Raw genomic sequence first — 57,265 nt, 5'->3', positions numbered from 1 at the left:
CCTTCGCCGAGGCCAGCGTCTTGCCCATCTCGAGTGTCATCACCGCCGCGGTCTGGTCGGCCTCGGCCTCGAGCAGGTCGGCGGTGGCGTTGGCCCACTGGGCGCGCTGCGCGTAGCTGGTGTGGCGGTAGTCGGCGAACCGCTCATAGGCGCGCGCGATTGCGGCGTCGACTTCTTCGCGGGTCGCCGGTGTGAAGGTCTTGACGGTTTCTCCGGTGGCGGGGTTGATCGAGGCGATGGGCACGGTGACATCCTCTGCTGGTGGTCTAGCGGAAGGTTCCCCGCCCAGCCTGCCACTATTGTGGCCAGTGTGACTACCGCCGCCCAGCTCATGGTGAAGTGCCTGGAAAGCGAGGGGGTTTCCGTCGTCTTCGGGATACCGGGCGAGGAGAACATCCGCTTCGTACAGGCGTTGGCCGCATCGGACATCCGCTATGTGCTCACCCGCCACGAGCAGGCGGCGGCGTTCATGGCCGAGATGTACGGCCGGGTCACGGGCCGCGCGGCGGTGGTGTCGGCGACGTTGGGGCCGGGAGCGATCAACATGCAGCTCGGTGTCGCCGACGCGACCACCAACAGCACCCCGATGGTCGCGATCTCCGCGCAGGTGGGTCAGGACCGGGAGTTCAAGGAGTCGCACCAGTACGTCGACCTGGTGTCGATGTTCGCCCCCATCACCCGCTGGGCGGCCGGCGTCCCCACCGCGCGTGCCATACCTGAGATGTTCCGCAAGGCCTTCAAGGTCGCCGAGACCGAACGCCCGGCGGCGGTGTACCTGGCGGTGCCCGAGCATCTGGATGCCGACGCAGCCGACCATTCCGACCTGGCTCCGCTGCCCCGGAATGTGGTGCGCGCCGAGGCGCCGGCGGCCGGTCAGGTGGCACGCGCCGTCGAGATTCTGCGCGCGGCACGCCGGCCCGTCGTGCTGGCCGGACATGGCGCTGCCCGGGGCGATGCGACGGCGGCGCTGGTCCGCTTGTCCGAAGGGGTCGGCGTGCCGGTGGCCAACACCTTCCACGGCAAGGGCGTGATGCCCGACGACCACCCCAACAGCATTGGCACCATGGGGTTCATGCGGCACGACTACGTCAACTTCGGGTTCGACGAAGCCGACGTCGTGATCGCCGTCGGTTACGAGCTGCAGGAGTTCGATCCCGTCCAGATCAATCCGGGCGGCGACAAGAAGATCATTCATATCCACCGTTTCCCGGCCGAGGTCGACGCGCACTATCCGGTTGACGTCGGGATCATCGGCGACATCAGCGCCTCCCTGGATGCGCTGACGGACGCGCTGTCCGGCCACCGCTTCGACTGCGGAACCGACGTACCCGGCTCCGGCTTGCTCAAAGAGGAATTCGCTCGGGGACAACATGATTCGCGTTATCCGCTGGCGCCGCAGCGGGTGGTCGCCGACATCCGCGCGGCGTTGGGCCGCAGCGACGTGGTGCTGGTGGACACCGGGGCCACCAAGATGTGGATGGCCCGGCTGTACCCGACGTACGAGCATAACACCTGTTTGATCTCGAATGGCTTGTCCACCATGGGTTTCGCCCTGCCAGGGGCCCTCGGGGTCAAGCTGGCCCGGCCCGGGTCGAAGGTGCTGGCCGTCGTCGGCGACGGCGCATTCCTGATGAACTCGCAGGAAATCGAGACCGCCGTGCGGGAGCGGATACCGCTGGTGGTGCTGATCTGGGAGGATGGCGGCTACGGCCTGATCGAATGGAAGATGGATCTTGAACTCGGCGAACACTATTACGTCAAGTTCGGCAATCCCGATGTGATGAGCTACGCGAAAAGCTTTGGCGCCAACGGTTATCGCATCACCAGCGCCGAGGAATTGCTGCCGACGCTGAAAGCCGCACTCGACGACGATGGCGTCTCGCTGATCTCCTGTCCCGTCGACTACTCCGAGAACCTGCGCCTGACGGATCGGCTCGGACAGTTGGACAGCACGCTGTAGCGTAGCCCGGCCCGGCGAGAATCCCGTTTTCGCTGACCGCGATCGGCGCTAGGGTGTCAGTGTCAGCGGAGCTCAACAGGCTCCCTGGGGAGGATAGTGACCGGCGATGATCGACGTCGATTCGCACCCGACACAGCGGGGTCTGGTCCCCGACATCCCCGCGGAACTGCGCGAGGCGGGATTCGACGACGTCACCGAGGTCGGACGGGGCGGTTTCGGGGTCGTCTACCGGTGCGCCCAGCCGCTGCTGGACCGCACAGTCGCGGTCAAGGTGCTGACCACCGACCTGGATCCGGAAAACCTCGACCGCTTCCTGCGTGAGCAGCATGCCATGGGCAAGCTGTCCGGCCACCCGAACATCGTGACCATCCTGCAGGTCGGCACCACGGTGAGCGGCCGGCCGTTCATCGTCATGCCCTACCACGCCAAGAATTCGCTGGAATCGCTGATCCGTAGGCACGGGCCGCTGGATTGGAGTGAGACGCTGCGCATCGGCGTGAAGCTGGCGGGTGCACTCGAGGCCGCCCATCGTGCCGGCATCCTGCACCGCGACGTCAAGCCCGCAAACATCCTGCTGACCGAGTACGGCGAACCGGAGCTGACCGACTTCGGCATCGCCAGGATGGCCGGCGGCTTCCAGACCGCCACCGGGATCATCACCGGCTCGCCGGCGTTCACCGCACCCGAAGTGCTCGAAGGCAAGGCGCCCACACCGGCATCGGATCTGTATTCCCTTGGCGCTACCCTGTTTTGCGCGCTGACCGGGCACGCCGCATTCGAGCGCCGCAGCGGTGAGAAGGTCATCGCCCAGTTCCTGCGCATCACGTCGCAGCCGGTACCGGATCTGCGGGAACACGGCCTGCCGGCCGACGTGGCCGCACTCATCGAACGGGCGATGGCCCGCGATCCCGCAGCGCGCCCGAAAAGTGCGGCGGAGTTCGGCGACGAGCTGCGCGACGTTCAGCGCGCCAGCGGCGTGGCCGTCGACGAGATGGCCCTGCCCGTCGACCTGGGTGTGGAGCGCCGGACGTCGCCGGTGGCTCCGTCGGCGGTGCGGCGGGACACCGGAGCCACGCCGACACCGCCGACACCGACGACGAAGTACCGACCGCCGGTTCCGACCCGATCGCTGGTTGTCCGTAACCGGCTGCTCGACGTGTTGCGGGCGGGAGGCCGGCGACGGCTGGCCCTCATCCACGCGCCCTCCGGCTTCGGTAAGAGCACGCTGGCGGCCCAGTGGCGCGAGGAGCTGGGCAATCGGGTACCCGTCGGCTGGCTGACCATCGACGACGACGACAACAACGTGGTGTGGTTTCTGGCGCACCTGCTCGAGTTGATCCGGCAGGTTCGCCCGGCGCTTGCCGCGTCGCTGGGGCAGCTGCTCGACGAGCATGGCGACGACGCCGCCCGATATGTGCTGACCGCGCTCATCGACGAGATACACCACAAGGACGATCGGCTGGTGGTGGTCATCGACGACTGGCACCGGGTGTCGGATCCTCAGACCGTCGGCGCACTCGGTTTTCTGCTCGAGCGCGGCTGCCACCATTTGCAAGTGATCGTGACCAGCTGGTCACGTGCCGGGCTACCGGTGAGCAAATTGCGCATACGCGACGAACTAGTCGAAATCGATGGTGAGGCATTGCGTTTCGACGTCGACGAGGCGCGAGCGCTGCTCAACGATGTCGATGGCCTGCGGCTGTCTGATGGCGACGTGCGGGCACTGGCCACCTCGACCGACGGATGGGTCGCCGCGCTGCAATTGGCGGCGTTGTCGCTGCGCGGCGGGGCCGATGCCGGCAGCCTGGTGAGCCGGATGTCCGGTGCGAGCGAGATGATCGGCGATTTCCTTGCCGAGAACGTGCTGGACAGCCTGGAACCGGAGTTGCTCGACTTCTTGCTGGCGACATCGGTCACCGGGCGCACCTGTGGTGGGCTGGCGTCCGCGTTGGCCGAGGTGCCGCGCGGGCAGGCAATGCTGGAAGACATCGAGCAGCGCGGCCTGTTCCTGCAGCGAATCGACAAGGACCCGACCTGGTTTCGCTACCACCACTTGTTCGCCGAATTCCTGCGCCACCGGCTCGAACGTGATCACCCCGAGCGGGTAGCCCAACTCCATCGCGTGGCTTCGGACTGGTTCGCCGAACACGGCTACCTCAACGAAGCCGTCGACCACGCGCTGGCCTCGGGCGACGCCGCCCGGGCGGTCGACCTGGTCGAGCAGGACGAGACCAACCTGCTCGAGCAATCGAAGATGACGACGCTGCTGGAAATCGTCAAGAAACTGCCGCCGCGATTGGTGGTTTCGAGAGCGCGGCTGCAGCTGACCCTGGCGTGGGCGAACGTTCTGCTGCAACGGCTGGCGCCCGCCGCCGCGGCGCTGAAGTCATTCGAGACGGCCCTGAATAGCGCAGGCCTCAGCGACGTGATGCGCGCAGATTTGCGGGTGGAGGCCGACGTGCTGCGCGCAGTCGGCGAGGTCTTCGCCGACCGGGTGGACGCCGTCGATCATCTGGTTGCCGAGGCGCTGGCGCGCCCTGACAGCTTCCATCCGCGGGTGGGCGGCGTGGCAGGAGGCCTGGCAGCGTTCGCGGCAGTCCACCGTTTCGAGTTCGACGCCGCGAATCGGCTGCTCGCGTGGGCGGAGCCCTACCAGGAGATGCTGGGCCCCTTCGTCGGCGTGTACGCACATTGCTTCGGCGGCATCGCGGCCAGGTATGTGCTCGACATTCCCGGCGCCCTGAGGAATTTCCGGGAAGCCTACGAGATGGGCGTGACGGCGGGACAGCACTCCTACGCCGCGCGGCTCGCCAGCGCGCTTCTCGGTGAATTGCTCTACCAGACAGGCGAATTAGCGGAGGCCACGCGTCTGCTGGATGAGGGCTACCAGCTGGAATCCGTGGGTGCCGGAGTCGACACCATGATCGCCAGATACGTGACGGGCGCACGAGTCAAGGCAGTGCAAGGAGATCGCGGCGCCGCGATCGATCGCCTCACCGATGGCATGGCGGCTGCGGAGCGGCTGCGGCTGCCGCGGTTGGCGGCGGCCGTCAACAACGAGCGAATCCGGCTGGGCATCGAGATCCCGCAGGAGGTCGCCGCGCGGTTGCGCGCGACCCGCACCATCCCACAACACGACGGCATCGCCACGATCATCGCCGAACTCGACGAGGACTCCGCCATTCGCCTGTTGTCGGCGAGCGACTCGGCCGACGATCACGACCAGGCATGCCGGCGCGCCGCCGAGCTGCTGGCCGGAATCGACGGCGCGCGAAGGCCCTGGGCGGCCTTGGGCGCGCAGCTGCTGCTGGTCGAAACACTCAGGGCCACAGGGAAAACCGACGACGCCAACGCCATGATCCCAGCGGTGGTCGGGTGTTGCCGCGACCACGGACTGTCGGGGCTGCTTACGGACGCGGGACTGGGCTGAAGAACTCAAGCCCGAGATCGCACCGCCGCGTGCGCCTGCGGCGTGATCGGGTCGAGGATGTCGTCGTAGTCGTCGTGTTTGTCGACGTAGGCCGCGACGAACGGGCAGATCGCCACGATGCGCTTTCCCGCCGCGCGGGTGTCCGCCAGCGCCGCGGCGATGAGCGTGCTGGCCAGGCCGCGGCCGGCGAATTTCTCGTCGACCTCGGTGTGGTAGAAGATGCGCTGGCTGCCGGTGTCGGCAGTGTCGACATAGGCGGTCAGCCCGGCCCGCACGCCGTCGGCGCTGATCTCATAACGATTGTTCTCGGTGGCGTTGGTGACGGTCGGTTCGGTCATGTCCCCACTCTCTGGTCGCGTTATTCATCGTGGCCGGGACCAACCGGTGAGACGTCGTCCCGGCGGCTTTGGGGCCACTCGCTGTCCCACCGCCACACCGGCTACGCTACCGGCCGCAGTCCGCGGAGGCTGCCCACTAATCGGCGACGGGCGGGTGTCACCCGTGGTTCGACCGCGCGGCCGGCTGGCCAGTCGGACCGCCAGGGCCCACCGATGATGGCGATCCCCGCACCGCCTTGTCCGCCGGGGACTAATGCACGTCGATAGTTCGTCGGTCCGGGACGTCGCCGAGGACCGGCTCGCTGGGTAATTTCGATTCCCGAGCGCGGCACAGGATTCGAAGCGAAATGCAGAATTCAATCGCCGACCGTGCCTGAGTAATCAAAAACCTACTGTTCCGCTTTGCGGAAGAAAGCGAGCCAACCATGTTCATGTCCGTGCTGACCATCGTCGCGATGCTGGTGCTGGTTTTGTTTCCGGTGCTAATTCCTGGAGCCGTCGCCGTCGTGCCGGCGGTGTGGCGCGTCGTCCGCCCTGTCGGCGGCATGGTCGCACGCATTGCCGGCGTACCGCGTGCTGCCCTCAGGCCGGCTGTTTGACAGCTCATCCGCCACGATGACCTCTGCAACAGGTGGTGCACCATCTGCCCAGCTATGCGCGACCCCCGGTCCGGGGACGGACGCCCCGAACCCAAAGTGCTTGTAGCTCGGCCGAACACGTCAACCGAGCACGGCCGTGCCGTACCAGCCGCACAGCAGAAGTGCTACTTCGACATCGAGCCGGTCGCCGGCAATCGTCCGGCCTCGGCGTTCGAGCGCGCGCCGCACCCGATACTTCACCGAATTGACGTGAAGATGCAGCTGCTCTGCGGCGGCTTTATAGCTCGAACCGGTGCGCAGGAACACCCGAAGGGTTTCCCGAAGCCGCCTGTCGCTGTCCGTGGTGGAAGCGAGGGGGCCGAGCACCTCGCCAACCCAGATACGTGCCGCGGTCAAGTTGCCAACTAACAGCGCAGCCATCGCCAGTTCGGGATCGCTGGCCGCGGTGACCCGGCGCACCGTCGCACCCGGTGCAATAGCGACTGCCCGGGCGTCCTGGGCCTGGTCGTGCGAACGGCGGAAGCCCGCCACTCCAGGCAGCGGGTCGCCGACTGCGAGGTACAGGCCGTCGGCTGCGGCCTGCGCGAACCGACGAATCCGCGCTACCGCGGTCGATATGCTGTCGGGCGGCACCGGAATCCACGCCCAGCCCGTCACTTGATCCACGGCGATGAACAGCGAGTCATTTTGAGCACCAATCGATCCGGCGAGGTCCTCGACGAACCGCTCCATCTGCCCCAGCGCCATGAGATTGCCGGAATCTGGACACCAGACGATGGCCGAAAGGTGAATACGTCTGAGCGGGTAGCGGATTGCGGTCGTCATCGCGTCGACGTCGACGTCGGCTCCGGAAAGGATCTCCCGAACACGCAGAGCGCGCAGGCTGTTCCGGTTCTCGACCCAGCGCTCCCGCTCGTCTTGATAGGTTTCCACCACCAGCTGCGAGATCCGGTCGATGTACTCGAACGAGACCGCTTCCATCTGCTCGTAGACGTCCAGGCCAAGCTTCGGGTCCAGGCCGGCGGCCCGGATCTCGGCAAGCACTACGTCAAGCGCTGCTCGGTGGCCGAGCCGGTAAGCGCGTACCAACGCGTTTGCGGACACCTCCCGCTGCGCCAAGCGCCGCGCATACTCCAGTGCAGCGGTCGGCGGCTCAACGTGACTGACCGGGATGTTGTAGCGAATGGCCGCGAAGAACGTGTCGACATTCGTAGCTACGGTGTCTTCCAGTAGTTGCAGCAACTGTGCGTCTCCGCGCAACTCCGAGATCTCGCCGACCAACAACGTCTGGATGGCGCGTGTGGTCTGGTTGAGCTTGCTGTCCAGCCGACTCGCGATCATGGCCGCGGCCTTGGCCACAATCGCCACGTCGGCGTGGCTGTTTTCGGCCATGAACTCAACGGTAGTTCGTATTCGCGCCCACGGGGAAGTCGATTTCGCGGCTCGCGCCGATGATTTGGCTTCTCAGGCCAAGGTTTCATTGGTAATTGGTCCGTAGCGGACGTCGCGGTGCTGATCCGAGCGTCGTAGCCTCCACAACGAACGCATCGCCGAATCCTACGGCTCCTGGCCCAGTTACGGCATCGCCGAGAAATGAGGAGAATATGTGGGCTACGCGTCACCGGGTGTGCTTAGCGCCCGCGCGGCGCAAGTGTTACTCGGAACGGCACACCGCTCGCCAACTATGCCGCGGGCTACGTTGTCACACAAAGATTTCAGGCGACGAAACGCTACGCACCCACCTGACCCGATGTGGCCGCGATGCCTCTCCCAGGGCAAGTCAATCATCGTCGTCAGGCTATTTACCGTCAAGGCATTGCGGCGCACACTGAAGATCAGCGGAGACCCCTCGACCGCTTGCTTGCCGCCGGAAGCCGAAACGCCAAGTAATTCAACGCAAGTACAAGGAGTCTCCATGACCACTATCGAACGCCGTGACCTCGACACCGTCGACCTGGCCGACCCAGCCGTCTGGGACGACGGCCCGCCCTACGAACTCTTTGCGCAACTGCAGCGCGAGTCACCCGTGCACTTCAGCCCGCAGCGCAACCTGCCCGGAGAGGGCGGATTCTGGTCCATCACCCGCTACGACGACGTCCGGGCCCTGAGCCGGGATCACCGCACCTTCTCCTCCGAGCGGCGCGGCATCTTTCACATGGACGACATCGGCGTACCGCTGGATCTGCAACGGCTGCAGTTGATTTCGATGGACCCGCCGCGCCACGACCGGCTCAAGGCGCTGGTCATCAAGGAATTCACTCCCGAGGCGGTCGCCGCGCACGAGAACCGGGTCAGGCAGATCATCAACGGCGTCCTCGACGGTGTCGCCGGGCGGGAGAGATTCGACCTGGTCGCCGACGTCGCGCGGCCCATACCTGCCCGCGTGATCGGCTCGCTGCTGGGCACGCCACCCGAGGACGACGCGAAGCTGGTGCACTGGACGAACGTGTTCACCGCGTTCGAGGACCCGGCCATCCGCGAGCAATGGCAAGACACCATGGCGGTCGTCGGCGAGATCACCGAGTACACCCAGAACCGGATCGCGCAGCGCGACGATTCGATAGGCGGCAACCTGCTGACCGCCATGGTCGACGCCGAGGTCGAGGGCGACAAGCTCAATGAGCTCGAAATCGCAACCTTCTTTGTCTTGCTGATGTCGGCGGGCAACGACTCGACGCGGGCCACCTACAGCGCGACCATGCTGGAGATCCTGCGCGACCCGCAGTTGCGCCAGCTGCTGCGCCGGCACCCTGAGCTGATCCCGGCGGCGGTGGAGGAGGGGCTGCGCTGCTACCCGGCGTTCTCGTTCATGGCCCGGGCCGCCACCAAGGACACCGAGCTGCACGGCCAGCCGATCAAAGAGAACGACCGGCTACTGCTGTGGTACATCGCGTCCAACCGGGACGAGAGCGTGTTCCCCAATCCGCACACCTTCGACATCACCCGGTCCGGCCTCGCCGATCAGCACCAGGCCTTTGGCGGTCGGGGACGGCATTTCTGCCTGGGCGCCAACCTCGCCCGTCTCGAGCTGAAGCTGTGGATCCAGCAGACCCTGGAGCGCTTCCCCGACCTGGAGCTGGACGGCGAGCCCACCCGGGTTCGGGCGTTGTTCCTGAACCAGTACAACTCGGTGCCGGTGCGGAGGACATCGTGACCGGCGCCGACGACGATGCGGTGGCGGCACCTCCCGCTTGCGATGAAGGGGAGTGGCGCTGATGACCACGCTCGAACAGCCGACCCGCGCCCGGCCCGCCTACCGCGAAGTCGAGATCGAAGTCCAGGTGCGCCGCCGCGAGACCGTCTCCGACGGTGTCGTCGCATTGACGCTGGCCGCACCGGACGGCGTCGACCTGCCGGAGTGGGCGCCGGGTGCGCACATCGATCTGCTGATGACGCCGTCGCTGGTGCGCCAATACTCACTTTGCGGCGACACCGCGAACCGCGCCGAGTGGCGCGTCGGAGTACTGCTCGACCCCGACAGTCGCGGCGGGTCGCAGTTCGTGCACGACAAGCTGCACGAAGGGGCAACCGTGCGAGTGCGCGGGCCACGCAACCACTTTCCGCTCGTGGGTTCGCCGCGGTACCTGTTCATCGCGGGCGGCATCGGCGTGACGCCGATCCTGCCGATGATCGCTGCGGCGCAGGCGGCCGGCGCCGACTGGCGCCTGCTCTACGGCGGCCGGACACGCTCGTCGATGGCCTTCGTCGACGAACTTCGGCGGCACGGAGATCGGGTAACCGTGTGCGCCCGCGATGCGGGTGACGGTGCGAGCTTCCGGGCCAACCTCACCGCTGCGCTGGCGCAACCGGGTCCGAACACGCTGGTGTACTGCTGCGGACCCGAGGGCCTGCTGACCGCCGTCGAACAGGCGTGCCGCACCTGGCCGGAGGACAGCCTGCACGTCGAGCGGTTCGCCGCCAAGGAGCTCGACCCGCTGGCACCGGACTCGCTGGTGACCTTCGAAGTGGAATGCCAGCGCTCCGGTCTGACTTTGACTGTGCCGCAGGATAAGTCGGTTTACCAGGTATGCGAGGAGGCGGGTGTCGACGTGCTCGGGTCCTGCATGGAGGGCGTGTGCGGCACCTGCGAGTGCGACGTGCTCGAGGGCGAGCCCGACCATCGGGACTCGGTGCTCAACGACGCGGAGAAGGCCCGGGGCGACGTCATGATGATCTGCGTTTCCCGCTCCCGTTCGGAAAGGCTGGTGCTCGACCTATGAGGTCCAACTATCCATTCAACTGCTGGTATGTCGCCGCCACCAGCGTCGAGGTGGGGCAGGGTTTGCTCGCTCGCCGCCTGCTCGACAGGCCGGTCGTGTTGTACCGCCGCAGTTCCGGTGACGTGGTGGCGATGGAGGACCGCTGCGTCCACCGGGCCTATCCGCTGTCGGCCGGCCGCCGCGACGGAGATCGTCTGGTGTGTGGCTACCACGGCTTCGCCTACGAACCCGACGGCTGCCTGGTCGACGTGCCGTCGCAGGAGAACGTGCCACCCGGGGCGCGGGTGCGCAGCTACCCGGTGCACGAACAGCCGCCGTTCGTCTGGATCTGGCTCGGCGATCCCGGCGTCGCGGCGTTGCGCCCGCCGCCACGGGTGCCGTGGTACGCCGACGGGACGGGCTGGGGTAGCACCATCGAGGTGCTACGTGTCGAGGCGAACTACCTGCTGCTGCATGAGCACTACCTCGACCTCACCGACGTGTTCGTGATGCATCCCGAGGCGGTGCCCCCGGATATCGAGGTGTTGCCACCGCTGGACGAGGTCGAGGTCTCCGAGCGGTCGGTCTCCTACGGGCGGGTGACACCTCCCAGCCGGCTGGCCGGCTGGGAGGCCCAAGTCACCGGCCTGCCCGCCGAGACCGTGGGCATCCGCCGTGAGGAGGGCACGTTCGTCTCACCCGGCCTGCATGTCCAGCACTACGTCATCGACTCCGAGGACCGAAGAGCATACGAGTTATTGCGGATTCAAGGCTTCACACCCGAATCCCCAGCGGCCACCCACGTCTTCTTGCAGATGGCCCGCAACTATGCCACCGAAGACGACCACGTCGCCGAGTTCCTGCGGGCCATGTTCGGCGACTGGGCGTTGCGGGATTCGGCTGTACTGGCATCGATTCAGCGTCGCCTCGGGGAGGAGGCCGTGCCGCGTCGCGACATCAACGTCAAGGCCGACCGGGCCGCGGTCCGGGCGCGCCGCATCGCGATGGAGATGGTCGACGAGGAAACCGGCCGCTTCGCATTGAACCGCATCCTGGCGACGTCATGACTACCCTCGACAGAGCTTCCGCCGACACCGCGGACTCCGTTCTGCTGCAGGAGCTGGCCGATCTGGTGACGGCCGCCGCCGCGGGTTACCGCCTCGAAGTCGGCAACGCGATGACGGGCCGTCCCCTCGGCGACGTTCCGCGGTGCACGGTCGACGATGTGGCCGCCGCGGCCGAACGGGCCCGCGCGGTGCAACCCGCGTGGGCCGCGCGGCCGATCCGGGAACGCGCCGCGGTGCTGCTGCGCTTCCACGACCTGGTGCTGCAGCACCAGGACGAAGTCCTCGACCTGATCCAGCTGGAGAACGGCAAGGCGCGCCGGCACGCGTTCGAAGAGGTCCTCGACGTCTGCCTGACCGCACGCTACTACGCTCACACCGCCGCCGATTACCTCAATCCCAAGCGCCGTCAGGGCGCTCAACTGGCCCTGACCCAAGTGACCGAACTGCATCACCCCAAGGGCCTGGTGGGCATCATTTCGCCGTGGAACTACCCGTTGACCCTGGGCATCAGCGACGCCCTGCCGGCGATCGTCGCCGGCAACGCAGTGTTGACCAAACCAGATCAGCAGACACCGTTCTCGGCGCTGTGGGCGGTGCGATTGCTCGAGAAAGCCGGGCTGCCAACGGGTTTAATCCAGGTTCTCACCGGCTCGGGGTCCGAGCTGGGTACGTCAATCATCGACCAATCCGACTACCTGATGTTCACCGGCTCGACCGCGGTGGGTCGCACCGTCGCGGCGCAGGCGGGTGAGCGGCTCATCGATTGCTCGATGGAACTCGGCGGCAAGAACGCATTGCTGGTCCTCGACGACGCCGACGTCGACCGGGCCGTGTCCGGCGCCATACGGGCGTCGTTCTCCAACGCGGGACAGCTGTGCATTTCCGTCGAACGCATCTATATTTCGGCAGCGCTGTCCGGCCAATTCACCGAGAAGTTCACCGACGCCGCCAAGGCGATGAAACTCTCTGCAGCCCTCGACTATTCAGCGGACATGGGCTCGCTGATCTCGGACCGGCAACTCAAGACGGTGACACACCACGTCGACGACGCGCTGAGCAAGGGCGCCGCGGTACTGGCCGGCGGTCGGGCGCGCCCCGACATCGGGCCGCACTTCTACGAGGCCACCATCCTCTCTGGGGTGCGGGAGGGCATGGCCGCATTCGCCGACGAGACGTTCGGACCCGTGGTCTCGTTGTACCCCGTCGACAGCGAGGACGAGGCGATCGACAAGGCCAATGACAGTGCCTACGGGCTGAATTTCAGCGTCTGGACCTCCGACGCCGCGCACGGTCGGCAAGTTGCGGCCCGGCTGCAGGCGGGCACCGTCAACGTCAACGAGGCCTATGCGGCGGCATGGGCATCGGTCGATGCACCGATGGGCGGCATGAAGGCCTCCGGCATCGGGCGCCGCCACGGCGAGCATGGCATCCTCAAATACACCGAATCGCAGACGATTGCGGTCGAGTGCCTGCTGCCGGTCGGCGCACCGGTCTGGCTTGATGCGGGCCGCTACGCGCGGATCATGACCGCCGGCCTTCGGGTCCTGCGCCGAATGCCGGGCGTCAAGTAGGAGGACTGCGATGCCAAATCAATTCCACTACGACGTCGCAGTCATCGGATCCCGGCTTCGGAGGATCGGCGGCCGCGTTGCGGCTCACTGAAAACGGCTACGTGGCAAGCATTTTAGCGCCGAGTAGGCGAGACCATCGCGTAAGACCGGATGCAGGCCGATGCACGTCCAGCGTGGCGGGGAGGCAAGCGCGGGCCTTTTCTTTTGGTTCAGCCGTTGTGCGGGGATGTCACTCTCCCAAGGGTCATCGGCCGCACGTAGCTACCCACCAATGTGCGATGCCACCAGGCATGATCCCGTCGCAGCTCCTGAAAAGTGGTGAAGCGATACCGATAAAGCTGAGCACGCACGTATCGCGGTGGTGCATCCGGAAACGGGTTGCACCGCAACAGCTTCAGCGTCGGTGGATCGTTGCGCAACAGCCGCGTCAGCAACGGTGTCATCCAGGGCAGCGCGTAGCCCGCAGAGATGGCGGCAAACCACATCAGCCAGTCCAGGCGAAGGTGGTAGGGCGCCCATTGCCGCGGCATTCGGCGCACCGAGCCGGGCTTGCCCTTGAATTCGTACTCTTTCCACACCGTGTCGCCGGTGAGCTCGTCCTCGGCGGTTCCTTCGATCACCACCTCGTGGCGGGTGCGGCCGATGCTGCCGAATGCGCCGTAGGTGTTGACCAAATGAAAGGGGTTGAACGACATGTTCATCCGCTGCCGGGTGGACAGCATGTTGCGTGCCGGCCAGTAGCTCAGAATCAACACCGCCGCGGCGAACACAAAGACCAGGGCGGTGAACCACAGCGGCGCGGCCAACGCGGGTTGAGCAGGGACCGGCAGCACCGCCGCCAGCGATGCCTGGTCGACCGCGCTGCACGCCAGCAGGATCGTCAGCCAGTTGAGCCAGGAGAAGTTTCCCGACAACACCAACCACAGCTGGGTGACGATGATGACGGCCGCGGCAACGCTGGCGACCGGTTGCGGGGCGAACAATCCGAACGGCACGACCAGCTGCGCAAAATGGTTGCCCGCCACCTCGATCCGGTGCAGCGGCTTGGGCAGGTGATGGAAGAACCAGCTCAGCGGCCCCGGCATGGGTTGCGTCTCATGGTGGTAGTACAGGCACGTGAGGTTGCGCCAGCACGGGTCACCGCGCATCTTGATCAGACCCGCGCCGAACTCGACCCGAAACAACAGCCAGCGCACCAGCCACAGCGTCAGAATCGGCGGTGCCACCCGGGCGTTGCCCAGGAAGATCATCAGGAATCCGGTTTCGAGTAGCAATGACTCCCAACCGAATCCGTACCACACCTGGCCCACGTTGACGATCGACAGATACAGCACCCACAGTGCGAGCCACATCAGCATGGCGGCCCACAACGGAACCAAGTCGGCCAAACCGGCGACGACCGCCGCCGACAGCAGGGCGCCGAACCAGCACCCGCCGGCGAACAATCGGTCGGAATAGCGAAGGTGAAAGAGGCTCGGTGTTCGCCAGAAGGACCTGCCGGCCACATATCGCGGCACCGGCAGCATTCCCTGCTCTCCGATGAGCGCCCGGAACTGCAACGCGGCGGCGACGAACGCGGTCAAGTAGATGACCGCCGCGCCCCGCTCGAGCACCATTCTGCCCAGCCAGTATTCGGGTGCCGAAAACCATCCCATGGCAGTACTCCTCGGACGGTGACCGCGTATCCAGTTAACCAGTCGGCAAACCGGTAGCCAACAGCTGCCGCACCCCCTACCACTCTCCCCGCGAGGCAAGCACCTCACGGAGCAGGTCCGCGCGATCGGTGATGATGCCGTCCACACCGATGTCGAGAAGCGCATGCATGGCCGCGGGGTCGTCGATCGTCCAGGCGTGCACCTGACGTCCGCAAGCATGCATGGCCCGCAGCAACGCCGGCGTGATCACCGGCACGCCGCCCAGCCGCGGCGGCAACTGCACGCAGTCGCTGTCGCGCAGCATCCGCTGCGCATACGCCCGCCGGCCCGCCGACCGGGCCGCCATGAACGCCATGAACGCGCCCGTACCCGCCGCGCTGGCGACCCGCTGGGTGAGCAGACGCACGGCCCGCTGGCGACGCCGGTCGGAAAACGACGCGATCAGCACCCGGTCGTGCACCTTCAACCGCTCGATGACCGCGACGGTCGGTTCGATGGCCGACTCTGCCTTGATGTCGATATTGACCCGCGCGTCCGGGAAGGTGACAAGGAGTTCTTCGAGCGTCGGAATCGGTTCTCCGGAGCCCAGATCCGCGGCACTGGCCTGCCGCCAGGACAACTGGTCGATCGCACCCGGAACTCCGGACGCGAGCGGGAGCCGGCGGTCGTGCAGGATCACCGCGACGCCGTCACGGGTGGCGCGAACGTCGGTCTCGAGGTAGCGAAACCCGAGCTTCACCGCCTCGTGAAACGCCGCCATGCTGTTCTTGGGCAGCCTGAACGAGGTGAACCCCCGGTGCGCCATGGCAATTGGCCCGGTGCTGCGAAAGAACGCCACGTCAAATCTCCTGTTCGGGGTCCTGGCCGGGACTCTCATCCTTGGTCCGCATCGACACCGATGCGGCCAACACCGCGATCGAAATCAGGGCCAGCAGTTGGACACTGGCCGAATGGCCGGCGTAGCCGTCCACCGAGCGCCACGGATGGCGAGACAATACTGCCCCGGCCAGAATCAGACCACCCGCGCTCACCCCGACGGTGATCCGGCCGAGCAACCGTTCCCGGTCGCGCAACACATACCGCAGCCCGAGGGCGGCGCCTACCACGGCAACTCCCGCCACCCCGGCGATCGCCGCGCCGGCCGCCAGCACCGCGACCGTCGCCGACGGCCCGGGTACCCAGGGGCGTACGGCCGCATGGCCGAAGTCCTGCCCTCGCCGCCGCCAGAACGCGAGCAGGGCCAGCACCGGCAGCAACGTAAGCCCGAAAGCCAGGCCGCATCGATACACCGAGTTGGGCGCGAAGGTGAGGGTGATGGTGCCGGGATCACCGGCGGGCACCACCCAGCCCTGCTGCCAGCCGTTGACCGCGACCGCGGTCAGCCGGGCTCCGCTACTGGTACGCGCCACCCAGCCGGGGTTGATGCTTTCCGGAATGACCAGCACTCGCGGGGTTGCCGAGGCGGGCGCCCGCACTTCCCGACGGCCCGGTCCCCACACCCCGGTTGACGCGGGAACCATTGTGGTGGTGGGCAATTCGGCTGCTTCCGGCGCCGACAGCTGGGCGCCGTCGACAACGAATTCCGCTCCCGGGCTGATCAACAGCTCCTGTTGGCCGGCCGGCAGGGCGATCGGGTCGCGTTCGCAGGGCAGCGCCGCAACCGGTTCGCCGTCGAGCAGCGTGCCCACCGTGGTCCGAATCGAGGTGTGCACGAAACGGCCGGCCACCGCGATGACCGGGCCGTGCTCACAGTCGACGGTGATCTCCCGGGATCGGTTCCGCACGGCGTCCGCGGGCGCGATCGGACCACCGCCGGCGCCGAGCGCGGTCACCTCGGCCAGGCCGGGAGGCTTGAGTTGGTCGAAGCCCAGCGCGTTGCGGTCGATGATGTCTTCCCAGTCGAGCAGGCTGATGGTGACCGTGTCGGTGACGCGGGGGTGCAACGACAGCGTCTGCGGCTCGCCGTGGCGAGCGACCGCACGCACCTGGGGCCCGTCGCCCAGGTCGACGGCCACCATCGTCGGGTGGGCGGGTAACGCCGACCGGGTGGGCAGCAGGCGGAGTCCGGCCACCTCGGTGGGCCGGGGCAGGGTGAGGGTCAGGGTCGGCGGTGACTTGTACTGCACCACCCGCTGCGGCGCGGTCCACGCGGTGGCGGGGTCGCCGTCGGTGGCGGCGTAAGCCGAGCCCAGGACGTCGAGCACATCGGAATCGCCGCGCGCGCGGGTGGTGTCCGGCTCGGCGATCAGATCGGCAAGTTTGGGCCCCTGCCTGGGCCGGACCCACACCGTCGGGGTCACCGTCGTCGGGCGCGGCACGGTGAGCGTGCGGCTGAAGTTGACCGGCTCCTCGGGCGCCAGGGCCATCGACGCGGCGCAGCGCACCGTTTCGGGCGCCGGCGCGCAACCCGGCCGGCCCAGCAGTTCGGACCCCAGATCCCAGCGCGCGATCGTCGAATCCGCCGGCGGCCCGGGTACCGCCACGGTGTGGTGCAACTGCACCGGATGGGCGAACCCGGACGCGTCGTACTGGGTGATCGCCAGGTCGGTGACACCGAACTGCACCCCGGCGGACCCGTCGTCGCTGGCGGCCGCGGTAACCCGCACCCAGGGCGTTTCGCCGTAGGGAAGCGCCGCGGTGAGCGGCTTGCCCGCCTCGTCGAACCGCAGGGTGGTGCTGCCGGTGGCGGTCTCGACCAGGATGCGCCGGATCTGCGCGCCGACGGCGGTAGCACTCGGCGTCAGGGTGATGACGGCGTTGGCCACCGGATGATCGAAGTCCACCTGCAGCCATTGCCCGACGGCGGCCTGCAGTGCGTTGGACACCCAGGCGGTCGCCGAGTCGCCGTCGATCGCGGCCGCCGCCGAGGTGGCCGGGGCCACGTCGGGCATGGCGGTGGAATCCGCCGACGAGCTCGACACCGTGACGCGGCCACCGGTCCACCCGCCGTACACCAGGTCGGCGCCGGGGACCGGATAGTCGGGCACCCGGTTGTAGGTATGCCGGGCGTCCCCGGGCGCCCGGATCGCCGAGGAGTGCTGATCCACCCGGCCGTAGTCGGTTTCGCGGGCCACCGGAGTGTCGGTGACGGTCACCAGCGGTGCCGGCAGCCCGCCGGCGACGGCGTCGGCCGTCAGCAGCACCGGACCCAGCCCCGGTTGGCCCGACAGCCGCCGCCGCTCGTCGAGACGCAGCAGCACTTCGGGTCCGCCGTCGACGTGAGGCAGCCGGTCGGTGTCGACGAAGTAGGGCGCCCCGGCCGAAAGCGACTCACCGACCCGGTATATCACTCGGTATATCTCTAAAGCGGGATAGCGGGGCCGCAGTCCGCTGTCGTTGACGAACCCGGCCAGCAAGCCGGGGCCCACCGGCGCGCCGAACTCCGCCACCTTCGCCAGCCCGGGTGAGCCGGCGACCGCGCGGTGCACCAGGATCGGGCGTGCCGAGCGCGACGTCTCGGGGTCCAGATCGTTACGCAGCACCAGATATGAAATGCCTTGGCGGGCAAGGGTATCGGCCAGGCCGGCCGATGGGCGTCCGGCCGCGAACAAGCGTTGCACCGAGTCCAGCGCCCGGATTGTCTGCGGCGGGGTCAGCGGGATGGAGTCGCGTACCCCCCACGGGCTGCTGCCCAGCACCTGGAGCGGCTCGTCGTGGCTGGTGCCCCATACCTGGGTGGCGAACGGCGCCCCGGGCACCACCAGCACCCGCCCGGGCGCCGGTGTCCCGGTGTTGTGCGCGTTGAGCCAGTCGGCGGCCTCATGCCAGTACCGCGGTATCGCACTGAAGGTGCCGGGCGGGGTAAGCCGCCCGGTCCAGGCCAGCGAGGTGCTGACCGCCAGCGCGGTCAGCACGACGACTCCCGCCGCGATCCGTTTGTCGCGTTCCGGATGGGCAAAAGCACTCAGCCACAACGCCTTCGGTGCACTACCCGGGAGCGGAATCCGGGCCAGCAACCCCGCGATGCCCAGCACCAGCGGCAGCCGGACCACCGGCCCCAACTTGTGCACGTTGCGCAACGGCGTACCGGCGGCGTCCAGGAACAGCTGCACCTGGTGGGCCAGCGGCGAACCCAGCCCACCGCTGTAGCCGACGGCCAGCAACACCACCCCGACCAACAGCATCGTCACCAGCCGCCCGCGGGCCGGCATCGCCGGGCTGGCCAGTCCGGCCAGCCCGGCCGCCGCCACCAGACACGTACCCAGGATCGCGACCGACCCGGTCACCAGCGGCGCCCCGGCGGTCGCGTCCGGCGCCACGAACGGGGTCCAGCTGTCGGTGCCGCGCAACACCTCCGCCAGCGACGACCACTGCGTCGTCACGCCGGAGGATTCGATGAAGTCCAGAAACGGCGGACTGACCCCGCGCAGCTGACTCAGCGCCACTACCCACCACAGCGTCGCCAACACCAGCGCCACCAGCAACCACGCGGTATAGCGCCACCACAGTCGGTTGGGCCGATGACAGGCCAGCCAGATCACCGCGGGCAGACAACCGGCCACCGTCGCGATGGCGTTCACCGCGCCCATCAGCGCCACCGCCACACCGGCCTGGGCCGCCAGCGCCCGTACCGATCGGCCCGGCGTGCCCCGCAGGGCCAGAATCGTCGGCAGCAGCACCCACGGCGCCAACATCATCGGCAGCGTTTCCGACGAGATGGACCCCAGCGTGGTCAGCGCCCTCGGCGACAGCGCAAACGCCCCCGCCGCGATCACCCGCGATGCCGGGCTGCCGATGCCCAGCGCCTCGGCGACCCGCAGCAAACCCCAGAAGCCGACCGTGAGCAGCACCGCCCACCACAACCGTTGGGTGATCCAGCCCGAGATGCCCAGCAGATGACCGATCAGGAAGAACGTCCCGTGCGGAAACAGGTAGCCATATGCCTGGTTCTGGGACTGGCCGAACGGCAGCTCGCTGTTCCACAGGTTCGTCGCGCGCGCCAGGAACCGCAGCGGGTTGGCGGTGAGATCGAGTTTGGTATCGGGGGAGACCCGACCGGGTGACTGGGCGAACGTCAGCGTCAGCGACACCGCCCCGACCAACAGCAACCACCGGCGGGACAGGGGCGTCACCGGCGGGTCTGCCGCTAGCGCCGCCGCGCTGACCTTCGAAGCCGACGCCGCCGGACTAGCTACGGTTGCCGTACTCGACCCGGTTGAGCACTGACGACGACGGATCGCCCCCGGGTAGTGGCGGCTTCGTGTCCTGCTGCACCATCAGGGTGATACCGAAGATTGCGGCCGCGCCCAGCAACAGACCAACCACCACGCTCGCGGCGGCGGGCGCGATGATCCGGTTCATCGTTGGCTCCTTGAGGCGTGAGGTCGTGACGGGAAAAACCTAGCCGCCAACCTAGCAGAACCCGCGCTCCTGGCTGGCGGGGTCGTCCTACGGGTCGGTCGGTCGACAACGTAACGGTGGTTGCCCCCAAACCCGGCGCCGAAACACCACCGTGACAGCATGTCCGGATGGCTTTTCCGCGCACACTGACGGTGCTTGCGGCCATCTCAGTGCTGGTGGCCGCCTGCGGCCACGGCGGCACCCGAAGCGGATCGTCGTCGACGTCGGCGTCGAGCACGCCGCCCGGCCCGCCCCCGGTCGCCGCTCCGGCACCACGGGTGTGTGCCGACCCGACGGCCGTGCCGGCGTCGTTGTCCACCCGGGACAAGCTGGCCCAGCTGCTGATGGTGGGGGTGCGCGACGCCGCCGACGCCAAGGCGGTGGTGAGCACCTATCGCGTCGGCGGCATCCTGATCGGCAGTGACACCGACCTGTCCATGTTGAACGGTCCGCTGGCCGACCTCGCCGCCGGGGCCGGCCCGCTGCCGCTGGCCGTCGGCGTCGACGAAGAAGGCGGCCGGGTGTCGCGGTTGCACTCGCTGCTCGGCGGCAGAGGGCCGTCGGCGCGGGAGCTGGCCCAAACTCGAACCGTTGCCCAGGTCCACGATCTGGCGTTGGAGCGGGGCCGGCAGATGAAGAAACTGGGTATCACCGTCGACTTCGCGCCGGTGGTCGACGTCACCGACGCCCCCGACGACACGGTGATCGGGGACCGCTCGTTCGGTTCGGATCCGGATAAGGTCACCGCCTATGCCGGCGCCTACGCGCAGGGGCTGCGCGATGCCGAGCTGCTGCCGGTGCTCAAGCACTTCCCGGGCCACGGTCGCGGCTCGGGTGATTCGCACACCGGCGGGGTGACCACGCCGCCGTTGAGTGAGCTGGTGGCCAGCGACCTGGTGCCCTACCGCACCCTGCTGACCCAGACCCCGGTCGCAGTGATGGTGGGCCATCTGCAGGTTCCCGGGTTGACCGGCAGCGAACCGGCCAGCCTGAGCAAGGCCGCGGTGGACCTGCTGCGCACCGGCACCGGATATGGCGGCCCCGCCTTCGGCGGCCCGGTGTTCAGCGACGACCTGTCCAGCATGGCCGCGATCTCGGACCGCTACGGCGTGGCTGAGGCGGTGTTACGCACCTTGCAGGCCGGCACCGATATCGCGTTGTGGGTCACCACCAAAGAGGTGCCCGCCGTCCTGGACCGGTTGGAACAGGCGCTGGCTGCCGGCGAATTGCAGATGCCCTCGGTCGACGAATCGGTGGTGCGGCTGGCCGCGATGAAGAACGTCTCCCCGAACTGTGGTCATTAGCTGACGACCGCATTGCCTACCCTGGAGTCAGATCGATCGGCTGGAGGGTGCACGGCAATGGCAGGTGGTACGAAGCGGCTACCGCGTGCTGTCCGCGAGCAGCAGATGCTGGATGCCGGCGTACAGATGTTCTCGGAAAACGGCTATCACGAGACCTCGATGGACACGATCGCCGCCGCGGCGCAAATCTCCAAGCCGATGCTGTACCTGTACTACGGCTCCAAGGAAGACCTGTTCGGCGCCTGCCTGAACCGTGAGATGAACCGGTTCATCGACGCGCTGCGCGCCGACATCGACCTGACCGTGAGCCCAAAAGACTTGCTGCGCAACGCCATCGTGTCGTTCCTGCGCTACATCGACACCAACCGGGCGTCGTGGATCGTGATGTACACCCAGGCCACCAGCTCGCAAGCGTTCGCCCAGACGGTGCGCGAGGGTCGTGAGCAGATCATCGACCTGGTCGCCGGGATGCTGCACGCCGGGACCCGCAGCCCGCGGTCGGACGCCGAAATCGACATGATGGCGGTTGCGCTGGTAGGGGCGGGTGAGGCGGTGGGGACCCGGCTCAGCGTCGGCGACATCGACGTCGACGAGGCGGCCGAGATGATGATCGACTTGTTCTGGCACGGCCTCAAGGGCGCGCCCGCGGAGCGCGACACCGGCCCGAACCTGGGTCCCAACTTCGCCGCAAGCTAGATTCGTGCGGTGCCTAACCGGCCGGCCCGCCCCAACCTCGACTTTTTCTGCGCGGTGATCGTCGCCGGCCTGCTGGCCGGGCTCGCCGGTTTGTCGACGACGGTGGTGCTGCGCTTCGTCGAACACCTCACCTACCACTACACTTTCGGCTCGCTGCTCGATGGGATCACCGGCAGCAGTCCGGTCCGGCGCGCGGTGGGGCCGATGGTCGGCGCCGCTCTGGCGGGGCTGGGCTGGCGGGTCTTGCGCCGCAGCACCAGGGTGCCGCCGCTGGCCGGAACCATCGCTCGGCATGAGCGGATACCGCCGGTGTCGTGGAGCATCGACGCCGCGCTTCAGATCGTGCTGGTGGGCTCCGGCGCCTCGCTCGGCCGCGAAGGCGCGCCACGCCAATTCGCCGCTGCCCTCACCGATGTGGGAAGCCGGTGGCTCCGGCGGCTGTCACCCGGCGATCGGGAGATCCTGCTGGCGTGTGCCGCCGGGGCCGGGCTGGCGGCGGTCTACGCCGTCCCGCTGGCCGGGGCGCTGTTCGCGCTGCGGATCATGCTCAACACCTGGCGGTTGCGGGCGGTGGGGGCGGCACTGATCACGTCCAGCCTGGCCGTCGCGATCGGTTCGGCGGTCACCCACGATCGTCCCGAACTCGACTGGCCCCGTGCCGAATCGACCTATCTGCTCAGCGCGCACGGATTGCTGCTGGCGCCCTTCGCGCTGGTGGTGGGTTTGACGTTCAACCGGATCATGGCCGCGGCGCGGCCGCGCACCCTGCTGCGGTCCTGGATCCTGATCCCCGCGCTGGCGGCCGCGGGGTTGCTGACCGGCATCTGCTCGCATTGGTGGCCCCAGCTGCCCGGAAACGGCAAGAGCATCCTGACGGTCAGTCTGGCCAGCGGGATGACGCTGTCGTCGGCGGCCGTGATCTTGGTGCTGAAGCCGTTGCTGACCGCGCTGTTCCTGCGCGCCGGCGGAGCCGGCGGGCTGCTGACACCGTCGTTGGCCACCGGCGCTGCGGCGGGGTCGCTGCTGGTGCTGACGCTCAACGAGGCGACCGGCACGCACCTGCACGGACCGGTGATCTCGCTGGCGGGTGCCGCCGGTGTGCTTGCGGTCACCCAGGGCTCGCCCACCTGGGCGGCGATCTTCGTCTGGGAGCTGGCGCGGCCACCGATTTGGATGCTGGTGGTCTTTCTGGTCACCGCGGTCGGTGCGGAAGCATTGAAGCGGCTCGCTGTCGGCCGCCGGCTCCCACACCTCGACCATCGCGCGGGCTGATCGCTACAGCGGCCGCAACGTCCCGGTCAGATGCGGATACCCCTTCGGCATGTTGCGCAACGACAGGTCCCAGCCGTTATCGGCTTCGTCGATGTAGACGCCGACGCTGGCCGGCAGCAGCACCGGCTTGCCGAACCGCACCGAATACCGCACCGGGTCCGGCAGCCGGGCCTCGATGTTCGCCAAAACCGCTGCGGCGCTGAACATCCCATGTGCGATGACGGTGGGGAAGCCGAACAATCGCGCCGCGATCGGATTGGTGTGGATGGGGTTGTGATCTCCGCCGACGGCCGCATAGCGGCGGATTCGGGCCGGCGTGATCCGCAGCAGGGCAGCCGGTGGGGGCAGCTTGGGCTGTTTCTGCGGCGGTGGTTTCGGTTCGCCGGACAAGCTGGTGCGTTGCTGATGCAGGAAGGTCGTCACCTGCTGCCAGGCGAGCTCGTTGCCGACGCTGATCTCGGTCACCAGGTCCACCAGCAAGCCCTTGCGGTGCTCTCGCAGGTTTTCGGCGTGCGCCCGCACGCCGACCGTGTCGGTCACCGCGATCGGCCGGTACCGGGTGATGTGGTTCTCGGTGTGTACCGATCCCATTGCGGCGAACGGGAAATCGAAACCGGTGACCAATGCCATCACCGAGGGAAACGCCAACGCGAACGGGTAGGTCAACGGAACGTCGTTGCCGTAGCGCAGACCGGTGACCGCCGCGTAGTCGGCCACGTTGGCGTGGTCGATCCGAAGCTCCTCGACGGTGACCGTGCGGGTGGGCAGCTGGCCGCCGCGCGGCACCATGGGCAACGCCCCCGCCGCCGCGCGGAGCATGTTTCTCAGGCCGCTTGGCTGGTTCACCGGATCCTCCTAGCCGCTCAAGCGCCGATCATGGCTTGGCCGCAGACCCGAATAACGTTGCCGGTCACCGCATTTGACGCCGGGCTGGCGAAATAGGCGATGGTCTCGGCCACGTCGACGGGCTGCCCGCCCTGCATCAGCGAGTTCAGCCGCCGGCCCACTTCGCGGGTGGCCAGCGGGATGGCCGCCGTCATCTGCGTTTCGATGAATCCCGGTGCGACGGCGTTGATCGTGATGCCCTTGTCGGCCAGCTCCGGCGCCAGCGCCTGGGTGATGCCGATCATGCCGGCCTTGGTGGCGCCGTAGTTGGTCTGTCCGCGGTTGCCCGCGATGCCGGCGATCGACGACAACCCGACGATTCGCCCGCCCTCTCCGATGCTGCCGTTTCCGACCAGGCCCTCGACCAACCGAAGCGGGGCAAGCAGATTGACGGCGATCACCGAGTCCCAGCGGGCGTCGTCCATATTGGCCAACAACTTGTCGCGGGTGATACCGGCGTTGTTGACCAGGATGTCGGCCTTGCCCCCGTGGTGGTCGCGTAGGTGCTCGGTGATCTTGTCGACGGCGTCGTCGGCGGTGACGTCCAGCCACAGCGGCGTGCCGCCCACGCTGCTGGCGGTCTCGGCCAAAGCCTCCTCGGCGGACTCCACGTCGATCGCCACCACCCGGGCGCCGTCGCGGGCGAACACCTCGGCGATCGTCTTGCCGATGCCGCGGGCAGCGCCGGTCACGATGGCCACCTTGCCGTCGAGCGGGCGGTCCCAGTCGGCCGGCGGGGTGGAATCGGCCGCTCCGACATAGAACACCTGACCGTCGACGTAGGCCGACTTGGCCGACAGGATGAACCGCATGGTCGATTCGAGCCCGGTGGCTGCCGGCTTGGCGTCGGGCGACAGGTACACCAGCGTGACCGTGCTGCCGCGCCGCAACTCCTTGGCCAGTGACCGGGTGAAGCCCTCCAGCGCGCGCTGCGCAATCCGTTCGTGGGTGTCGGTGATCGCTTCGGGAGTGGTGCCCACCACCGCCACCCGCGCGCAGGCGCCCAGATTGCGCAGCAGCGGTGTGAAGAATTCGTGCAGGCTCTTGAGCCCGGCTGGGTCGGTGATGCCGGTGGCGTCGAAGACCAGCCCGCCGAAAGAGTCGGCCCAGCGGCCGCCGAGATTGTTGCTCACCACGTCGTAGTCATTGTCCAGGGCGGCGCGCAGCGGCTCGACCACCCGGCCGTCCCCTCCGATCAGCAGCGATCCGACCAAGGGCGGATCTCCCGGCCGATACCGGCGCAGCGTCTCAGGTTGCGGGACACCGAGTTGCTTGGCCACGAACGATCCGGGTCGGGAGCTGACAACCTGCGAGAACAGATCGGACGAGAGCTTGGGAGCCACTGAGCTGCCTTCCGTGTCGGGTATGTGTTGCTATCAGCAACCGTATCGAGGATGAACTTACTTGAGAGTAAGAACAGTGGGTAGTATGGCCTGCAACGGTTGATGCCCAAAAATCCGTAGGACCTCCGATAGACCACAGAACCCGCAGATTCCCGGAGAACGCAAAGTGCCCGCAGCTGCTCAACAGAATTCCGAGTCCAGGCGTCGAGTCGCCGTCCTGGGCGGCAATCGCATCCCCTTCGCCAGGTCGAACGGCGCTTACGCCGACGCGTCCAACCAGGACATGTTCACCGCGGCGCTGGGTGGACTGGTAGACCGGTTCAACCTGCGCGGTGAACGCCTGGGTTTGGTGGCCGGCGGCGCGGTGCTCAAGCACAGCCGCGACTTCAACCTGATGCGCGACTGTGTGCTGGGCTCGGAGTTGTCGCCGTACACACCGGCCGTCGACCTGCAACAGGCCTGCGGCACCGGCCTGCAGGCCGCGATCGTCGCCGCCGACGGGATCGCGGCCGGTCGTTACGAGGTGGCTGCTGCCGGCGGGGTGGACACCACATCCGACCCGCCGATCGGCCTGGGTGACGACCTGCGCCGGAACCTGCTCAAGCTGCGCCGGTCCAAGTCCACTGTGCAGCGATTGAAGCTGCTGGGCACCCTGCCGGCCAGCCTCGGTGTGGAGATCCCGGCCAACAGCGAGCCGCGGACCGGGCTGTCCATGGGAGAGCATGCGGCCATCACCGCCAAGCACATGGGCATCAAACGCGTCGACCAGGACGAGCTGGCCGCAGCCAGCCATCGCAATATGGCTAACGCCTACGACCGCGGGTTCTTCGACGACCTGGTCACGCCGTTCCTGGGGCTGTACCGCGACGACAATATGCGGCCTGACTCCAGCGCCGAGAAGTTAGCCACCTTGCGTCCGGTTTTCGGGGTGAAGGCCGGCGATGCGACGATGACGGCGGGCAATTCGACTCCGTTGACCGACGGCGCCTCCGCGGTGTTGCTGTCCAGTGAGCAGTGGGCGGCTGACCATTCGCTGTCACCGCTGGCCTACCTCGTGGATGCTGAGGCCGCGGCCGTCGACTATGTCAACGGCAGCGACGGTCTGCTGATGGCGCCAACCTACGCCGTGCCGCGCCTTCTGGCCCGAAACGGGCTGACGCTGCAGGATTTCGACTTCTACGAGATCCATGAGGCGTTTGCTTCGGTGGTGCTGGCACACCTGCAGGCGTGGGAATCCGAGGAGTACTGCAAGCAGCGGTTGGGCCTTGACGCCGCGCTGGGCGCGATCGATCGCTCCAAGCTCAACGTCAACGGTTCGTCATTGGCCGCCGGTCACCCGTTCGCCGCGACGGGCGGGCGGATCCTGGCTCAGGCAGCCAAGCAACTGAGTGAGAAGAAGGCGGCGGGCAAAGGTGGCTCGAGTAAGCCCCTTCGTGCGCTGATCTCGATCTGCGCGGCCGGTGGCCAGGGCGTCGCCGCGATCCTGGAGGCCTGACGCGGCCTGAACAAGTCGGCCCAAAGTCCGCGAAACGAAAAGATTTGCCGGCGGGTTTATTACCCGGAGTCGATGGGTAATTGTTACCTCGGGTAGCCCCGCGTTGTGGTCTGACCCCCCGACCCTGGCCGCAGCGCGGGGCAATCCGTTGGTCGACCGCCGGTCGGCAGTCCTTAACGACGGGCGTACGAAAAGGGCCGCCGCTGGAGCGAGGGGATCCAGCGGCGGTCTTTTCCGGATGCCCCACCAGACGCAGATCCCCCGTTTCAACGAGGAAACGGGGGATCTGGCTGTTGGATGGGTGGTTTAGAAAGCAGCCTCGTCGAGCTCCATGATGTCGTTGTCGAGGGTCTCGATCACCTCGCGGGTGCTGGTCAACAGCGGCAGGAAGTTCTTGGCGAAGAACGACGCCACCGCGACCTTGCCTTCGTAGTAGGCGCGCTCGTCGCCGGTGGCACCCGCGTCGAGAGCCGCCACCGCCACCGCGGCCTGACGCTGCAGCAACCAGCCGATGATCAGGTCGCCGACGCTCATCAGGAAGCGCACCGAACCGAGGCCCACCTTGTAGAGGCTGGTGACGTCCTGCTGGGCAGCCATCAGATAGCCGGTCAGCGCGGCCGCCATGGCCTGGACGTCGGCCAGCGCCTTGGCCAGCAGCGCCCGCTCGGTCTTCAGCCGGCCGTTACCGGACTCGCTGTCGACGAACTCCTGGATCTGGCCCGATACATGGGCCAGCGCCACACCCTTGTCCCGGACGATCTTGCGGAAGAAGAAGTCCTGCGCCTGGATGGCGGTGGTGCCCTCGTAGAGGGAGTCGATCTTGGCGTCCCGGATGTACTGCTCGATCGGGTAGTCCTGCAGGAAGCCGGAGCCACCGAGGGTCTGCAGGCTCTCGGTGAGCTTGGCGTAGGCCTGCTCGGAACCCACACCCTTGACGATCGGCAGCATGAGGTCGTTGACCTTGGCGGCCAGCTTGGCGTCCACGCCGTGCACCACCTCGGCAACCGCCGCGTCCTGGAAGGTGGCGGTGTAGAGGTAGAGCGCACGCAGACCCTCGGCGTAGGCCTTCTGGGTCATCAGCGACCGGCGCACGTCGGGGTGATGCGTGATGGTCACCCGCGGCGCGGTCTTGTCGGTCATCTGGGTCAGGTCGGCGCCCTGCACGCGCGACTTGGCATATTCCAGCGCGTTGAGGTAGCCGGTCGACAGCGTTGCGATGGCCTTGGTGCCGACCATCATCCGGGCCTGCTCGATGACCTCGAACATCTGGGCGATGCCGTTGTGTACCTCGCCGACCAGCCAACCCTTGGCGGGCACACCGTGCTGTCCCAGCGACAGTTCACACGTCGCCGACACCTTGAGACCCATCTTGTGCTCGACATTGGTGACGAAGACGCCATTACGGGCACCGAGCTCGCCACTTTCCGGGTCGAACAGGAACTTCGGCACGAAAAACAGGGACAGCCCCTTGGTGCCCGGGCCGGCACCCTCGGGACGAGCCAGCACCAGGTGGAAGATGTTCTCGAACAGGTCGCCGGAGTCCCCGGAGGTGATGAATCGCTTGACGCCGTCGATGTGCCAGGAGCCGTCCTCCTGCTGGACGGCCTTGGTGCGTCCGGCACCCACGTCCGAGCCCGCGTCCGGCTCGGTGAGCACCATCGTCGACCCCCAGCCGCGCTCGGCGGCCAGCACGGCCCACTTCTTCTGCTCCTCGGTGCCGAGGTGGTAGAGGATGCTGGAGAAGCCGCCGCCGCTGGCGTACATCCACACCGCCGGGTTGGCACCCAGAACGTGCTCGTGCAGCGCCCAGACCAACGCCTTGGGCATCGGCATCCCGCCCAGCACCTCCTCGACACCGGCCTTGTCCCAGCCGGCGTCCATGACCGCGCGGACGGAATCCTTGAACGCCTCCGGCAGCGTCACCGAGTGCGTCTTCGGGTCGAATACCGGCGGGTTGCGGTCGCCCTCGACGAACGATGCGGCAACCGGTCCCTCAGCCAATCGGCTGACCTCGACCAGCATCTCCCGGGCGGTGTCGACGTCCAGGTCACTGAACTCGCCCTTGCCCAAAGCCTTGTCAACGCCCAGCATCTCGAACAGGGTGAAAACCTGGTCGCGGACGTTGCTCTTGTAGTGGCTCACTACGGTCCTCCTCGTTGAGAATGCCACTTGCGGTTGGGTACTAGTCAAAGTTACCCACCAGTAACACCGCTAAAATATATCGGCGGCGTAGTTGTACGCAAGTTACTGTGAGCTACATTTCACGTGCGAACCAACCAACCGGTTGGATTCCGCCTGTCGTCATCCTCGGCAGGCGCTGCTACCTGCGACGATGACGCTCGCTATGCGAACGTGAGAGGCGTCACGGCGTTACCGGTAGTGGATCTGCAAGCCCCGACCGGTCACCTGCACAGCCCCCTGCGCAAGGCCGCCCATCGGCTGGGCTTCTGCTATGTGGCCGGCCACGGGCATGTCCGAGAGCTCTTCGCCAGGATGCCCCAGGCGGCGCGGCGGCTGTTCGCACTGGCGCAGGTGAAAAACGACCCGGATGTGGCATCCCGGTACGGATATGTCCCCCGATATCGCGCCGGGTAGTGTCGGCTGCGAGAAATCCGTCCTCGGCTCGAGGGGCGAATGAGGTCCGGTGAATTCACACAGCAACCTGACACCGTCCTCCCTGCGTGAGGCTTTCGGACACTTCCCATCCGGGGTGGTGGCTATCGCCGCCGAAATCGACGGGATCCGGGAAGGCCTGGCTGCCAGCACCTTCGTTCCCGTCTCGCTGGACCCGCCGCTGGTGTCGTTCTGTGTGCAGAACATTTCGACGACGTGGCCCAGACTCAAGGCTGCCCCGACGCTGGGCATCAGTGTGCTGGGCGAAACCCATGACGAGGCTGCGCGCACCCTGGCGGCCAAGACCGGGGATCGGTTCGCCGGGCTCGAGACGGTGTCCAGCGACAGCGGCGCGGTCTTCGTCAAGGGCACCAGCCTGTGGCTGGAGAGTGCGATCGAGCAATTGATCCCGGCCGGGGATCACACCATCGTTGTGCTGCGGGTCAATCAGGTCACCGTGGATGCCGACGTCGCACCGATCGTCTTCCACCGCAGCGTCTTTCGTCGGCTCGGCGTCTGAGCACCGCTCGGATAACCTCGATCACTGCGCGACGGCCCGCCTTAGGCTGGCCGCTACCGGGGCTCGGCCAGCTCTTCCCAGAAGCCCTGGATGCGGCGTTCGATTTCGGCCGGGTCGTCGTGTCGCCCTTCCTTGTGGGCGGCGTTCGCGCGGACCGACAACTCCCTGATTGGCGTTCGAATGTCGTTAATGCTTTTGGTTTCGCGCATCATTTCCTCCTGCCTTTCCGAGCTGCGGGCGGGCTTGACCCGACGCCACGCATAAGAGGGGTACCGGATGCCGCTGTCGGCCTAACGGAGCCCATGGGGGGCTAGCGTTGGGCTAGCCCGAGGCTAGCGCCGGAACAGCTTGTTACCCAGCCACACGACGGGGTCGTATTTGCGGTCGACCACGCGTTCCTTCATCGGGATCAGCGCATTGTCGGTGATCTTGATGTTTTCCGGGCACACCTCGGTGCAACATTTCGTGATGTTGCAATATCCCAGGCCGTGGGCTTCCTGAGCTTCCTTGCGCCGGTCATGGGTGTCCAGCGGATGCATCTCGAGTTCGGCGATCCGCATCAAGAACCGCGGCCCGGCAAATGCCTGCTTGTTCTCCTCATGGTCGCGGATGACGTGGCAGACGTTCTGACACAGGAAGCACTCAATGCATTTACGGAACTCCTGCGAGCGCTGGACGTCGGCCTGAGCCATCCGGTACTCGCCCGGCTGCAAATCCTTCGGCGGCGTGAAAGACGGTATCTCGCGTGCCTTTTCGTAGTTGAACGACACGTCGGTGACGAGGTCGCGAATCACCGGGAAGGTGCGCAGCGGCGTGACGGTGACCACCTCGTCCTCGGCGAATGTCGACATTCGGGTCATACACATCAACCGCGGCCTGCCGTTGATCTCCGCGGAGCAGGATCCGCACTTGCCCGCCTTGCAGTTCCACCGCACGGCGAGGTCAGGGGTCTGGGTCTGCTGCAGACGGTGGATGACGTCTAGCACCACTTCGCCCTCGTTGACCTCGACGGTGAATTCGCGGAGCTCACCACCGCTTTCGTCGCCGCGCCACACCCGCAAGCAAGCGTTGTAACCCATTACGATCTCCGTCCTGGATGGTCGGCCAACTCTTCGTCGGTGTAGTACTTCTCCAGCTCGGAAATGTCGAAGAGTTCCAGCAAGTCCGGTCGCATCGGCACCTGTGGCTCCCGGGTGATGGTGACGTGGGAACCGTCGCCGGTGTCGCCATCGCCGGCGGCGCGGCAGACCAGCAAGGTGTTGCGCCAGTTGGCGTCCATGCCGGGATGATCGTCACGGGTGTGACCGCCCCGACTTTCGGTGCGTTCCAGGGCGGCCCGGGCCACGCACTCGCTGACCAGCAGCATATTGCGCAGATCGATGGCCAGGTTCCAGGCCGGGTTGTATTGACGGTGCCCTTCCACCTGCACCTTCTGGTACCGCTTCCAGAGCTCGTCCAGCAGTGTCAATGCCCTGGTGATCTCGTCTTCTTTGCGGATGATGCCGACCAGGTCGTTCATCACGTGCTGCAAATCCATCTGCAATGCGTACGGGTTCTCCGGCGCCGAGCCGTCCGTCGGCCCCTCGAACGGCTTGAGCGCCAGCTTGGCGGCGGCGTCGACAGCATCCTGCGACACCGATGGGCGGCTGCTCAGCGCCCGCACGTAGTCGGCGGCACCCAAGCCGGCCCGCCGGCCGAAAACCAGCAGATCCGACAGCGAGTTCCCGCCCAGCCGGTTGGAGCCGTGCATACCGCCGGAGCACTCGCCGGCGGCGAACAGCCCGGGAACCGTAGCCGCGCCGGTATCGGCGTCGACCTCGACGCCGCCCATCACGTAGTGACAGGTGGGCCCGACTTCCATCGGCTCGTTGGTGATGTCCACCCCGGCCAGCTCCATGAACTGGTGATACATCGACGGCAGCCGTCGTTTAATCTCCTCGGGCGTCAGCCGGGATGCGATGTCCAGGTAGACGCCGCCGTGTGGAGTGCCCCGACCGGCTTTGACTTCGGAGTTGATCGCCCGCGCGACCTCATCGCGGGGCAGCAGATCCGGAGTACGCCGGGCCGAGTCGTTGTCCTTGAGCCACTGGTCGGCTTCTTGCTCGCTCTCGGCGTACTGGCCTTTGAACACCGGCGGGATGTAGTCGAACATGAAACGAGAGTTTTCGCTGTTCTTTAACACCCCGCCGTCGCCGCGCACACCCTCGGTGACCAGGATCCCTTTTACGCTGGGCGGCCACACCATGCCGGTCGGGTGGAACTGGACGAACTCCATGTTGATCAGGGATGCGCCGGCCCGCAGCGCCAGCGCGTGCCCGTCGCCGGTGTACTCCCAGGAGTTGGACGTCACCTTGAACGACTTGCCGATCCCACCGGTGGCCAGCACCACCGCCGGGGCTTCGAACAGGATGAACCGGCCGCTTTCACGCCAGTAGCCAAACGCCCCGGCGATCTGGTCCTGATCTTTGAGCAACTCGGTGATCGTGCATTCGGCGAAGACCTTGATGCGCGCCTCGTAGTCGCCGAATTCGGCGTGGTCCTCCTGCTGCAGCGAGACGATCTTCTGCTGCAACGTGCGGATCAGCTCCAGGCCGGTGCGGTCACCGACGTGGGCCAGCCGCGGATAGGTGTGCCCGCCGAAGTTGCGCTGGCTGATCTTGCCGTCTTTGGTGCGGTCGAACAGTGCGCCGTAGGTCTCCAGCTCCCAGACCCGGTCCGGCGCCTCCTTGGCGTGCAGTTCTGCCATGCGCCAGTTGTTCAGGAACTTGCCGCCGCGCATGGTGTCGCCGTAGTGGGTCTTCCAGTTGTCCTTCGGGTTGGCGTTGCCCATGGCCGCCGCGGCACCGCCCTCGGCCATCACCGTGTGCGCTTTGCCGAACAACGACTTGCACACCACCGCGACCTTCAGGCCGCGCTCGCGTGCCTCGATGACAGCACGCAACCCAGCGCCGCCGGCACCGATCACGACTACGTCGTAGGAGCGCCGTTCGACCTCAACCATGAAACCTCGCTAGCTCAATTCCGATAGTTCTTCAAATGGCTCAGTGGCCAATGAATCTGATATCCGCGATGGTGCCGCTGGACACCAGCATGATGTAGAAATCGGTCAGCGACAGCGTGCCCAGCGTGATCCACGCGAAGAGCATGTGCCGGGTGTTGAGCTTGCTGACCTGCGTCCAGATCCAATACCGGACTGGGTGTTTGGAGAAATGCTTGAGGCGGCCGCCGGTCACGTGCCGGCATGAATGGCAGGAGACCGTATAGGCCCACAGCAGCAGCACGTTGGTCACCAAAATGACGTTGCCCAAACCGAAGCCGAAACCGGATGGTGAATGGAAGGCCATGACCGCGTCGTAGGTGTTGATCACCGACACCACCACGGCGATGTAGAAGAAGTAGCGGTGGCTGTTCTGGATGATCAGCGGAAGCCGGGTTTCGCCGGTGTAGTGGGCCCGCGGCTCAGGTACCGCGCAACCGGTCGGTGACTGCCACACCGACCGGTAGTAGGCCTTGCGGTAGTAGTAGCAGGTCAGCCGGAAACCGAGCAGGAACGGTAATACCAGCATTCCCAACGGAATCCACCACGGGAAGTGTCCGAACCAGACGCCGAGGTGACTTGCGCCAGGCTCGCAGGACGCGCTGACGCACGGTGAGTAGAACGGAGTCAGGTAGTGGTATTTCTCGACCCAGTAGCCGCTGCCCCAAAACGCCCGGGTGGTCGCATAGACGATGAACGCCAGGAACCCGATGTTGGTGACCAGCGGTGCCCACCACCAGGTGTCGGTGCGCAGGGTCCGTTGGGGGATTTGCGCCCGGGTGGGTGAGAAAACGCCGGTATCAGGACGGTTCGCCGTGGGTGCGCTCATCTGGTGTGATCCTCTTCGAGTGGTATCTCGTCGAAGGGTACACAGATAGAGGGCCCTCTTTTCGGCGGGGTTTGGTTGTCAGTATCTACTGTGACCGCCGACACCTTCGTCGTCGACGTCGCGCCAGAAATCACGGTCGTAGTCGGTGTCGGGTATGGCGATCTTCTCGCCGGAATACTGGGCGTTGGCGCGATCCAGGTCCAACTCAGAGACATCGGTGTCGAGCAATTCGATGTCGGTGAGAATCCGGTCGGCGTCGATGACGATGCGGCGCATGGCCGGGTCGTCGCCGTATCGCGACTTCAGCGTGGTCACGCACCGCCGCAGACCGCCGATGAGGTCGTGCAGTTCGGCGATTTCAGCAGAGGCGGACAACGTATCTCCCTGTATCTTCCTGGAAGGCGATGGTGTTTCGGATCACAATACGTCACCCGATGGTATCCCCACTCCGCGGCGATGCACAGGACATCTCGGCGCCGGCCGAGCCCACCGGAGCGGTCGACCTTCGGCGCGGACCGGGCCCGTAACCGGCTGATCCGGCGGAGCCATCCATCCCGCCGGATCAGTAGCGCTCCTAGGCCAACCGGGTGCGCTGGCAACTGGACGGGTGGTCGGGCAATCGGATTGCCCGCGACTGGCCCACGGCCGAGTTGACGCTGTTACGGCTGCAGGCGATAGAGGTGGTGTCCGCTGGGGCGCTGCAGTTGCCGTTGTGGGGTGGTCTGGGCGAGGAGGACAGGCTTCGGGCATGCCGGGCGCTGGTGCGGGTCCGGCCCGAACGCATTACATTCACCCCGCCATCGTTTTCCGTTACCTTGCAGTTGCGGCTGGTGTTGAGCTCACGTGCTGGACCAGACGAACGACATTTCGTTATCGAATTGTGCCGTAGCTGTTTACTTCTGCGATTGGATTCAGCCGAGTCAAAACGCCCTTCTGCGGGCGCGATTTGTCGTAGTGTTTTGCCCGGATTCCACGGCAGGCCAGCTACGAAGGGATGGCTGTAATGAGTTTCTGCGTGTCGGCGCCCGAGGTGACTTCGGCGCAAATCCATTCCGGTCCCGGCTCAGAGCCGATGTTGGCCGCCGCGGTGGCCTGGGATGGGCTGGGCAGCGAGCTGGGTTCGGCGGCATCCACGTTTACTTCGGTGATCTCCGGGCTGGCGGACGGGCCCTGGCAAGGTCCTGCGGCCAAGGCAATGGCGGCCGTGGCAACCCAGTATTCACAGTGGCTTCAAGGGGCGGCGGCCGAGGCCGGCGGTGCGGCCACGCAGGCCAAAGCGGTGGTCTCCAGCTTTGAGGCGGTCCGCGGGGCGATAACGCATCCGCTTGCCGTCGCGGCCAACCGTCTGCAGTTGCGACTGCTGGCGATTTCTAACCTGTTCGGGTTCAACGCCCCGGCGATCGCGGCCAACGAGTGCGAATACGAGGCGATGTGGGCCAAGAATGTGGCGGCGATGGCGGGGTATCACAGCGCGGTGTCGGCGGTGGCTGCCAATTTGTCGCCGTGGCGGCAGGCGTTGCAATCCTTGCCGGGCCAGATGGCCAGCGCCGCCGCCGCCGACACCTCAATCCCCGCCAAGCTGAGTGAAACAAATCAGGCCTTCTTGGCTCAGACGAACTCCGCTAACGCGGCGCTTCTCCGCAGGGCACGAGAAGTGTCCGGTCGCAACTACGCTGCGGCGGGATCGGCGCTGCGCTCGGGTGACCTGACCAGGGCCGTTCGCTATGGCGTTGCTGGGGCACTGTATGAGGGTGGCGCGAATACGCTTGTGGCCACCAATGTGGCTGCCGCGGTTCCGACGTTGATCGGCCTTGATGCCACGACGGCCGGCCATCTGCTTGCCCCCACGACTGCTGGCAACATCAGTACGGTCTTGCCGGCTGCGGCCAGCTCCGATCTTTTCGGACAGCTGGCGTCAACCAACCAAACCTACTTAGGTGAGCTGGGTTCCGCTAGCCAGACCGCGCTCGGCCGCCAGGGAGCCATCGTGGTGAGCGATTTCAGCGCGGCGTCCTACGCTCTCGGCTCTGGCGACTTTACCGGGGCCGCCACCTACGCCACTGCCGGAAGCTTGGTTGGTGCTGGGACGGCTTGGAGCGTGGGCACCGGATTCGCTTTCGCGCCTCCGCGTGTGATTGGCCTTGACCTTATGACGGCCGGTGCCTACTACTCAGCACCCGAAGCCTTCTAACCGGTTACCTGGTGATCTCGATGCGCTGCGCCTGAGTCCTGGCGTAGGCACCCGTTACCCGGACGGTTAGCACGCCGGCGTCATACGAAGCGGTGATGGCCTCGCTGGTGACGTGGGCGGGCAGCCGGAACGAGCGGCGGAATGATCCGTAACGGATCTCCTTCAGGACGCGACCGTCGGTGTTCTCCGCGTGTTCGTCCCGGTGTTCACCGTGGATGACCAGGCGGCTCACCCCGTTCCTAAGGTCGACCTCGACGTTGACGTCGTTGTCGACGTCGACACCCGGCAGCTCCAGGCGGACCAGGGCGTCCTCGCCGTCTCTGAGGACCTCCGCGGCCGGGCTGAACCCGCTGGTCGCCGGCTTGTACCAGTCCGTCACTGCCGCGGGACCGAAGAAGTCGCGCAGCAAGCGGTCGGGGTCCCAGGCGCCCAGGGCCGGACGCGACCACAATGCGAGAGTGCTCATGGATATCTCCTGATTCTTCCTTGTGAGTTAGCTGTGTCCGGCGCTGTGCCGGGTTGGCCATCTCGTAGAACATGAGTCGACCCCGCTAAAGTTCCACCTAGACTTTCGCCGATAGTGAACGCAGTCACACAGGCTGTTCCCAGCTGTGAGCGTCATGTCATCGGGCTGTCACATTGGGCGATTTTCCGGCAATTTTCCGCCTTTAACCTTCATGGCATGGCTTCAGCCGGAACCACTCGCGCGCGCGACGGGGACTCGCCCTGCCGGCGGCACGTGATCGTGGTGGGGCACGGCATGGTGGGCCACCGACTGGTGGAGGCACTGCGTGCCCGCGACACCAGCGGCTTGTGGCGGATCACGGTGCTGGCCGAGGAGGCCGACGCCGCCTACGACCGGGTCGGGCTGACTTCCTACACCGAAACCTGGGACCGCGGCCAACTGGCATTGCCGGGCAACGACTATGCCGGTGACGACCGGGTGCGGTTGCTGCTCAACACCCGGGTGACCGAGATCGACCGCGCGACCAAGTCGGTCGTCACCGCCGACGGGCAGCGGCACGGCTACGACGCGCTGGTGCTGGCCACCGGCTCCTACGCATTCGTCCCCCCGGTGCCCGGGCACGACCTGCCCGAATGCCATGTCTACCGCACCCTGGACGACCTCGACGCTATCCGCGCCGGCGCCCAGCACACACTGAACTCGGCTCGCACCGACGCCGGAGTGGTCATCGGTGGCGGCCTGCTGGGGCTCGAAGCCGCCAATGCGCTGCGCCAGTTCGGGTTGCAGCCGCACGTCGTCGAGATGATGCCCCGATTGATGGCCCAGCAGATCGACGAGGCCGGCGGCGCCCTGCTCGCTCGCATGATCACCGACCTCGGGATCGCCGTCCACGTTGGCACGGGCACCGAAACCATTGAGCCCGTTGAATACTCAGATGGCTCAGCGTCGGTTCGGGTGCGGCTTACCGACGGTGGCACCATCGATGCCGGCGTGGTGATCTTCGCCGCCGGCATCCGGCCGCGCGACGAGCTGGCGAAGGCGGCGGGTCTGGCGATCGCCGAACGTGGCGGCGTGCTCACCGACCTGTCTTGCCGGACAAGCGATCACGATATCTATGCGGTCGGAGAGGTGGCGGCGATTGAGGGGTGCTGCTACGGCCTGGTCGGACCGGGATATACCAGCGCCGAGGTGGTGGCGGACCGGCTGCTGGGCGGTGCTGCCGAGTTCCCGGAGGCAGATCTGTCGACAAAGCTCAAACTGCTGGGCGTCGATGTCGCCAGCTTCGGCGATGCGATGGGCGCGACCGAGAACTGCCTCGAGGTCGTCATCAACGACGCGGTGAAGCGCACCTACGCCAAGCTGGTGCTCTCCGACGACGCCAAGACACTGCTGGGCGGTGTGCTGGTGGGCGACGCCTCGTCGTACGGGTTGCTGCGGCCCATGGTCGGCAGCGAGTTGCCCGGGGATCCGCTGGCGCTGATCGCGCCGGCCGGATCCGGCGCGGGCGGTGTCGCGTTGGGCGTTGGGGCGCTGCCGGATTCGGCGCAGATCTGCTCCTGCAACAACGTCACCAAGGGCGACTTGAAGTGCGCGATCGCCGATGGTTGCGCCGATGTGCCCGCCCTCAAGGCATGCACCGCGGCCGGCACCTCGTGCGGGTCCTGCGTGCCGTTGCTGAAGCAGCTGCTGGAAGCCGAGGGGGTGGAGCAGTCCAAGGCGCTGTGTGAGCACTTCAGCCAGTCGCGGGCGGAGCTGTTCGAGATCATTTCGGCCACCGAGATTCGGACCTTCTCCGGTCTGCTGGAGCGATTCGGCCGCGGAAAGGGTTGCGACATCTGCAAACCCGTGGTCGCCTCGATCTTGGCCTCCACCGGCTCCGACCACATTCTGGATGGCGAGCAAGCCGCGCTGCAGGATTCCAATGACCACTTCCTGGCCAACATTCAGAAGAACGGCAGCTACTCGGTGGTCCCGCGGGTCCCCGGTGGTGACATCAAGCCCGAGCACTTGATTCTGATCGGCCAGATCGCCCAGGAATTCGGGCTGTACACCAAGATCACCGGTGGTCAGCGGATCGACATGTTCGGCGCCCGGGTGGATCAGCTGCCGCTGATCTGGAAGCGGCTGGTCGACGCCGGAATGGAGTCCGGCCACGCCTATGGCAAGGCGCTGCGCACGGTGAAGAGCTGCGTGGGCAGCGACTGGTGCCGCTACGGACAGCAGGATTCGGTGCAGCTGGCCATCGATCTCGAATTGCGCTACCGCGGCCTGCGCGCGCCGCACAAGATCAAACTGGGCGTTTCGGGCTGTGCGCGGGAGTGCGCCGAGGCCCGCGGCAAGGACGTGGGTGTCATCGCCACCGAAAAAGGCTGGAACCTCTACGTGGGCGGCAATGGCGGCATGACTCCCAGGCATGCCCAGCTGTTAGCCGGCGACCTCGACACCGAGACACTGGTCCGTTACATCGACCGGTTCCTCATGTACTACATCCGCACGGCCGACCGGCTGGAACGCACCGCGCCGTGGGTGGAATCGCTGGGGCTCGGCCACGTGCGCGAGGTGGTGTGCGAAGACTCGCTCGGCCTGGCCGAGGAATTCGAGGCCGCAATGGAGCGGCATGTTGCCAACTACAAGTGCGAATGGAAGGGCGTGCTGGAGGATCCGGACAAGCTGTCACGGTTCGTCTCCTTCGTCAACGCCCCGGATGCGGTCGATTCGACCGTGACGTTCACCGAGCGTGCCGGGCGTAAAGTCCCTGTGCCCATTGGCATGCCGCGGATGCGCTCATGGTCAGGGAGGGAATCATGACACTTGTCAACGACATTCAGGTCTGGACCACCGCGTGTGCGTATGACCAGCTCATTCCCGGCCGTGGTGTCGGTGTGCTGCTCGACGACGGCAGCCAGGCGGCGCTGTTCCGGCTCGACGACGGCTCGGTGCGCGCGGTCGGTAACGTGGACCCGTTCTCCGGCGCGGCCGTGCTGTCCCGCGGGATCGTCGGCGATCGCGGCGGTCGGGTCGCGGTCCAATCACCGATTCTGAAGCAGGCTTTCGCGCTCGACGACGGTAGCTGCCTGGACGATCCACGGGTCTCGGTACCGGTTTACCCGGCGCGCGTCACACCCGAAGGTCACATCCAAGTCGCGCGGATTGCTGCCTGACAAGGCCTTACCCGCGGCTGATGTCGCCGACGAGGTAACGCTGCATCGTCGGGCCGATGGCGTCGACAAGGGCCTCCACCGACATGGAATGCAGCGGTTCCGAGCGCACCCCGTAGCGCATGATGCCCAAGCCGACCAGCTGCGAAGCGCATAACGAGGCCCGGACCGCGATCTTGTCGACTCCCAGCATCTTGAGCAGCGGGTTGAAGACCGGCCCGATAAACATCGCCTGAACGATTTCGGCGGTCTTGGCCAGGCCCGTGGACGCGATGGCACTGGCCGCAAAGGGACCGCCGCCCGCGGCGTCCCAGGTGGTAATCAGCATGTAAAGCGTTCGGCGGCCGACCTGGTTGACGCTTCCGGTGACGATTTTGTCGATGAATTCCGGTGTGCTGAACGGCAGCCGCAGCATCTTGGCTACCGGGTCGAGGAGCCCGCGTGAGGGCTCCTGGTGATGGGCCATGGTGCCAGGATTGCGCGGATGTGATCAAAGATCAAGCGTCCGTGACGCCGGCGTGCCATTCCGGCAGAGCCTTGCCGGCAAAGAGCTTGTCTGCCACCTAGTTCGGCATGCGTTGCATTCGCCGGCTGCCCAATCGGCCACGGATGGCATTGCGGAATCGTCCGGCGATCAACCGTGCCAACCCTGGATGCTCGCCCAGCGGCGGCGTCACCAGATCGGCGCCGCTGGCGCGTAGTCGTTCTTGAAACAGACCTTCGGCCAGCAGATAAGAGACGACCACGACGCGGCGACCACCGCTTCGCCGGGCCTCGGTAACCGCCGTGCGCACATCCGGAACGCCGGTCGCCGCGTACGCCAGCTCTACGTGGGTCCCGGTAAGCGTCGACAGGAACGTCCGAGAGCTGTGCAGGTCGGCTTGTGCCCGGTGGTCCGATGTTCCCGCCGCCGCCAAGATCACCGAATCGCCCTGACGCCAACCAGATTTCACCAGCTGGTAGGTGAGGATTCTGGTGATGTCCCGGCTGGGCCCCAATGCCGGGGTGACGGTGACGTCCGGATGGCCGCTGGCGGCGACCTGAGCCGGCAGGTCGGTTCGAACGTGATATCCGCGAGACAGGAAGGCGGGCACCAGGATTGCAGGTTGGGCCGATACCGCTGCCGGGGACAACGCGGAGAGTACTTCGCTGGGTGTGGGCCCCAGCACATCGACAAACGCAACGTGCACAGTCTGGTCGACCAGTGCGCTCACCCGCGCGGCAAGGTCGCCGATCATTGCGACACCGGCCGGTCTGCGGGTGCCGTGTGCCGTCAGGATCAGACTCATCCGTCGTCCTGCGTGTCGACGGCCAGCCGGTAGCCGCGTTTGACCACCGTAGCAATGATGTTCTTGTCGCCCAGTGCCGTTCGCAGCCGCAGCACGGCGGTGTCGACAGCGCGGGTGTCGTCGCCGTTGCCGGGTAGCACGGTGAGTAGTTCGTCGCGCCCGACGACATCACCGGGGCGTCGTGCCAATGCACGCAGAATCGCCATTCCCGATGCCGAGAGCGTCTTGATGGAATCGTCGACCAGCACGCAGGTCCCGCGGATATCGACGACGTGCCCTGCGGCATTTAGGGTGCACGATCCGCGCCGTGGTAATTCTTCGGCGATATGCCGGGCCAGGGCCCCCAACCGCATTCGCTCCGGAGCCGACGTGGGGACGCCGTTTCGGGTCAGCGGGCGCGACGTGACCGGGCCCACGCACATCGCGTGCACATCGTTGCGCAGCGCCGCCAATAGCTGCTCTTCGGTACCCAACTGACGGCCGCGTTCCAGTACCGCCGCCGCGGCCGGTGCCGAGGTGAAACTGACCGCGTCAAATTGTCTTCGGGCAATGCCGGCGACCAACTGGTCGAATTCGCCGCCCAATCGTGTTGGCTTCCAGCGGTATACCCGGATGGGCAGCACTTCGGCACCCGCGGAGCGCAACCCGCCGACAAACTCTGGGAACGGATCCAAACCGTCGGCGGCGCCGTGCAGTTGGACGGCGATCCGCTTCCCGGATACGCCGGATCGCAGCAGGTAGTCCAGGACCTCCAGCGACGACTCCGACCCCGGGGACCACTCCTCGCGTAGCCCGGCGGCGCGCAACTCCCCGGTGGCTTTCGGCCCGCGAGATATGATCCGGGCCGCAGACAATGCCCCGATCAGCCGGCCGGCCAACCCCCACCCCTCGGCGGCGGCGACCCAGCCCCGAACGCCGATGCCGGTGTGCGCCACCAGCATGTCCGGCGGATCGGCAATCAACGCCTGGGTAATGTGGTGGAGTTCGTCGTCGTCGGGCAGAGCGACCATGCAGATCGCCTGGGCGCTGCATACCTCGGCGCCCTGGCGGCGCAGCAGCGCGCACAGCTCGTCGGCGCGGCGAGCCGATGTCACTGCAATGCGGTAGCCCCGCAGTGGCTCAGAGTTCCGCTGGGCCATATCAACTGTCTAAGCCTCGGAAATTTCGGCGGCGTTACCAGGCAATTGCCTGGGCATTGCCATGGCTGAGGCGGTGCTCACACCCGGGCGAGTTCGGGTCGGGCCTTCGCGCCGTGGAGGAGCCGAACGTACAGACGTAGAGCAGGGAAATCACCCAGGTGTCGCGGTCGAACAGGATCGAGCTGCGGGATGTTGCGGCCGCCGCCGACCAGCGCGGCGACCGCGCCGAGCAGCAGCTTGTCGCCGGCGGAAAACCCGTAGACCGACGCCGGCATGAACAACACCATCACCGACCACATCGAGAAGGCCACATGGTCGCCGGCCATCGTGCACAGCAAGTTGCGTCCGTGCGATCTTGTTGTTACCGGCTTCCCAGGCCGCGAGGTCTTCCGGGATTCCAGTCCGGGATGCGATGGTTGCGGCCCATACGGTTTTCACCTTTCGTGCACGGTGTTCTGTCCCGAACAGACGTCACGAGCACAGCACCCTTAACGGCGCCCAACTCAGGTCCCGTCGAGCGATCCCACCGCAACGCATTTCGACTGTCGGCGGGAAGTAGACAGCCCGCTGTCACCAGGCATGTGTCGCAATCCTTTCGATGCTCACATCGAATATGGAAGTGAGTCAACCTGGTTCGGTCTATATCGCCTGAGAGTTGAATCCCGGTTATCTGGCAGGCGCTGCGAGTCGCGCATCGAATGTGCTGCGAATCACCGCCCTTCACCATGTGTTTGAGCAGAAGTGCTTGGCGCCCAACGAAATTGCGGAATCGATTACCAGACGTCGCCCGCGCGCCAATCGCACATCAGTCCCGCCGATGTGTCCAGAGCGACCTCGACCGGCAGGACGAACACGGTGCCGTCGTCGTCGGGAGTGCGCACCGGGCCGGTGGGCGCCAGCACCGACGTCGGGCCTCGCCAAGGCAACCAGCCCCGCGACGCGTACAGCCTGCGGGCTCGTGCCGAGGAGCTGAGCGCGCCGAGTTGATAGGCGCCACGAATCACCTGTTCCCCGGCGTCCAACAGTGCCCGCACCAGTCCCTGGCCGCGCCAATCTTCGCGTACCGCAACGCCTTCGATGTAACCGCAGCGTAACGCGGTGCCCTGGTATATCAGCCGCCGCTGCACCACTGCGGCATGCGCGATGATCGCGCCGTGGTGCCAGATCAGGGCATGCATCCCGCCCAGGGCGTGTTCCCAGTCGTTTTCGGTGAAGTCGCCGGCGAAGGCGTCGGTCACCATCTGATGGATGTGCTGGCGTGTCTCGCCGTCCAGATCGGAGGTGTGCACCAAGCGTGCGGTGTGGACCTGGGCGTGCACGGGCAAGCTAACGGACCTGCGTGCGGGGCCTCGCCCATTGCAGCCGCGCGTGCTGGCCCGGCCGCACCTGGGCGACCTTGTCGATGTCCTCGTCGATCACCACGCCCACCACCGGGTAGCCGCCGGTAAGCGGGTGATCGGGACCCAGGATGACCGGCAATCCGTTGGGCGGCACCTGGATCGCACCGCGGGTGGTGCCCTCACTGGGCAGCTGCCGGTCCGGGTCGCGGTGCAGCAGCGGACGCCCGACCAGCCGCGTCCCGACCCGGTCGCTGTGGTCGGAGACCACCCAGTCGGTGTGGACCAGAGCGTCGGGATCGACCAACCAGTCGTCACGCGGACCCGGTATCGCCAGCAGTTCGACCGTGGCGCCGGTGAAGGCGGCCACCGGGGCCTGGTCGAGTTCGGGATAGTCCGCGGTGTGCTCGCCGACCGGCAGCAGGTCGCCGGCTTGCAGCGGCGCGGGGCCGATCGCCGACATCACGTCGTAGCTCCGTGAACCCAGCACGGGGGTGACGCAGATGCCACCGCGCACCGCCAGATATGTCCGAAGCCCGGCGCGCGGCGTGCCCAGCGAAATCACCTCGCCATCACGGACGTGGTGAATGCTGTTGGTGCCGAACATGGTTCCGTTGACAGTCGGATCGGTGTCGGCCCCCGTCACGGCGATGTCCACGTCGCCGCCGCGAACCCGCGCCGAGAACCCGCCGAACGTGACCTCGACGGTGGCCCGATCGTCGGGGTTGGCGACCAGCCGGTTGGCCAGGGTGTGGGAGCGGCGGTCGGCGGCTCCGGAGCGGCCGACACCGAGATGGGCGAGGCCGGCCCGGCCGAGATCCTCGACGATGGCCAGCGGGCCGGTGCGCAGAACTTCCAGGATCGCCATGGCAGCTGCTCCTTGCTACGCGGCCCGGAACCGCAGCCACATGCCCTGCGCGAGCAGCGCGGGGTTGGGTCTGGTGACGTCCCACAAGACGGCTTCGGTGTGGCCGATGATCTGCCACCCGCCCGGCGACTGGCGAGGGTATATCGCGCTGAACTCGCCTGCGAGAGCGACTGATCCGGCCGGCACCACGGTTCGCGGTTCGGACTTGCGAGGCACCCGCAGCCTGGGGTCGCCGCCGGTGAGATAGGCGAAACCGGGCGAGAACCCGTTGAATCCCACCCGCCACGGGCTTGCGGTGTGGGCATTGATGATCTGTGCGGCGGTCAGGCCGGTGTGCCCGGCGACCTCGGCCAGGTCCGGGCCGTCGTAGACGACGTCGATGACGGGGTGATTGCCCCGGTGATCCGGCGGTGCCGCCGGATCACCGACCGGCAACCGCCGCAGCCGCTGGCGGGTAACCCCTTGGAAGCGGGGTGCGGCCAGTTTGACCAACACCGTCCGCAACGCCGGAACGATGTCGACCACTCCCGGCAGGGCCGCCCCGCGCAGTGCATCGGTCCACACCAAAACCTCAGCGGTACTGTCACATTGCAACATCAGCGCCTGGTCGCCGTAGTCCAGAACGGTGCGCGTCACCGTGTCGGTTGAGGGTTCGCTGGGGAGGTTCGTCACACTCATCTTTCGACGGTAGCCCCGTTCTCGGCGCTCGGGCGAGGGATCTTGGAGCACTGCCAGAGGTGCCTTAGCAAACGCTCATGCGGATGCGGTCGGCGGCGTTGCGAACCGGGAATTCAGCCCAGGATTGCGCCGATCTGCGGGGGCAGCTGATCGGCCACCAAAGGATAACTCAGCGGCGATGCGAACGCGATCGCTCCAGCGAGGTCTTTGGTGGTGAAGATGTGGCGCTTCTGGGCAGTCGCCCCGGAAGCCGCTATCGCGGGGTCGGTCAGCAACGCCTGCCGCTCCTCCGGGCTTTCGGTGGACCAGATCAGCACATCGGCGGAATCGAGCACCTCTTTGATGTGCTCGGGAGGGATGACCGCGACGTGGTCGGCGGCGTAGGGCTTGATGGCGTCGGAGACGACCAGACCCATCTGGTTGAGGAAGTCGGTCCGCCAGCCGGCCATGGTGGCGATCACGTTGCCCTGCCGCAGCCTGCCCTGCAGCAGCAGTGCCTTCTTGCCCTTCCATTGCGGATTCCTCTGGGCGACCTCGGCGAACCTGCGGTCGACGTCGTCGATCAGCGACTTCATCTGCTCGGCTTGGAAAACCGCCTGGCCGATGGTGGTCGCCTGGTCCTTCCACGGCTCGAAGAACGCGTCGCCGTCGGACTGCGGGATGGTCGGGGCGATCGCCGACAGCTTCTGATAGGTGACGGCGTCGACACCGGCGTTGATGGCCACGATCAGGTCGGGCTTCAGCCCCGCAATCTGATCGACCGCAATTCCGTTGTCCAGGTTCAGCACCACCGGCTGCGCCGCTCCGAGCTTGGGTTGGGCCCACGGCCATACGGCGAACGGTTGGTCGCCGAACCAGTTGGTCACCGCGATCGGCACCACACCCACGGCCAGTAAGTCGTCCTGTTCGGTGAAGCCCGCACTGACCACGCGCTTGGGTGGCTCTTTGACGACGGTCTTGCCGAATAGGTGCGTGATGGTCACCGCCTCACCGCCGGGAGTGCCCGGTTTGGGCTCGCGTGACGAGCACCCCGAAACCCCCGCGGCAACGAGCCCTGTTGCTCCAGCGACCTGCAGGAATCCGCGCCGACTCCATCCCTGTTGCACCGCGTGAGACTATCGCGTGCCCGAGTCGGCTCACCGCCGCGCAATGCCTTGTGCGTCCCCGCTGTCGCCGCATTTTTCTGACCGGCATCGCAAAACCGTTGTGATGTCTGCCAGCCGTTGGCGTACGCGTGGTCCAAGGCGCAGTTCGGCAGCATCGAACCGGCGCTGCGCTGCGACGTGGTCTCCTTCCTGGCCTGCTGATCGTGACGTGGTACCGCTACCTGCGCAGGGGAGCCGCGACGAGTCGGGTGTGATCAGGTGTCCGGCATGGGTTTCGGCTTGGGCGGATAGTCCGGCCAGGGGCTGTAGTCGGCGATCAGCTCCTCCTGCGCGGGCCGCTGGTCGGCCGGCACGTGCTGCAGGTTGATCCGGATGCGGTACCAGATGGAACTGGGCCCGCGCATCCCGTCGACCAGCACGTCGGCGGGCTGCAGCCGGCCGGCTGCGGCGGGGTGGCGGTGGCGCCAGGTGTCCAATGCGGCCATCGCCTCGCCCCTGGTCTTGGTGCGGGCGACCTCGATGAGCGGCTTCGAGGACCGGCGGCGGCCGCCGGCGCGGGTGCCGGCACCTTTGGGCGCCTTTTCCGGCGGCCCCAATTCCTCGGCGAGCATGAGCAGCCGGTCCAGATCGCCCACGGCGTCGTCCATCCCCGCCCACGGGTCACCCAGCTCGGCGAACCGGTCCGGAACGGTACGCAGGGTGAAGTCCGCCGCATCGCAGTCGGGCACCTCGTCCCAGCGCAGCGGGGTCGATACCCGGGCGTCGGGCGTGGCCCGCACCGAGTAAGCCGACGCGACCGTGCGGTCCTTGGCGTTCTGGTTGAAGTCGACGAACACGCCCTCGCGTTCTTCCTTCCACCAGCGGCTGGTTGCGGCGTCGGGCACGTGCCGCTCGACTTCGCGCGCAACGGTCTGGGCAGCCAGCCGGACCTTCGAGAATGGCCAGCGCCGCGCGATGCGCGCATACACATGGAAGCCGCGCGACCCGGACGTCTTGGGCCAGCCGGTTAGGCCGTGATCCTCGAGCACCTCACGCACCACCAGGGCGACGTCGAGGATGATCCGCCACTCGACGCCCGGCATCGGGTCCAGGTCGATCCGCAGCTCGTCGGGATGGTCGAGGTCGCCGGCTAGCACCGGATGCGGATTGAGGTCGACGCAACCCATGTTGACCACCCACGCCAGCCCCGCCGCGTCATGGATGACGGCTTCCTTGGCGGACGTGCCCGACGCGTAGCGCAGTTCGGCGACGTCGACCCAGGCCGGGCGGTTGGCGGGTGCGCGCTTCTGGAATACCGCTTCTTCGGAGACGCCCTTGACGAAGCGTTTCAGGATCATCGGCCGGCCGGCCACGCCGCGCAGCGCGCCATCGGCCACCGAGAGGTAGTAACGCACCAGGTCGAGCTTGGTGTGTCCGGATCGGCCGTCCCGGCCGGGAAACACCACCCGGTCCGGATGGCTGATGGTGACGCGGTGTCCGGCGACGTCCAGTGATGCCGGACCGGTCATGGGAGTCCATGCTAATTCCGGAATACCTTCTGGTCGCTTTGCGACCCCCGTCACATATTGTGAGGCTATGCCTAACCTCAGTGACTTGCCCGGGCTCGGAAAGATCCAGCAATACGTCGACCGCGGTACCTCCGAACTGCACTACGTGCGCAAGATCGTCGAATCGGGCGCGTTCCGGTTGGAGTCGCCGCTGAACTATGCCGCGATGGCCAACGAAATCGTGAAGTGGGGCGAATTCGGCATGCTGCCGTCGCTGAACGCCCGACGCCACCCGGACCGGGCAGCCTGTATCGACGAAGACGGCGAATTCACCTACAAGCAACTCGATGAGGCCGCCCACGCCGTGGCCAACGCCCTGCATGCCAAGGGGGTGCGGGCCGGTGACGGGGTGGCCATCCTGGCGCGCAACCACCGCTGGTTCCTCATCGCCAACTACGGCGCCGCCCGGGTGGGCGCCCGCATCATCTTGCTCAACAGCGAGTTCTCCGGCCCGCAGATCAAAGAGGTCTCCGAGCGCGAAGGCGCCAAGCTGATCATCTACGACGACGAGTACACCAAGGCAGTCAGCAAGGCCGAGCCGCCGCTGGGCAAGCTCCGGGCCCTAGGTACCAACCCCGACTCCGACCAGCCGTCGGGCAGCACCGACGAGACCCTGGTCGACCTGATCGCGCGCAGCAGCACCGCGCCCGCCCCCAAGGCCGGCAAGCACGCGTCGATCATCATCTTGACCAGCGGAACCACCGGCACCCCGAAGGGCGCCAACCGCAGCACCCCGCCGACGCTGGCGCCTGTCGGCGGCATCCTGTCGCACGTCCCCTTCAAGGCCAACGAGGTGACGTCGCTGCCGGCGCCGATGTTCCACGCGCTGGGTTATCTGCACGCCACCATCGCGATGTTCCTGGGGTCGACACTGGTGCTGCGACGGAAGTTCAAGCCGCCGCTGGTGCTGGAAGACATCGAGAAGCACAAGGTGACCGCCATGGTCGTGGTGCCGGTGATGCTGTCCCGGATTCTCGATGCGATCGAAAAGATGGACAAGAAGCCCGATCTGTCCAGCCTGAAGATCGTGTTCGTGTCCGGATCGCAATTGGGCGCCGAGTTGGCTTCGCGCGCGCTCAAGGACCTCGGGCCGGTCATCTACAACATGTACGGATCCACCGAGGTCTCGTTCGCCACCATCGCCGGACCCAAGGACCTGGAGCGCAACCCCGCGACGGTGGGACCAATAGTCAAGGGCGTCAAGGTCAAGATCCTCGACGAGAACGGCAACGAGCTGCCCCAAGGCGAGGTGGGGCGGATCTTCGTAGGCACCACCTTCCCGTTCGCGGGTTACACCGGTGGCGGCGGCAAACAGATCATCGACGGCCTGATGTCCTCGGGTGACGTCGGCTATTTCGACGAGCACGGACTGCTCTACGTCAGCGGGCGCGACGACGAGATGATCGTCTCCGGTGGCGAAAACGTGTTCCCGGCCGAAGTGGAGGATCTGATCAGCGGGCATCCCGACGTGGTGGAGGCCACCGCGATCGGTGTCGACGACAAGGAGTGGGGCGCCCGGCTGCGCGCATTCGTGGTGAAGAAGCCCGACGCCGACCTCGACGAGGACACCGTCAAACACTATGTGCGCGACCACCTTGCGCGGTACAAGGTGCCGCGGGAGGTGATCTTCCTCGACGAGCTGCCGCGCAATCCCACCGGCAAGATCCTCAAGCGTGAACTGCGCGACATGGAGGTCGAGTAGCAGCTATCCCCCGCAACGGGGACCCCTGGCGAAGTGTCCGCGCCGCCAGCGGGTTCGGTGAAACACGACCTGCTGCCCCTACCGAGTGGTGTAATTCTGCTGAGCTCGTCCAGGCGAATTGCGCGTGCATGTCGGTGGCGCGGTCAGTTGATGTCAGGGGACGTCGGCGGCAACGGCGGCAACGGCGGCATCGGCATCACCACGGGCAGCTCGGACGCCGGTGGACAAGGCGGACTCCTGCTGGGCACGGGCGGGCTCAATGGCTTGCCGTAGCGGACTCGCACGTTGGGACCACGGTGGCGGGTTTACGGGTCGCGGGGAAGACCCAGTAGCCGCTCGCCGATGATATTCAGCTGCACTTCCGACGTGCCGCCGTAGATCGTGGTGGCCCGGCTCGCCAGCAGGTATTCCCCCCACTTGCCCGGCAATTGGTCCGGGTCGCCGATCGCGGCGTCCGTGCCGAACGTCGACACCGCGAATTCGGCGTAGCCCTGCCCGGTGCGCATCGACAGCAGCTTGGAAATCGCCGCCGACGGCATGGGATCACCCCCGGCGATGGTCAACAGCGTCGAGCGCAGGTTGAGCACCTTGACCGCATGACCCTCGGCGATCAGTTGACCGGCGCGGTGGTGGGCCACCTGGTCGAAATGTCCGTCGCGGACGAATTCGACGAATTGCGGCAGGGTGGCCAGGAAGTTGGCGTCGCTGCTGCCGATCGACACGCGTTCGGCCGTCAACGTGTTGCGGCTGACCTCCCAGCCCCGGTTCACCTCGCCGAGCACGAACTCGTCGGGAACGAAGACGTCGTCGAGATAGACGGTGTTGAACATCGCGTGACCCGTCAGTTCACGCAGCGGCTTTACTTGCACGCCTTGGCTTTTCATGTCCAGTAGGAAATAGGTGATGCCGTTGTGCTTCGGCGCCTTCGGGTCCGTCCGGGCTAGTAGCGCGCCGTAGTGCGCGAACTGGGCCGCTGTCGTCCAGATCTTCTGGCCGGTGATGCGCCAGCCGCTGTCGACCCGGGTCGCTTTCGTCGTCAGCCCCGCCAGGTCCGAGCCGGCGCCGGGCTCGGAAAACAGCTGGCACCAGATCATGTCGCCGCGGAAGGTTGGCGGCAGGAAGCGCTGCTTCTGCTCTTCGGTGCCGAACGTGACGATCGACGGGATGATCCAGGCCGCGATGCCGACCTGCGGCCGTTTGACCCGTCCGCTGGTGAATTCCTGGGCGATGATGACCTGCTCGACCGGGCTGGACGCCCGTCCCCACGGCTTGGGCAGATAGGGCAGCACCCAGCCGCCTTCGGCGATGGCGACCCGGCGTTGCTCGCGCGGCATCGCCTTCAAGGTGGCAACCTCGGCCCGTATCTCGGACCGCAGTTTTTCGGTGTCGGGGTCCAAGTCGATGTCCACCGGCCGCATACCCGTGGTGGTCGCGGTGTCCACCACCCGTTGCGGGTAGGTGGTGTGGCGGCCGAAGCTGGCGGCCAGCATCAGCGCGCGGCGGTAGTACACGTTCGTGTCGTGCTCCCAGGTGTAGCCGATACCGCCGTGCACCTGGATGCAGTCCTGCGTGCAGCGCTGGGCTGCCGTCGGCGCCAGGGTTGCCGCTACCGCGGCGGCGAACTCGACGTGGGGGCTGTCTTCGTCTATCGCGCGGGCGGCGTCCCACACCGCGGCGGTGGCGCGTTCGGTGTCGGCGATCATCTCCGCACACTTGTGCTTGATCGCCTGGAACTGGCCGATCGGCCTGCCGAACTGTTCGCGAATCTTGGCGTAGCTTGCTGCGGTGTCGGTGGCCCACCGGGCCACTCCCACGGCCTCCGCCGACAGCAGCGTGGACATCAGTGCGTGGGCGGTGGTCATGCTCAGATTGCTCAGCACGACGTCGTCGGTGACCTCGACGGCGTTGGCCCTTACGTGGGCGATGGGCCGCAGCGGGTCCAGGCTGCGGACCGGCTCGATTTCGAGCTGTTCGGCCCGCAGCACCACCCACTCCTCGCCACTGTCGATGGCCACCGGCAGCACCAGAACGGCGGCCTGAGCCGCCGCGGGGACCGCGCGGACTTCGCCGCGGATCACCAGCACGTCACCCTGGCGGGTGGCGGTAAGCCCGGAATCCAGCGCGTACGCGGCAATGGCCGCCCCGGTGGCCAGTTCGGAAAGCACCTTGGCCTCGGGGTCGTGCGCCGCGATCAGCGCGCTGGCAATCGCCGACGGGACGAACGGTCCGGGCACCGCCCCGTAGCCGAACTCGGCCAGCACCACGGCCAGCTCGAGGATGCCGAACCCCTGTCCGCCCACGGATTCGGCCAGGTGCACCCCTTGCAGCCCTTGTTCGGCGGCTGCCTGCCAGTACGGCGGCGGGTTCTCGATCGGGGTTGCTGGGGTTGCGTCCAAGGCCGCATGCAGCACCTCCGACGGCGCCACCCGCGCCACCAGGGATCGCACCGAATCGGCGAGGTCTCGATGTTCAGGGGTTATTGCGATCGGCATTGTTCGCCTTCCCTTGAGCGTGTTCTTTCCAAGCTAACAACCGGTGGGTTGGTTGACCAGATTGGCGAGCGGCCGTTAGCGCCACCGCTCGGCGATCCAGTTGGCGATAGTGTCGGCTTGCTCGTCGCGCGCGCCCGGTGTGGTGAAGTAGTGGTCGGTGTCGATCGAGATCCGGGTCTTGTCGGTGCCGGCGAGCGCGTCGTAGATGCGTTGGGCGTCAGAGGGAAACACGCCGGTGTCGGCTTCGGCGTTGATCACCAGCGCCGGGCAGGTGATGCGGGCCAAGTGCGGCTCGGCCCGGGTCTGGGCCACCCGCAGGCTCCACATGCCCAGCCAGTTGCGCAGCGTGCAGGCCGCGGCGATGCCGTGCGCGGAGCGGTTGGCTTTCACCGGTGTGCCCGCGTAGCACAGATTGGGCTGACGTTTGGTCGGTTCGATGCCGGCGTCGACCATGCGCGGGTCGGCCCAGGTTCGCATCACGGTGAACGGCCGATCGGAAAAACCTGCGGCGCGTACACGTTTCAGCTCGGCTTGCGCCCACTCGGTAATGCGCTCATTGCGCCTTACCTGAGCGGCGCGATATCGGGCGAGAAACTCGGGGGAGTAGGGCGGCCCGTTGTCCCCATTGAACAGGTCCAGGCCGGGATCCGTTGCCACCGGGTCATTTTCGTCGACGACGGCAGCGTCCATCCAGGCGGTCAGCACATCCGGGCGGCCGGGGTGGGCGGCGGTGGCGACGTAGCCGTCGGCGGCGGGCAACTCGGTCACCCCGGCTGCCGGCCGCATGCCTGCCAGTGGCGTGACGTTCGGGTCAACCGCCTGTGACTGGTAGGCGGCCATCAACGAACCGCCCCCCGAATTGCCCAGCAATATCACCGTTTCCACGCCCTTGACGTCGCGCAGCCACCGCACCCCGACGCCGATGTCGACCAATGCGTGGTCGAGCAAAAAGTTGCTTTCGAAGCCACGGAACCGGGTGTTCCAGCCCAGGAAGCCGATCCCACGGGAAGCCAGGTATTCGGCGAGATAGTGCTCCGAGAAATCGATTTGGTAGTGCGTGGCGATCATCGCCACCGTGGGTTTGCTTCCGGTGGCGTGGTGGTAGAGCCCCTGGCATGGATGCCCGCCAGCGCCGGCGCGTCCGGCGGTCGGGGACGGCAAGCCGACGAACTCGCGGACAACATTGGGCAATTCAGTGAACCTCCTCGCCGTAGATGGCTCGGTAGAAGATGTTGGCCAGGGTCTGGATGCAGGCCCGGTCGTCGGGTTCTTCGGAACGGGCTCCGCTGAGCTGGATGTAGCAGAACTGGTTGAACATGGCCACGATCGCCTCGGCGATCAACTGCGGGTCATCGCCTGGGCAATACCCCTGCGACTGGGCGCGCTTGACCGTGTCGGTGATGAAAGAGATTGGAACCGCGCACATCTCGGCCCAATACTGTGCGAAGTCGTCGTTGACCATGGCCAGCTGCGACACACTGATCATCTCCGCGAGCCGGTTGCGGTAGGTATGCCAGTGCGCGGCGGCGGCCTCGTAGGCGCGTTCGCGGTTGGACAGGCCGTGCCGGGTCACTGACTGGGCCCGATCGTTGGCTTCGTCGCGGAAGCGCAGCGCCCACTGACGGACCATCGCTTCCTTGGAGTCGTAGTAGTTGTAGAAGGACGCCGCCGAACGGCCGGCCTCAGCGGTGATGTCGGCGATGGTGGTGGCCAGAATCCCTTTGCGCGCGATGACTGTTCGGGCGGCGGTGTCGATCGCGGCCTGGGTCCGGCGCCCGCGGTGCGTCGCAAACTCAGCCACCTGGCGCGCCTCCTCTGGAGCAGAACTGAACCTGATGTTAGATTCAGATTCAAGTCTTAGCCAGGGCAGGGGCAGGGGCGATCGGAGCCGCACGATGATCAAGCCGCACAACACCAACACCGAGTTCGAGCTCGGCGGAGTCAATCACGTCGCGCTGGTGTGTTCGGATATGGCGCGCACCGTCGACTTCTACAGCAACATCCTGGGCATGCCGTTGATCAAGTCGCTCGACCTGCCCGGCGGGCAGGGGCAGCACTTCTTCTTCGACGCCGGCAACGGCGACTGCGTCGCGTTCTTCTGGTTCGCCGAGGCACCCGATCGGGTGCCGGGCATCTCCTCTCCCGGCGCCATTCCGGGCATCGGCGATATCACCAGCGCGGTGAGCTCCATGAACCATCTGGCGTTCCACGTCCCGGCCGAAAAGTTCGACGCTTACCGGCAGCGGCTCAAGGATAAAGGGGTGCGCGTCGGCCCGGTACTCAATCATGACGAGAGCCAGATGCAGGTGTCGGCGACGGTGCATCCCGGGGTATACGTGCGCTCGTTCTACTTCCAGGACCCCGATGGCATCACCCTGGAATTCGCCTGCTGGATAAAGGAATTCACCGAGAACGACACGCCTGCGGTACCCAGGACGGCGGCCGACCGGCGACCCGCGGCGGTGGCCGGCCCGCCGTGACGGACGGTATTTTGACCGATGAGCAGATCGCGGCACTTAGTCCCGAACAACGGCGAGAACTATCTCCCGGCTGGAGCGTCCGCTGGGCGAATTGGTGGACCCGACGACCCTGGCGCGGACTCGGCGTGTCCGGTTGCGCCTGGTCATCGGTTGCGCGCTGGTGCTGATCCCGTGGACGGCATTTCTCGGGCTGACCCTGCCGGCCAACTACGTCGCGCACAATTGGCCGGCCACCTGGGTCGGCTTCGACATCCTTTTGGTCGGCTTCATGACGGCCACGGCCGTGCTGGGCTACCTGCGCCGTCAGCTGTTGCTGCTCACCTCGTTTACCACGGGCGTGCCGCTGATCTGTGACGCGTGGTTCGACCTGATGACCGCGGGACCCGACGAGCGCTGGTGGTCGGTGTTGACCGCGCTGTTCCTGGAGCTGCCGGTCGCCGTTGTGATGATCACCAGCTCGCAGCGCATCATGCGGCTTACCCTGGCGCGGCTCTGGCTGATCCGACCGGGGACGCGGTTGTGGCACCTGCCGCTGTTTCCGTGAGGTGGTAGAGCTTCGGATCGGCGAGTTCGTCGAGCAACGACGCGAGCTGTTCGACGAGCTGGTCCGGCTCGAGCGCGACGTCCCCGGCCAGCCAGGCGCTGATGGTCTGGCCGACTCCGCCGACGACGAAGTGCGCACCCGCCTTGATGTGCTCGTTTGCCGCAATTCGCAGCGCGTTGCCGGCATGCTGACCGGACAACATGGCGAACAGCGCGCTGGATTCGGCGCGTTTGCGCATCACCACGGGGTTGGCCAGTTGGGTGCTGAACAGCAGGCGCCCGATGCGGGCGTCGCCGGCAATGGTCCGCACCACATTGGCCATCCCGGCGCGCGCCTGCTCGGGTGGGGGTACCGCCGCTACCGCGGCCTGGGTGGTGGCGGCCAGCTCGGCGACCACCCAGTCGAACACGCCGCTGACGAATTCGTCCTTGTCGGCGAAGCTTTCGTAGAAATACCGGGCCGACAGGCCCGCCTGGCGGCAGACGCCGCGGACCGTGAGTTCGGTGATGTCGCCGTCGTCGCAGCCGAGCAGGTCTAAGCCGGCGTCCAGCAACTGCCGACGGCGCGCGGCCAGCCGCTGGGCCGCATCGACGCCGCGGTACGGGCGTGCGGAAGGTTCGCCTGACCCGGAGTCTTCGGACACGAACGTCATCTTGACACCAGGGCAGGGACCCGAGCAATATCGGGAAACAGGCGTTATCACAATTAGCGGGTCGGCTCGGCTCGGCAGGAGGACGTACGGTGGCAATTCCCGGTGCGGTTCGCCAGCCCGTTCCCCATGTCGAGCGTCCGGTGGCCGACGCACCCCGCCCGGTACGGGCCCGGCGCGGGCGGCCGGCCGCGACCGACGAGACCTTGATGGGGATCGCGCTGTTGGCCGGTCCGGCCAACGTGATCATGCAGCTGGCGCGACCCGAAGTCGGACATGGCGTGGTGGAGAGCCGGGTCGAGAGCGGCCGGTTGGACCTGCATCCGATCAAGCGGACGCGTACCACCTTTACCTATATTGCGGTGGCCATGGCCGGCAGCGACGCGCAGCGGGCCGCTTACCGCCGCGCGGTGAACCGGGCGCACGCTCAGGTGTACTCGACATCCGAAAGTCCGGTGCAGTACAACGCATTTGACCCTGAGTTGCAGTTGTGGGTGGCGGCATGTATGTGCAAGGGCGCGGCTGATGTGCACCGCATCTTCGTCGGCGAACTGGACGACGCCGAGGCCGAGCGTCATTACCGCGAGACGATGGCGCTGGCCACCACGCTGCAGGTACCCCCGGAGATGTGGCCGCCGGATCGTGCTGCGTTTGACCGGTATTGGCAGGAGTCGCTGAAGAAGGTGCGTATCGACGACGCCGTTCGCGACTACCTGTATCCGATTGCCGCGGCCCGGATACCGGGTGTGCCCTTGCCGGGCGTGCTGCGCAAGGTTCCGGAAAGTATCGCGCTGCTGATCACCACTGGCTTTCTGCCGCAACGGTTTCGCGACGAGATGCGGTTGCCCTGGGACGACCGCAGACAACGGCTTTTCGATCGGTTGATGGCGGTGATCGGGGCGGTGAACGCCATGATGCCGCGGGCCGTCCGGCAGTTCCCGTTCAACCTGATGCTCTGGGACTTGGACCGGCGGATCAAGACCGGGCGCCCGTTGGTGTAGTGGGCGCCAGGCCAGCCCTGGAGATGCCGCCCGTCACCGCGGATATGCGTTGACGTGTTGGCGCATCACGCCTGACAGCAACTCGGCGCGGGGTTTTCCGACTACGGCAACCCGTTCAACCCGTCCGCGCCGAGCAGCCCGCCGGTGCCGCCGGTGCCGGCCTTGCCATTGGCCGCAGCCTTCCCGCCGTTACCGCCGTTGCCGCCATCGCCGACCAGGATGCCGTTGCCGCCGTTGCCGCCATTGCCGCCGGTGCCGGTGGTCGGTCCGGCATCACCGCCGGCGCCGCCGTTACCGCCGCTGCCGAACAACCCGGCCGCGCCGCCTACCCCGCCGTTACCGCCGGTGCCGGCGGGGGTAGCGCCGCCGCCGGCGGCACCACCGGCGCCGCCGGCGCCGCCGGAGCCGAAGAGGAGGCCGGCTTTGCCGCCGGCGCCACCGGCCCCGCCGGTGCCGGCGTTGCCG

47 protein-coding genes and 6 pseudogenes (1 of these 53 cut by a window edge) are annotated in these 57,265 nt (G+C 66.7%); 23 read left to right on the top strand and 30 right to left on the bottom strand.

Annotated features, from left to right (window positions below; translation table 11 throughout):
* Positions 1-244, bottom strand: the 5' end (the start) of a protein-coding gene (locus AWC07_RS20225) for an NADP-dependent succinic semialdehyde dehydrogenase (protein ID WP_036413566.1). It extends 1,130 nt beyond the left edge of the window; only the first 244 of its 1,374 coding nucleotides appear in the window; the start codon lies at positions 242-244; its stop codon lies beyond the left edge, outside the window.
* Between the two features lie 66 nt (positions 245-310).
* On the opposite strand from AWC07_RS20225, the gene AWC07_RS20220 reads away from it, so the two are divergent.
* A complete protein-coding gene (locus tag AWC07_RS20220) occupies positions 311-1,960 on the top strand; it encodes an acetolactate synthase large subunit (protein WP_036413563.1) in 1,650 nt (549 codons plus the stop codon).
* Between the two features lie 106 nt (positions 1,961-2,066).
* Positions 2,067-5,390, top strand: coding sequence for a serine/threonine-protein kinase (locus AWC07_RS20215; protein WP_036413561.1), 3,324 nt, complete (start codon positions 2,067-2,069; stop codon positions 5,388-5,390).
* Between the two features lie 5 nt (positions 5,391-5,395).
* Here the strand turns inward: AWC07_RS20215 and AWC07_RS20210 are convergent, their stop codons facing one another.
* Positions 5,396-5,728 (bottom strand): GNAT family N-acetyltransferase, encoded by a 333-nt coding sequence (locus tag AWC07_RS20210; RefSeq protein WP_036413559.1) that lies wholly within the window; start codon positions 5,726-5,728, stop codon positions 5,396-5,398.
* Between the two features lie 437 nt (positions 5,729-6,165).
* Here AWC07_RS20210 and AWC07_RS27755 point away from each other — a divergent pair, with 437 nt between their 5' ends.
* A complete protein-coding gene (locus tag AWC07_RS27755) occupies positions 6,166-6,327 on the top strand; it encodes a hypothetical protein (protein ID WP_167380112.1) in 162 nt (53 codons plus the stop codon).
* Between the two features lie 120 nt (positions 6,328-6,447).
* On the opposite strand, the gene AWC07_RS20205 is transcribed toward AWC07_RS27755, so the two are convergent.
* Positions 6,448-7,719, bottom strand: a complete 1,272-nt coding sequence (locus tag AWC07_RS20205) for a PucR family transcriptional regulator (protein ID WP_036413557.1) — start codon at positions 7,717-7,719, stop codon at positions 6,448-6,450.
* 523 nt (positions 7,720-8,242) lie between these two features.
* On the opposite strand from AWC07_RS20205, the gene AWC07_RS20200 reads away from it, so the two are divergent.
* The 4 genes from AWC07_RS20200 (at position 8,243) to AWC07_RS20185 (ending at position 13,164) form a co-directional block, all read left to right on the top strand.
* Complete coding sequence (locus AWC07_RS20200) at positions 8,243-9,481, top strand: cytochrome P450 (RefSeq protein WP_036413555.1); 1,239 nt, start codon at positions 8,243-8,245, stop codon at positions 9,479-9,481.
* Between the two features lie 61 nt (positions 9,482-9,542).
* Positions 9,543-10,547, top strand: a complete 1,005-nt coding sequence (locus AWC07_RS20195) for a PDR/VanB family oxidoreductase (RefSeq protein ID WP_036413594.1) — start codon at positions 9,543-9,545, stop codon at positions 10,545-10,547.
* Positions 10,544-11,593 carry an aromatic ring-hydroxylating oxygenase subunit alpha gene (locus tag AWC07_RS20190; protein ID WP_036417815.1) on the top strand — a complete coding sequence of 350 codons (1,050 nt, stop codon included), beginning with the start codon at positions 10,544-10,546 and terminating at the stop codon, positions 11,591-11,593. Before AWC07_RS20195 ends, AWC07_RS20190 begins: the two co-directional genes overlap by 4 nt.
* Entirely contained in the window at positions 11,590-13,164 is a 1,575-nt protein-coding gene (locus tag AWC07_RS20185; RefSeq protein ID WP_084293694.1) for a succinic semialdehyde dehydrogenase, read from the top strand. The genes AWC07_RS20190 and AWC07_RS20185 overlap by 4 nt, the downstream gene beginning before the upstream one ends.
* A 209-nt stretch (positions 13,165-13,373) precedes the next feature.
* On the opposite strand, the gene AWC07_RS20180 is transcribed toward AWC07_RS20185, so the two are convergent.
* The 4 genes from AWC07_RS20180 to AWC07_RS20165 form a co-directional block, all read right to left on the bottom strand.
* The gene (locus AWC07_RS20180; protein ID WP_036417813.1) at positions 13,374-14,819 is read right to left on the bottom strand and encodes a lipase maturation factor family protein; all 1,446 of its coding nucleotides are present in this window, start codon (positions 14,817-14,819) and stop codon (positions 13,374-13,376) included.
* Between the two features lie 76 nt (positions 14,820-14,895).
* Positions 14,896-15,624, bottom strand: a complete 729-nt coding sequence (locus AWC07_RS20175; RefSeq protein ID WP_084293695.1) for a glycerophosphodiester phosphodiesterase family protein — start codon at positions 15,622-15,624, stop codon at positions 14,896-14,898.
* A 34-nt stretch (positions 15,625-15,658) separates the two neighbouring features.
* Positions 15,659-19,891, bottom strand: coding sequence for an alpha-(1->3)-arabinofuranosyltransferase (locus AWC07_RS20170; RefSeq protein WP_139829800.1), 4,233 nt, complete (start codon positions 19,889-19,891; stop codon positions 15,659-15,661).
* A gap of 55 nt (positions 19,892-19,946) precedes the next feature.
* A complete protein-coding gene (locus tag AWC07_RS20165) occupies positions 19,947-20,120 on the bottom strand; it encodes a DUF2613 domain-containing protein (protein WP_067373497.1) in 174 nt (57 codons plus the stop codon).
* Between the two features lie 167 nt (positions 20,121-20,287).
* Here AWC07_RS20165 and AWC07_RS20160 point away from each other — a divergent pair, with 167 nt between their 5' ends.
* Genes AWC07_RS20160 through AWC07_RS20150 form a run of 3 tightly spaced genes read left to right on the top strand, consistent with a single transcriptional unit; the run spans position 20,288 to position 23,431 of the window.
* Positions 20,288-21,463, top strand: a complete 1,176-nt coding sequence (locus AWC07_RS20160; RefSeq protein ID WP_036417810.1) for a glycoside hydrolase family 3 N-terminal domain-containing protein — start codon at positions 20,288-20,290, stop codon at positions 21,461-21,463.
* A 57-nt stretch (positions 21,464-21,520) separates the two neighbouring features.
* Positions 21,521-22,159: a TetR/AcrR family transcriptional regulator gene (locus AWC07_RS20155; protein WP_036417808.1), complete on the top strand. Its 639-nt coding sequence runs from the start codon at positions 21,521-21,523 to the stop codon at positions 22,157-22,159.
* Between the two features lie 9 nt (positions 22,160-22,168).
* A complete protein-coding gene (locus AWC07_RS20150) occupies positions 22,169-23,431 on the top strand; it encodes a chloride channel protein (protein WP_036417806.1) in 1,263 nt (420 codons plus the stop codon).
* 3 nt (positions 23,432-23,434) lie between these two features.
* On the opposite strand, the gene AWC07_RS20145 is transcribed toward AWC07_RS20150, so the two are convergent.
* A complete protein-coding gene (locus AWC07_RS20145) occupies positions 23,435-24,277 on the bottom strand; it encodes a MaoC/PaaZ C-terminal domain-containing protein (protein WP_036417804.1) in 843 nt (280 codons plus the stop codon).
* Between the two features lie 17 nt (positions 24,278-24,294).
* On the bottom strand, positions 24,295-25,659 hold the full coding sequence (locus tag AWC07_RS20140) for a 3-oxoacyl-ACP reductase (protein WP_036417802.1): 1,365 nt from the start codon (positions 25,657-25,659) through the stop codon (positions 24,295-24,297).
* 166 nt (positions 25,660-25,825) lie between these two features.
* On the opposite strand from AWC07_RS20140, the gene AWC07_RS20135 reads away from it, so the two are divergent.
* A complete protein-coding gene (locus AWC07_RS20135) occupies positions 25,826-27,154 on the top strand; it encodes an acetyl-CoA C-acetyltransferase (protein ID WP_085105204.1) in 1,329 nt (442 codons plus the stop codon).
* Positions 27,155-27,460: 306 nt separating this feature from the next.
* Here AWC07_RS20135 and AWC07_RS20130 read toward each other — a convergent pair whose 3' ends face one another.
* Entirely contained in the window at positions 27,461-29,296 is a 1,836-nt protein-coding gene (locus tag AWC07_RS20130) for an acyl-CoA dehydrogenase (RefSeq protein ID WP_036415159.1), read from the bottom strand.
* Between the two features lie 210 nt (positions 29,297-29,506).
* Between AWC07_RS20130 and AWC07_RS20125 the strand changes: the two genes are divergently transcribed.
* Positions 29,507-29,749 carry a 2-oxoglutarate and iron-dependent oxygenase domain-containing protein gene (locus AWC07_RS20125; protein ID WP_084293592.1) on the top strand — a complete coding sequence of 81 codons (243 nt, stop codon included), beginning with the start codon at positions 29,507-29,509 and terminating at the stop codon, positions 29,747-29,749.
* A 49-nt stretch (positions 29,750-29,798) separates the two neighbouring features.
* Positions 29,799-30,287: a flavin reductase family protein gene (locus tag AWC07_RS20120; protein WP_036415163.1), complete on the top strand. Its 489-nt coding sequence runs from the start codon at positions 29,799-29,801 to the stop codon at positions 30,285-30,287.
* A gap of 53 nt (positions 30,288-30,340) precedes the next feature.
* On the opposite strand, the gene AWC07_RS27750 is transcribed toward AWC07_RS20120, so the two are convergent.
* The 5 genes from AWC07_RS27750 to AWC07_RS20100 all read right to left on the bottom strand — a co-directional run bounded on the left by AWC07_RS27750 (position 30,341) and on the right by AWC07_RS20100 (position 34,528).
* The gene (locus AWC07_RS27750) at positions 30,341-30,496 is read right to left on the bottom strand and encodes a hypothetical protein (RefSeq protein WP_167380111.1); all 156 of its coding nucleotides are present in this window, start codon (positions 30,494-30,496) and stop codon (positions 30,341-30,343) included.
* Positions 30,497-30,619: 123 nt separating this feature from the next.
* Positions 30,620-31,366 carry a succinate dehydrogenase/fumarate reductase iron-sulfur subunit gene (locus AWC07_RS20115; RefSeq protein WP_036415165.1) on the bottom strand — a complete coding sequence of 249 codons (747 nt, stop codon included), beginning with the start codon at positions 31,364-31,366 and terminating at the stop codon, positions 30,620-30,622.
* Positions 31,366-33,288 carry a fumarate reductase/succinate dehydrogenase flavoprotein subunit gene (locus AWC07_RS20110; protein WP_036415167.1) on the bottom strand — a complete coding sequence of 641 codons (1,923 nt, stop codon included), beginning with the start codon at positions 33,286-33,288 and terminating at the stop codon, positions 31,366-31,368. Before AWC07_RS20110 ends, AWC07_RS20115 begins: the two co-directional genes overlap by 1 nt.
* A 40-nt stretch (positions 33,289-33,328) precedes the next feature.
* On the bottom strand, positions 33,329-34,153 hold the full coding sequence (locus AWC07_RS20105) for a hypothetical protein (protein ID WP_036415169.1): 825 nt from the start codon (positions 34,151-34,153) through the stop codon (positions 33,329-33,331).
* 78 nt (positions 34,154-34,231) lie between these two features.
* Entirely contained in the window at positions 34,232-34,528 is a 297-nt protein-coding gene (locus tag AWC07_RS20100) for a hypothetical protein (RefSeq protein ID WP_036415172.1), read from the bottom strand.
* Positions 34,529-34,731: 203 nt separating this feature from the next.
* Here AWC07_RS20100 and AWC07_RS20095 point away from each other — a divergent pair.
* Positions 34,732-35,016 (top strand): annotated as a pseudogene (locus tag AWC07_RS20095) (DNA polymerase Y family protein); the annotation flags it as partial.
* Positions 35,017-35,156: 140 nt separating this feature from the next.
* A pseudogene (locus tag AWC07_RS29885) lies at positions 35,157-35,711 on the top strand (PPE family protein); the annotation flags it as partial.
* A 637-nt stretch (positions 35,712-36,348) separates the two neighbouring features.
* On the opposite strand, the gene AWC07_RS20085 reads toward AWC07_RS29885, so the two are convergent.
* On the bottom strand, positions 36,349-36,810 hold the full coding sequence (locus AWC07_RS20085) for an Hsp20/alpha crystallin family protein (RefSeq protein WP_036415174.1): 462 nt from the start codon (positions 36,808-36,810) through the stop codon (positions 36,349-36,351).
* Positions 36,811-37,026: 216 nt separating this feature from the next.
* Here AWC07_RS20085 and nirB point away from each other — a divergent pair, with 216 nt between their 5' ends.
* Together nirB and nirD are read left to right on the top strand one after the other, a co-directional pair.
* Positions 37,027-39,618: a nitrite reductase large subunit NirB gene (nirB, locus tag AWC07_RS20080; protein ID WP_084293591.1), complete on the top strand. Its 2,592-nt coding sequence runs from the start codon at positions 37,027-37,029 to the stop codon at positions 39,616-39,618.
* Positions 39,615-39,971 (top strand): nitrite reductase small subunit NirD, encoded by a 357-nt coding sequence (nirD, locus tag AWC07_RS20075; protein WP_036415197.1) that lies wholly within the window; start codon positions 39,615-39,617, stop codon positions 39,969-39,971. Before nirB ends, nirD begins: the two co-directional genes overlap by 4 nt.
* 7 nt (positions 39,972-39,978) lie before the next feature.
* Here nirD and AWC07_RS20070 read toward each other — a convergent pair whose 3' ends face one another.
* The 8 genes and pseudogenes from AWC07_RS20070 to AWC07_RS20035 all read right to left on the bottom strand — a co-directional run bounded on the left by AWC07_RS20070 (position 39,979) and on the right by AWC07_RS20035 (position 46,385).
* A complete protein-coding gene (locus AWC07_RS20070; protein WP_023369818.1) occupies positions 39,979-40,434 on the bottom strand; it encodes a TetR/AcrR family transcriptional regulator in 456 nt (151 codons plus the stop codon).
* Positions 40,435-40,531: 97 nt separating this feature from the next.
* Positions 40,532-41,257 carry a sirohydrochlorin chelatase gene (locus tag AWC07_RS20065; protein ID WP_036415176.1) on the bottom strand — a complete coding sequence of 242 codons (726 nt, stop codon included), beginning with the start codon at positions 41,255-41,257 and terminating at the stop codon, positions 40,532-40,534.
* A complete protein-coding gene (locus tag AWC07_RS20060; protein ID WP_036415177.1) occupies positions 41,254-42,396 on the bottom strand; it encodes a uroporphyrinogen-III synthase in 1,143 nt (380 codons plus the stop codon). Before AWC07_RS20060 ends, AWC07_RS20065 begins: the two co-directional genes overlap by 4 nt.
* A gap of 185 nt (positions 42,397-42,581) precedes the next feature.
* Positions 42,582-42,823, bottom strand: a pseudogene (locus AWC07_RS20055) (MFS transporter); the annotation flags it as partial.
* A 346-nt stretch (positions 42,824-43,169) separates the two neighbouring features.
* On the bottom strand, positions 43,170-43,715 hold the full coding sequence (gene aac(2')-Ic / locus AWC07_RS20050; protein WP_036415199.1) for an aminoglycoside N-acetyltransferase AAC(2')-Ic: 546 nt from the start codon (positions 43,713-43,715) through the stop codon (positions 43,170-43,172).
* Between the two features lie 7 nt (positions 43,716-43,722).
* A complete protein-coding gene (locus AWC07_RS20045; protein ID WP_036415181.1) occupies positions 43,723-44,601 on the bottom strand; it encodes a 5-oxoprolinase/urea amidolyase family protein in 879 nt (292 codons plus the stop codon).
* Positions 44,602-44,616: 15 nt separating this feature from the next.
* Positions 44,617-45,279 carry a 5-oxoprolinase subunit B family protein gene (locus AWC07_RS20040; protein ID WP_036415183.1) on the bottom strand — a complete coding sequence of 221 codons (663 nt, stop codon included), beginning with the start codon at positions 45,277-45,279 and terminating at the stop codon, positions 44,617-44,619.
* A gap of 113 nt (positions 45,280-45,392) precedes the next feature.
* Complete coding sequence (locus AWC07_RS20035) at positions 45,393-46,385, bottom strand: ABC transporter substrate-binding protein (RefSeq protein WP_036415186.1); 993 nt, start codon at positions 46,383-46,385, stop codon at positions 45,393-45,395.
* Positions 46,386-46,499: 114 nt separating this feature from the next.
* On the opposite strand from AWC07_RS20035, the pseudogene AWC07_RS28945 reads away from it, so the two are divergent.
* Positions 46,500-46,639 (top strand): annotated as a pseudogene (locus tag AWC07_RS28945) (hypothetical protein); the annotation flags it as partial.
* Here the strand turns inward: AWC07_RS28945 and AWC07_RS20030 are convergent.
* Entirely contained in the window at positions 46,640-47,893 is a 1,254-nt protein-coding gene (locus AWC07_RS20030; protein ID WP_036415189.1) for a DNA polymerase domain-containing protein, read from the bottom strand.
* A gap of 67 nt (positions 47,894-47,960) precedes the next feature.
* Between AWC07_RS20030 and fadD2 the strand changes: the two genes are divergently transcribed.
* Entirely contained in the window at positions 47,961-49,634 is a 1,674-nt protein-coding gene (gene fadD2 / locus AWC07_RS20025; RefSeq protein WP_085105203.1) for a long-chain-fatty-acid--CoA ligase FadD2, read from the top strand.
* A 150-nt stretch (positions 49,635-49,784) separates the two neighbouring features.
* Positions 49,785-49,907 (top strand): hypothetical protein, encoded by a 123-nt coding sequence (locus AWC07_RS29405; protein ID WP_279628912.1) that lies wholly within the window; start codon positions 49,785-49,787, stop codon positions 49,905-49,907.
* Positions 49,908-49,939: 32 nt separating this feature from the next.
* Here the strand turns inward: AWC07_RS29405 and AWC07_RS20020 are convergent, their stop codons facing one another.
* The 3 genes from AWC07_RS20020 to AWC07_RS20010 form a co-directional block, all read right to left on the bottom strand.
* Positions 49,940-52,126 (bottom strand): acyl-CoA dehydrogenase family protein, encoded by a 2,187-nt coding sequence (locus AWC07_RS20020; protein ID WP_085105202.1) that lies wholly within the window; start codon positions 52,124-52,126, stop codon positions 49,940-49,942.
* A 75-nt stretch (positions 52,127-52,201) separates the two neighbouring features.
* Positions 52,202-53,317 (bottom strand): alpha/beta hydrolase, encoded by a 1,116-nt coding sequence (locus AWC07_RS20015; protein WP_036418280.1) that lies wholly within the window; start codon positions 53,315-53,317, stop codon positions 52,202-52,204.
* Between the two features lies 1 nt (position 53,318).
* The gene (locus AWC07_RS20010) at positions 53,319-53,927 is read right to left on the bottom strand and encodes a TetR/AcrR family transcriptional regulator (RefSeq protein WP_036418278.1); all 609 of its coding nucleotides are present in this window, start codon (positions 53,925-53,927) and stop codon (positions 53,319-53,321) included.
* 94 nt (positions 53,928-54,021) lie between these two features.
* Here AWC07_RS20010 and AWC07_RS20005 point away from each other — a divergent pair, with 94 nt between their 5' ends.
* Together AWC07_RS20005 and AWC07_RS20000 are read left to right on the top strand one after the other, a co-directional pair.
* Positions 54,022-54,606, top strand: a complete 585-nt coding sequence (locus tag AWC07_RS20005; protein ID WP_036418276.1) for a VOC family protein — start codon at positions 54,022-54,024, stop codon at positions 54,604-54,606.
* A pseudogene (locus AWC07_RS20000) lies at positions 54,603-55,150 on the top strand (hypothetical protein). The gene AWC07_RS20005 and the pseudogene AWC07_RS20000 overlap by 4 nt, the downstream one beginning before the upstream one ends.
* Here AWC07_RS20000 and AWC07_RS19995 read toward each other — a convergent pair.
* A complete protein-coding gene (locus AWC07_RS19995) occupies positions 55,083-55,802 on the bottom strand; it encodes a TetR/AcrR family transcriptional regulator (RefSeq protein ID WP_036418274.1) in 720 nt (239 codons plus the stop codon). The pseudogene AWC07_RS20000 and the gene AWC07_RS19995 sit on opposite strands and share 68 nt — an antisense overlap.
* Positions 55,803-55,891: 89 nt before the next feature.
* Between AWC07_RS19995 and AWC07_RS19990 the strand changes: the two genes are divergently transcribed.
* A complete protein-coding gene (locus AWC07_RS19990; RefSeq protein ID WP_036410200.1) occupies positions 55,892-56,800 on the top strand; it encodes an oxygenase MpaB family protein in 909 nt (302 codons plus the stop codon).
* A 101-nt stretch (positions 56,801-56,901) separates the two neighbouring features.
* On the opposite strand, the pseudogene AWC07_RS19985 reads toward AWC07_RS19990, so the two are convergent.
* Positions 56,902-57,265 (bottom strand): annotated as a pseudogene (locus AWC07_RS19985) (PE-PGRS family protein); the annotation flags it as partial.

Origin of the sequence: Mycobacterium gastri, from assembly GCF_002102175.1 — a bacterium.
Lineage (GTDB): Bacteria > Actinomycetota > Actinomycetes > Mycobacteriales > Mycobacteriaceae > Mycobacterium > Mycobacterium gastri.
This window is presented reverse-complemented; position numbering and strand designations above follow the sequence as displayed.

What these genes read in the sequence shown, in the direction of transcription:
- AWC07_RS20215 (WP_036413561.1), top strand. Translation starts at nt 2,067, where the DNA reads ATGATCGACGTCGATTCGCACCCGACACAGCGGGGTCTGGTCCCCGAC.
- AWC07_RS20210 (WP_036413559.1), bottom strand. Translation starts at nt 5,728, where the DNA reads ATGACCGAACCGACCGTCACCAACGCCACCGAGAACAATCGTTATGAG.
- AWC07_RS20205 (WP_036413557.1), bottom strand. Translation starts at nt 7,719, where the DNA reads ATGGCCGAAAACAGCCACGCCGACGTGGCGATTGTGGCCAAGGCCGCG.
- AWC07_RS20200 (WP_036413555.1), top strand. Translation starts at nt 8,243, where the DNA reads ATGACCACTATCGAACGCCGTGACCTCGACACCGTCGACCTGGCCGAC.
- AWC07_RS20195 (WP_036413594.1), top strand. Translation starts at nt 9,543, where the DNA reads ATGACCACGCTCGAACAGCCGACCCGCGCCCGGCCCGCCTACCGCGAA.
- AWC07_RS20190 (WP_036417815.1), top strand. Translation starts at nt 10,544, where the DNA reads ATGAGGTCCAACTATCCATTCAACTGCTGGTATGTCGCCGCCACCAGC.
- AWC07_RS20185 (WP_084293694.1), top strand. Translation starts at nt 11,590, where the DNA reads ATGACTACCCTCGACAGAGCTTCCGCCGACACCGCGGACTCCGTTCTG.
- AWC07_RS20180 (WP_036417813.1), bottom strand. Translation starts at nt 14,819, where the DNA reads ATGGGATGGTTTTCGGCACCCGAATACTGGCTGGGCAGAATGGTGCTC.
- AWC07_RS20175 (WP_084293695.1), bottom strand. Translation starts at nt 15,624, where the DNA reads ATGGCGCACCGGGGGTTCACCTCGTTCAGGCTGCCCAAGAACAGCATG.
- AWC07_RS20165 (WP_067373497.1), bottom strand. Translation starts at nt 20,120, where the DNA reads ATGAACCGGATCATCGCGCCCGCCGCCGCGAGCGTGGTGGTTGGTCTG.
- AWC07_RS20160 (WP_036417810.1), top strand. Translation starts at nt 20,288, where the DNA reads ATGGCTTTTCCGCGCACACTGACGGTGCTTGCGGCCATCTCAGTGCTG.
- AWC07_RS20155 (WP_036417808.1), top strand. Translation starts at nt 21,521, where the DNA reads ATGGCAGGTGGTACGAAGCGGCTACCGCGTGCTGTCCGCGAGCAGCAG.
- AWC07_RS27750 (WP_167380111.1), bottom strand. Translation starts at nt 30,496, where the DNA reads ATGCGCGAAACCAAAAGCATTAACGACATTCGAACGCCAATCAGGGAG.
- AWC07_RS20115 (WP_036415165.1), bottom strand. Translation starts at nt 31,366, where the DNA reads ATGGGTTACAACGCTTGCTTGCGGGTGTGGCGCGGCGACGAAAGCGGT.
- AWC07_RS20110 (WP_036415167.1), bottom strand. Translation starts at nt 33,288, where the DNA reads ATGGTTGAGGTCGAACGGCGCTCCTACGACGTAGTCGTGATCGGTGCC.
- AWC07_RS20105 (WP_036415169.1), bottom strand. Translation starts at nt 34,153, where the DNA reads ATGAGCGCACCCACGGCGAACCGTCCTGATACCGGCGTTTTCTCACCC.
- AWC07_RS20085 (WP_036415174.1), bottom strand. Translation starts at nt 36,810, where the DNA reads ATGAGCACTCTCGCATTGTGGTCGCGTCCGGCCCTGGGCGCCTGGGAC.
- nirB (WP_084293591.1), top strand. Translation starts at nt 37,027, where the DNA reads ATGGCTTCAGCCGGAACCACTCGCGCGCGCGACGGGGACTCGCCCTGC.
- nirD (WP_036415197.1), top strand. Translation starts at nt 39,615, where the DNA reads ATGACACTTGTCAACGACATTCAGGTCTGGACCACCGCGTGTGCGTAT.
- AWC07_RS20070 (WP_023369818.1), bottom strand. Translation starts at nt 40,434, where the DNA reads ATGGCCCATCACCAGGAGCCCTCACGCGGGCTCCTCGACCCGGTAGCC.
- AWC07_RS20065 (WP_036415176.1), bottom strand. Translation starts at nt 41,257, where the DNA reads ATGAGTCTGATCCTGACGGCACACGGCACCCGCAGACCGGCCGGTGTC.
- AWC07_RS20060 (WP_036415177.1), bottom strand. Translation starts at nt 42,396, where the DNA reads ATGGCCCAGCGGAACTCTGAGCCACTGCGGGGCTACCGCATTGCAGTG.
- AWC07_RS20045 (WP_036415181.1), bottom strand. Translation starts at nt 44,601, where the DNA reads ATGGCGATCCTGGAAGTTCTGCGCACCGGCCCGCTGGCCATCGTCGAG.
- AWC07_RS20040 (WP_036415183.1), bottom strand. Translation starts at nt 45,279, where the DNA reads ATGAGTGTGACGAACCTCCCCAGCGAACCCTCAACCGACACGGTGACG.
- AWC07_RS20030 (WP_036415189.1), bottom strand. Translation starts at nt 47,893, where the DNA reads ATGACCGGTCCGGCATCACTGGACGTCGCCGGACACCGCGTCACCATC.
- fadD2 (WP_085105203.1), top strand. Translation starts at nt 47,961, where the DNA reads ATGCCTAACCTCAGTGACTTGCCCGGGCTCGGAAAGATCCAGCAATAC.
- AWC07_RS29405 (WP_279628912.1), top strand. Translation starts at nt 49,785, where the DNA reads ATGTCAGGGGACGTCGGCGGCAACGGCGGCAACGGCGGCATCGGCATC.
- AWC07_RS20020 (WP_085105202.1), bottom strand. Translation starts at nt 52,126, where the DNA reads ATGCCGATCGCAATAACCCCTGAACATCGAGACCTCGCCGATTCGGTG.
- AWC07_RS20005 (WP_036418276.1), top strand. Translation starts at nt 54,022, where the DNA reads ATGATCAAGCCGCACAACACCAACACCGAGTTCGAGCTCGGCGGAGTC.
- AWC07_RS19995 (WP_036418274.1), bottom strand. Translation starts at nt 55,802, where the DNA reads ATGACGTTCGTGTCCGAAGACTCCGGGTCAGGCGAACCTTCCGCACGC.